56 protein-coding genes (1 of these 56 only partly in view) are annotated in these 56086 nt (G+C 63.4%); 30 read left to right on the top strand and 26 right to left on the bottom strand.

Annotated elements, in window-relative coordinates; genetic code table 11:
• The 19 genes from NKI16_RS00660 to NKI16_RS00750 form a co-directional block, all read left to right on the top strand.
• Positions 1 to 496 carry the 3' portion of a carbohydrate ABC transporter permease gene (locus tag NKI16_RS00660; protein ID WP_352458309.1) on the top strand. The gene continues 464 nt to the left of window position 1, outside the view, so 496 of the gene's 960 nt are visible here — the last part of the coding sequence; the start codon falls outside the window, past its left edge; the stop codon is at positions 494 to 496.
• The gene (locus NKI16_RS00665) at positions 493 to 1584 is read left to right on the top strand and encodes an ABC transporter ATP-binding protein (RefSeq protein ID WP_352458308.1); all 1092 of its coding nucleotides are present in this window, start codon (positions 493 to 495) and stop codon (positions 1582 to 1584) included. Before NKI16_RS00660 ends, NKI16_RS00665 begins: the two co-directional genes overlap by 4 nt.
• Before the next feature lies 1 nt (position 1585).
• A complete protein-coding gene (locus NKI16_RS00670; protein WP_352458307.1) occupies positions 1586 to 2659 on the top strand; it encodes an ABC transporter ATP-binding protein in 1074 nt (357 codons plus the stop codon).
• Between the two features lie 50 nt (positions 2660 to 2709).
• Complete coding sequence (locus tag NKI16_RS00675; protein ID WP_023675779.1) at positions 2710 to 3798, top strand: Gfo/Idh/MocA family protein; 1089 nt, start codon at positions 2710 to 2712, stop codon at positions 3796 to 3798.
• A 42-nt stretch (positions 3799 to 3840) separates the two neighbouring features.
• Positions 3841 to 4755, top strand: coding sequence for a sugar phosphate isomerase/epimerase family protein (locus NKI16_RS00680; RefSeq protein ID WP_023675780.1), 915 nt, complete (start codon positions 3841 to 3843; stop codon positions 4753 to 4755).
• A gap of 37 nt (positions 4756 to 4792) precedes the next feature.
• The gene (locus NKI16_RS00685) at positions 4793 to 5734 is read left to right on the top strand and encodes a sugar ABC transporter substrate-binding protein (RefSeq protein WP_023675781.1); all 942 of its coding nucleotides are present in this window, start codon (positions 4793 to 4795) and stop codon (positions 5732 to 5734) included.
• A gap of 61 nt (positions 5735 to 5795) precedes the next feature.
• Positions 5796 to 6800, top strand: coding sequence for an ABC transporter permease (locus NKI16_RS00690; RefSeq protein WP_245274659.1), 1005 nt, complete (start codon positions 5796 to 5798; stop codon positions 6798 to 6800).
• Positions 6797 to 7579, top strand: coding sequence for an ATP-binding cassette domain-containing protein (locus NKI16_RS00695; protein ID WP_023675783.1), 783 nt, complete (start codon positions 6797 to 6799; stop codon positions 7577 to 7579). Before NKI16_RS00690 ends, NKI16_RS00695 begins: the two co-directional genes overlap by 4 nt.
• A gap of 34 nt (positions 7580 to 7613) precedes the next feature.
• Positions 7614 to 8795: an aldose 1-epimerase family protein gene (locus NKI16_RS00700; protein ID WP_023675784.1), complete on the top strand. Its 1182-nt coding sequence runs from the start codon at positions 7614 to 7616 to the stop codon at positions 8793 to 8795.
• A 91-nt stretch (positions 8796 to 8886) separates the two neighbouring features.
• Positions 8887 to 9975: a fatty acid desaturase family protein gene (locus tag NKI16_RS00705; protein ID WP_023675785.1), complete on the top strand. Its 1089-nt coding sequence runs from the start codon at positions 8887 to 8889 to the stop codon at positions 9973 to 9975.
• 44 nt (positions 9976 to 10019) lie between these two features.
• Positions 10020 to 10334 (top strand): MocE family 2Fe-2S type ferredoxin, encoded by a 315-nt coding sequence (locus NKI16_RS00710; RefSeq protein ID WP_023675786.1) that lies wholly within the window; start codon positions 10020 to 10022, stop codon positions 10332 to 10334.
• 37 nt (positions 10335 to 10371) lie between these two features.
• A complete protein-coding gene (locus NKI16_RS00715) occupies positions 10372 to 11172 on the top strand; it encodes a 3-methyl-2-oxobutanoate hydroxymethyltransferase (protein ID WP_023675787.1) in 801 nt (266 codons plus the stop codon).
• Between the two features lie 226 nt (positions 11173 to 11398).
• A complete protein-coding gene (locus tag NKI16_RS00720; RefSeq protein ID WP_352623401.1) occupies positions 11399 to 12841 on the top strand; it encodes a DHA2 family efflux MFS transporter permease subunit in 1443 nt (480 codons plus the stop codon).
• A gap of 280 nt (positions 12842 to 13121) precedes the next feature.
• Positions 13122 to 14108, top strand: coding sequence for an ABC transporter permease (locus tag NKI16_RS00725; protein ID WP_023675789.1), 987 nt, complete (start codon positions 13122 to 13124; stop codon positions 14106 to 14108).
• A 57-nt stretch (positions 14109 to 14165) separates the two neighbouring features.
• On the top strand, positions 14166 to 15191 hold the full coding sequence (locus NKI16_RS00730) for a sugar ABC transporter substrate-binding protein (protein WP_352458300.1): 1026 nt from the start codon (positions 14166 to 14168) through the stop codon (positions 15189 to 15191).
• 217 nt (positions 15192 to 15408) lie between these two features.
• On the top strand, positions 15409 to 17532 hold the full coding sequence (locus NKI16_RS00735; RefSeq protein WP_352623400.1) for an ABC transporter permease: 2124 nt from the start codon (positions 15409 to 15411) through the stop codon (positions 17530 to 17532).
• Complete coding sequence (locus NKI16_RS00740; protein WP_352623399.1) at positions 17529 to 18587, top strand: SMP-30/gluconolactonase/LRE family protein; 1059 nt, start codon at positions 17529 to 17531, stop codon at positions 18585 to 18587. Before NKI16_RS00735 ends, NKI16_RS00740 begins: the two co-directional genes overlap by 4 nt.
• Positions 18587 to 20083 (top strand): sugar ABC transporter ATP-binding protein, encoded by a 1497-nt coding sequence (locus tag NKI16_RS00745; RefSeq protein ID WP_352623398.1) that lies wholly within the window; start codon positions 18587 to 18589, stop codon positions 20081 to 20083. Before NKI16_RS00740 ends, NKI16_RS00745 begins: the two co-directional genes overlap by 1 nt.
• Positions 20084 to 20273: 190 nt before the next feature.
• Complete coding sequence (locus NKI16_RS00750) at positions 20274 to 20681, top strand: carboxymuconolactone decarboxylase family protein (RefSeq protein WP_352623397.1); 408 nt, start codon at positions 20274 to 20276, stop codon at positions 20679 to 20681.
• Between the two features lie 213 nt (positions 20682 to 20894).
• On the opposite strand, the gene NKI16_RS00755 is transcribed toward NKI16_RS00750, so the two are convergent.
• From NKI16_RS00755 to NKI16_RS00805, 11 genes are all read right to left on the bottom strand, one after another.
• Positions 20895 to 21782: an amidohydrolase family protein gene (locus NKI16_RS00755; protein WP_352623404.1), complete on the bottom strand. Its 888-nt coding sequence runs from the start codon at positions 21780 to 21782 to the stop codon at positions 20895 to 20897.
• On the bottom strand, positions 21782 to 22918 hold the full coding sequence (locus NKI16_RS00760) for a vWA domain-containing protein (RefSeq protein ID WP_352623396.1): 1137 nt from the start codon (positions 22916 to 22918) through the stop codon (positions 21782 to 21784). The genes NKI16_RS00755 and NKI16_RS00760 overlap by 1 nt, the downstream gene beginning before the upstream one ends.
• A gap of 274 nt (positions 22919 to 23192) precedes the next feature.
• Positions 23193 to 24074, bottom strand: a complete 882-nt coding sequence (locus tag NKI16_RS00765) for an AAA family ATPase (protein WP_352623395.1) — start codon at positions 24072 to 24074, stop codon at positions 23193 to 23195.
• Between the two features lie 9 nt (positions 24075 to 24083).
• A complete protein-coding gene (locus tag NKI16_RS00770; protein ID WP_352623394.1) occupies positions 24084 to 25088 on the bottom strand; it encodes a xanthine dehydrogenase family protein molybdopterin-binding subunit in 1005 nt (334 codons plus the stop codon).
• A gap of 1 nt (position 25089) precedes the next feature.
• A complete protein-coding gene (locus tag NKI16_RS00775; RefSeq protein WP_352623393.1) occupies positions 25090 to 26457 on the bottom strand; it encodes a xanthine dehydrogenase family protein molybdopterin-binding subunit in 1368 nt (455 codons plus the stop codon).
• A 14-nt stretch (positions 26458 to 26471) separates the two neighbouring features.
• Positions 26472 to 26954, bottom strand: a complete 483-nt coding sequence (locus tag NKI16_RS00780; RefSeq protein ID WP_352623392.1) for a (2Fe-2S)-binding protein — start codon at positions 26952 to 26954, stop codon at positions 26472 to 26474.
• A 49-nt stretch (positions 26955 to 27003) separates the two neighbouring features.
• A complete protein-coding gene (locus NKI16_RS00785; RefSeq protein ID WP_352623391.1) occupies positions 27004 to 27798 on the bottom strand; it encodes an FAD binding domain-containing protein in 795 nt (264 codons plus the stop codon).
• Between the two features lie 33 nt (positions 27799 to 27831).
• Positions 27832 to 28275: an SRPBCC family protein gene (locus NKI16_RS00790; protein ID WP_023675802.1), complete on the bottom strand. Its 444-nt coding sequence runs from the start codon at positions 28273 to 28275 to the stop codon at positions 27832 to 27834.
• 108 nt (positions 28276 to 28383) lie between these two features.
• Positions 28384 to 29211 carry an AraC family transcriptional regulator gene (locus tag NKI16_RS00795; RefSeq protein WP_023675803.1) on the bottom strand — a complete coding sequence of 276 codons (828 nt, stop codon included), beginning with the start codon at positions 29209 to 29211 and terminating at the stop codon, positions 28384 to 28386.
• Positions 29212 to 29489: 278 nt separating this feature from the next.
• Entirely contained in the window at positions 29490 to 30488 is a 999-nt protein-coding gene (locus tag NKI16_RS00800) for an ABC transporter permease (RefSeq protein ID WP_352458732.1), read from the bottom strand.
• Between the two features lie 34 nt (positions 30489 to 30522).
• Positions 30523 to 31263, bottom strand: a complete 741-nt coding sequence (locus NKI16_RS00805; protein WP_023675804.1) for an ATP-binding cassette domain-containing protein — start codon at positions 31261 to 31263, stop codon at positions 30523 to 30525.
• 426 nt (positions 31264 to 31689) lie between these two features.
• Between NKI16_RS00805 and NKI16_RS00810 the strand changes: the two genes are divergently transcribed.
• Both NKI16_RS00810 and NKI16_RS00815 read left to right on the top strand, forming a co-directional pair.
• Positions 31690 to 32682, top strand: coding sequence for a sugar-binding protein (locus tag NKI16_RS00810; RefSeq protein WP_352623390.1), 993 nt, complete (start codon positions 31690 to 31692; stop codon positions 32680 to 32682).
• A gap of 144 nt (positions 32683 to 32826) precedes the next feature.
• Positions 32827 to 33606: a FadR/GntR family transcriptional regulator gene (locus NKI16_RS00815; RefSeq protein WP_352531788.1), complete on the top strand. Its 780-nt coding sequence runs from the start codon at positions 32827 to 32829 to the stop codon at positions 33604 to 33606.
• A 652-nt stretch (positions 33607 to 34258) separates the two neighbouring features.
• Here the strand turns inward: NKI16_RS00815 and NKI16_RS00820 are convergent.
• The gene (locus tag NKI16_RS00820; protein WP_352623388.1) at positions 34259 to 35197 is read right to left on the bottom strand and encodes an NAD(P)-dependent oxidoreductase; all 939 of its coding nucleotides are present in this window, start codon (positions 35195 to 35197) and stop codon (positions 34259 to 34261) included.
• Positions 35198 to 35343: 146 nt separating this feature from the next.
• Between NKI16_RS00820 and NKI16_RS00825 the strand changes: the two genes are divergently transcribed.
• Entirely contained in the window at positions 35344 to 36240 is an 897-nt protein-coding gene (locus NKI16_RS00825; RefSeq protein ID WP_352623387.1) for an NAD-dependent epimerase/dehydratase family protein, read from the top strand.
• A 101-nt stretch (positions 36241 to 36341) separates the two neighbouring features.
• Here the strand turns inward: NKI16_RS00825 and NKI16_RS00830 are convergent, their stop codons facing one another.
• On the bottom strand, positions 36342 to 36746 hold the full coding sequence (locus NKI16_RS00830) for a VOC family protein (protein WP_352456261.1): 405 nt from the start codon (positions 36744 to 36746) through the stop codon (positions 36342 to 36344).
• Positions 36747 to 36854: 108 nt separating this feature from the next.
• Here NKI16_RS00830 and NKI16_RS00835 point away from each other — a divergent pair, with 108 nt between their 5' ends.
• A complete protein-coding gene (locus tag NKI16_RS00835) occupies positions 36855 to 37337 on the top strand; it encodes a MarR family winged helix-turn-helix transcriptional regulator (RefSeq protein WP_352623386.1) in 483 nt (160 codons plus the stop codon).
• Positions 37338 to 37498: 161 nt separating this feature from the next.
• Complete coding sequence (locus tag NKI16_RS00840) at positions 37499 to 38008, top strand: GNAT family N-acetyltransferase (RefSeq protein WP_352643388.1); 510 nt, start codon at positions 37499 to 37501, stop codon at positions 38006 to 38008.
• A 165-nt stretch (positions 38009 to 38173) separates the two neighbouring features.
• Here the strand turns inward: NKI16_RS00840 and NKI16_RS00845 are convergent, their stop codons facing one another.
• The 3 genes from NKI16_RS00845 to NKI16_RS00855 form a co-directional block, all read right to left on the bottom strand.
• Positions 38174 to 38662 (bottom strand): nucleoside deaminase, encoded by a 489-nt coding sequence (locus tag NKI16_RS00845; RefSeq protein WP_352623384.1) that lies wholly within the window; start codon positions 38660 to 38662, stop codon positions 38174 to 38176.
• 72 nt (positions 38663 to 38734) lie between these two features.
• Positions 38735 to 39592, bottom strand: coding sequence for an EamA family transporter (locus NKI16_RS00850; RefSeq protein ID WP_352623383.1), 858 nt, complete (start codon positions 39590 to 39592; stop codon positions 38735 to 38737).
• Positions 39589 to 40203, bottom strand: coding sequence for a nitroreductase family protein (locus tag NKI16_RS00855; RefSeq protein WP_352922201.1), 615 nt, complete (start codon positions 40201 to 40203; stop codon positions 39589 to 39591). The genes NKI16_RS00850 and NKI16_RS00855 overlap by 4 nt, the downstream gene beginning before the upstream one ends.
• 110 nt (positions 40204 to 40313) lie before the next feature.
• Here NKI16_RS00855 and NKI16_RS00860 point away from each other — a divergent pair, with 110 nt between their 5' ends.
• Positions 40314 to 41303 (top strand): LysR family transcriptional regulator, encoded by a 990-nt coding sequence (locus NKI16_RS00860; RefSeq protein WP_352623381.1) that lies wholly within the window; start codon positions 40314 to 40316, stop codon positions 41301 to 41303.
• Between the two features lie 30 nt (positions 41304 to 41333).
• On the top strand, positions 41334 to 42107 hold the full coding sequence (locus NKI16_RS00865; protein ID WP_352623380.1) for a FadR/GntR family transcriptional regulator: 774 nt from the start codon (positions 41334 to 41336) through the stop codon (positions 42105 to 42107).
• 25 nt (positions 42108 to 42132) lie between these two features.
• Here NKI16_RS00865 and NKI16_RS00870 read toward each other — a convergent pair whose 3' ends face one another.
• From NKI16_RS00870 to NKI16_RS00890, 5 genes are all read right to left on the bottom strand, one after another.
• Positions 42133 to 43239 carry a Gfo/Idh/MocA family protein gene (locus NKI16_RS00870; protein WP_352623379.1) on the bottom strand — a complete coding sequence of 369 codons (1107 nt, stop codon included), beginning with the start codon at positions 43237 to 43239 and terminating at the stop codon, positions 42133 to 42135.
• 31 nt (positions 43240 to 43270) lie between these two features.
• Positions 43271 to 44083 (bottom strand): ATP-binding cassette domain-containing protein, encoded by an 813-nt coding sequence (locus NKI16_RS00875; RefSeq protein WP_352621440.1) that lies wholly within the window; start codon positions 44081 to 44083, stop codon positions 43271 to 43273.
• Between the two features lie 14 nt (positions 44084 to 44097).
• A complete protein-coding gene (locus NKI16_RS00880; RefSeq protein ID WP_352465372.1) occupies positions 44098 to 45213 on the bottom strand; it encodes an ABC transporter permease in 1116 nt (371 codons plus the stop codon).
• Between the two features lie 148 nt (positions 45214 to 45361).
• The gene (locus tag NKI16_RS00885; protein ID WP_352453270.1) at positions 45362 to 46330 is read right to left on the bottom strand and encodes a rhizopine catabolism ABC transporter substrate-binding protein; all 969 of its coding nucleotides are present in this window, start codon (positions 46328 to 46330) and stop codon (positions 45362 to 45364) included.
• A gap of 67 nt (positions 46331 to 46397) precedes the next feature.
• A complete protein-coding gene (locus tag NKI16_RS00890) occupies positions 46398 to 47372 on the bottom strand; it encodes a polysaccharide deacetylase family protein (RefSeq protein ID WP_352623378.1) in 975 nt (324 codons plus the stop codon).
• A gap of 362 nt (positions 47373 to 47734) precedes the next feature.
• Between NKI16_RS00890 and NKI16_RS00895 the strand changes: the two genes are divergently transcribed.
• Together NKI16_RS00895 and NKI16_RS00900 are read left to right on the top strand one after the other, a co-directional pair.
• On the top strand, positions 47735 to 48979 hold the full coding sequence (locus tag NKI16_RS00895) for a DegT/DnrJ/EryC1/StrS family aminotransferase (RefSeq protein WP_352623377.1): 1245 nt from the start codon (positions 47735 to 47737) through the stop codon (positions 48977 to 48979).
• 167 nt (positions 48980 to 49146) lie between these two features.
• Positions 49147 to 49590 carry an SRPBCC family protein gene (locus tag NKI16_RS00900; protein WP_023675820.1) on the top strand — a complete coding sequence of 148 codons (444 nt, stop codon included), beginning with the start codon at positions 49147 to 49149 and terminating at the stop codon, positions 49588 to 49590.
• Positions 49591 to 49621: 31 nt separating this feature from the next.
• On the opposite strand, the gene NKI16_RS00905 is transcribed toward NKI16_RS00900, so the two are convergent.
• The 5 genes from NKI16_RS00905 to NKI16_RS00925 form a co-directional block, all read right to left on the bottom strand.
• Positions 49622 to 49999, bottom strand: coding sequence for a GFA family protein (locus tag NKI16_RS00905; RefSeq protein ID WP_352783940.1), 378 nt, complete (start codon positions 49997 to 49999; stop codon positions 49622 to 49624).
• A 182-nt stretch (positions 50000 to 50181) separates the two neighbouring features.
• Positions 50182 to 51648: a rhizopine catabolism transcriptional regulator MocR gene (mocR, locus tag NKI16_RS00910; protein ID WP_245274662.1), complete on the bottom strand. Its 1467-nt coding sequence runs from the start codon at positions 51646 to 51648 to the stop codon at positions 50182 to 50184.
• 4 nt (positions 51649 to 51652) lie between these two features.
• A complete protein-coding gene (locus NKI16_RS00915; RefSeq protein WP_023675823.1) occupies positions 51653 to 51859 on the bottom strand; it encodes a LacI family DNA-binding transcriptional regulator in 207 nt (68 codons plus the stop codon).
• Between the two features lie 199 nt (positions 51860 to 52058).
• Positions 52059 to 52970 carry a myo-inosose-2 dehydratase gene (gene iolE / locus NKI16_RS00920; protein ID WP_352783942.1) on the bottom strand — a complete coding sequence of 304 codons (912 nt, stop codon included), beginning with the start codon at positions 52968 to 52970 and terminating at the stop codon, positions 52059 to 52061.
• 119 nt (positions 52971 to 53089) lie between these two features.
• Positions 53090 to 53377 carry a DUF3175 domain-containing protein gene (locus NKI16_RS00925; RefSeq protein WP_352453278.1) on the bottom strand — a complete coding sequence of 96 codons (288 nt, stop codon included), beginning with the start codon at positions 53375 to 53377 and terminating at the stop codon, positions 53090 to 53092.
• A gap of 175 nt (positions 53378 to 53552) precedes the next feature.
• On the opposite strand from NKI16_RS00925, the gene NKI16_RS00930 reads away from it, so the two are divergent.
• Positions 53553 to 54785: an MFS transporter gene (locus tag NKI16_RS00930; RefSeq protein ID WP_352922204.1), complete on the top strand. Its 1233-nt coding sequence runs from the start codon at positions 53553 to 53555 to the stop codon at positions 54783 to 54785.
• Between the two features lie 173 nt (positions 54786 to 54958).
• A complete protein-coding gene (gene gntR, locus NKI16_RS00935) occupies positions 54959 to 55987 on the top strand; it encodes an HTH-type transcriptional regulator GntR (RefSeq protein ID WP_352571764.1) in 1029 nt (342 codons plus the stop codon).
• The last annotated feature ends 99 nt before the right edge of the window (positions 55988 to 56086 follow it).

The following is a 56086-nucleotide window of genomic DNA, read 5'->3' on the forward strand; positions in this document are numbered from 1 at the left end:
CGGCCCGGTCAACGACATCCTGTCGGCGATCTCAGGCTTTCCCGTCACCATCGCCTGGCTGTCGGACCCGACGCTGGCGCTCATCGCCGTCATGGTCGCCGACATCTGGCAGTGGACGCCGCTGATGTTCCTGATCCTGCTTGCCGGCCTGGTCGGCGTGCCCGACGACCAGATCAAGGCGGCGACGCTGCTCGGCGCCAACCCGTGGCAGCGCTTCGTCACCATCGTGCTGCCGAAGATGAAGACGATCATCATCATCGCGCTGGCGATCAGGGTGATCGAGAACTTCAAGATATTCGACACGCTTTACATCATGACCGGCGGCGGTCCCGGCGTCGCTACCGAAACCATCTCAGTCTACATCTACAAGCTCACCACCCAGGACCTGATCTGGGGCTATGTGGCGGCAATCGCGCTGGCCATATTGATCGTGCTGTCCATCGCTGCGGTGTTTGCCATGAAACGCATGGCCCGGGTACGCGAGGTGGCGGCATGAGCACCATCCACCTGCAGAACCTGGTCAAGAAATTCGGCGACTTCACCGCGCTGAAGACGATGGACCTGGCCATTGCTGACGGCGAGTTCATGGCGCTGCTCGGGCCGTCCGGCTGCGGCAAGTCGACGACGATGAACATGATCGCCGGCATGGAAGGGCCGACCAGCGGCAAGATCCTGTTTGGCGAGCGCGACATGGCCGGCGTGCCGATGGGGCGGCGCGGCGTCGGCTTCGTCTTCCAGAACTATGCGATCTTCACTCATATGAGCGTGCGGCAGAACCTCGCCTACGGGCCGAAAATGCGCGGCGCACCAAAGGCCGAGATCGGCCGCCGTGTCGACGCCATTGCCGAGATGCTGCAACTGACGCCGCTGCTCGACCGCAAGGCGGACAGACTGTCGGTCAACATATTGCAGCGGGTGGCGATCGGCCGTTCGGCGATCATGGAGCCGGCGATCTTCCTGCTCGACGAGCCGCTTTCCAATGTCGACGCCGCCTTCCGGGCAGTGATGCGGACCGAACTGAAGCAGTTGCAGCGGCAGTTCCGGCAGACCATGGTCTACGTCACCCACGATCAGCTCGAAGCAATGACCATGGCCGACCGCATCGCGGTGATGGACCACGGCGTGCTGCAGCAGGTCGGCACGCCGCTCGAGGTCTACAACAACCCGGCCAATGTCTTCGTCGCCCGCTTCATCGGCGCGCCGGGCATGAACCTGCTCAAGGGCAGGCCGGCGGAAAGCGACCGAGGTCTGGTCATCGATCTCGGCCCGCTCGGCGTGACACCGCCGCTGCCGGTCGAGATCGCAGATGCCGTACGCAGGATGCGCGGCGAGGTGTTTTATGGCTTTCGACCGGAGCAGGTGACGCTGGCTGAAGGTGGCCGTGGCCTGTCCATGCCGGTGAGTTTCGTCGAGCGGATCGGTGCGCGCACCATCATCCACCTTGGCGACGGCGAGACTGCGGTGAAGGCGGTGTTCGACAATGATGTCGGGCTGGCGATCGGGCAGACAGCCGTCGTCGCGCCTGCGGCGGAGGCGGTGCGCGTCTTCGACGCCGCCTCCGGTCTTGCATTGAGAGCAGGTTGAGATGGCCGACATCGTTTTCCGTAATGTGACAAAACGCTATGGCGGCACGCTGGCCGTCGACGATGCGTCGTTCGCGGTGAACGACAACGAGTTCTTCTGCTTCTTCGGGCCGCCGCTGTCGGGCAAGTCGACGATACTGCGCCTGGTGCTCGGGCTGGAAACCCCGGACGCGGGCGAGATCCTGATCGGCGGAAAGCCGGTCAACACGGTGTCGCCGGCCGAGCGCAACGTCGCCATGGTGTTCCAGAATTTGGCGCTGTTTCCGCATATGAGCGCGCGCGACAACATCCGCTTTCCGCTGGTCGAACGCCGGGTCGCCGAAGCCGAGATCGAAAAGCGCGTCGCCGATGTCGCGGCCAAGCTGCATATCGGCCATATCCTGCACAAGCCGCCGGCACAGCTTTCCGGAGGTGAGCGGCAGCGCGTGGCGATTGCCCGCGCGCTGGTGCGGGATCCCGCCGCCTATCTGATGGACGACCCGATTTCGGCGCTCGACGCCCGGCTGCGCGAGGAGACGCGGGTCGAGCTCAAGCGCATCCAGCGCGAGCTCGGCAAGACGCTGATCTATGTCACGCACGACCAGGAAGAAGCGATGTCGGTCGCCGACCGAATGGCCATTCTGGAGAACGGCAAGATCAGGCAGATCGGCGCGCCGGCCGAGATCTATGACCGGCCGGCCAGCACCTATGTGGCGCGGCTGCTCGGGTCGCCGATGATGAATATATTGAAGTCGGTGCACGGCGCGGAAGGCGTGGAGGCGGCGGAAGGCACGATCCGCGTCGCGGACAAGGCTGCGCCGGCCGATGCCGTCGAGATCGGGCTCAGGCCGGAAGACATCAAGGTCAGGTCTTGGTCGGGTGGAATGCCGGAGGGGGGCGCGGGCCGCCCGGCGCGAGTGTTCGAGGTCGAGCCGCTCGGCGGCTACACCGTTGTGACGCTCGCCGCCGGAAAGACGCGTCTGCGGGCGCTGTTACGCGGCCAGCCGGACATCAGGCCGGACGCGATGGTAGTGATATCCTGCGAGCCGGGCAGGGTGCATTATTTCGGACAGAGCGGGGGAGCCTTGGCACGATGACGGCGGCTGCAAGGAACGAGCTTCGGGAGGAACATATGGCAAGCCAAGAAATGGTGGGCAACGGCTTCGAGCCGGACGTTAAAGTCCGCACCAGGGAATACAGGATCGGCTGCGTCGGCGCCGGCATGATCATGGCCGAATGTCACCTTGCCGCCTACAAGGAAGCCGGTTTCCCGGTGGTGGCGATTGCCTCGCGGACCAAGGCCAGCGCCGAGAAAGTCGCCAAACGCTGGGATATCCCAACCGTCCACGACACGCCGGAACAGCTCATCGAGGACAAGAACGTCGAGATCATCGACCTTGCCTTTCCGCCGGACAAGCAGCCGGCACTGATCCGTCATGCTCTGAAGCAGGCACATATCAAGGCGATCCTGGCGCAGAAGCCATTGGCGCTGTCCCTTGAAGAGGCCGTCAAACTTCGCGACGAGGCGGCCAAGGCAGGCAAGATCCTCTCGGTCAACCAGAACATGCGTTACGACCAGTCGATGCGCGTCTTGAAGCAGATCATCGACAGCGGCGCGCTCGGCGACATCGTTTTCGCCCAGATCGACATGCATGCGATCCCGCACTGGCAGAGCTTCCTCGAGGACTATGACCGGCTGACGCTCGCCAATATGAGCGTCCACCATCTCGACGTATTGCGCTTCCTGTTCGGCGATCCCTTGGAGATCACCACCCTGACCCGCAAGGATCCGCGCACCCGCTTCGATCATTCGGACGGCATCACCGTGTCGACGATAAAGTTCCCGTCGGGCGTGCTCGCCGTATCGCTTGAGGATGTCTGGTCCGGTCCGCGCCAGGAGGGCTACAAGGACGACCAGCACATCAACTGGCGCGTCGACGGCACCAAGGGCGTCGCCAAGGGCACCATCGGCTGGCCGACAGGTTCTGCCTCGACGCTGACCTATGCCTCGACCGAGACCACCGGTGGTGAATGGGTGACGCCCAGCTGGGACACGATGTGGTTCCCGCATGCCTTCATCGGCGTCATGGAGCAGCTCCAGCACGCGGTCAAGACGGGCGAGCCGCCGGCGCTGTCCGTCGCCGACAACGTCAAGACCATGGCGCTGGTCGAAGCCGGCTACCGCTCCATCGACAAGGGCCGGACCGTCAAGCTTTCCGAAATCTCGATCAACTGAAACACCGGACGACTGAATCACTTACAGGGAGGACTTCACACCATGATGCAGGCAGGTATTTTCACGGGTTATTTCCCGTATGGCCTCAAGGAAACCGCGCAGAAGATCCGTGCGCTCGATTTCAACACCGTGCAGCTCGACCTGCATTTCAGGGATATCGACCTTTCCGCCGGACAGATCACCAAGGACAAGGCCAAGACTGTCCGCGATACGTTCCGCGACCACAATCTGCCGATCTGCTGTGTGTCGGGCTACACCAACATCATCCATCCGGACCTGGGCGAGCGCGAGCGGCGCGTCGGCTATTTGAAGGAGATCATCCGCAACGCACGCCATTTCGGCACCCCTTACGTGATCTCGGAAACCGGTACCTACAACACCGAGTCCGACTGGGTGCATCACCCGAAGAACAAGACCGAGGAAGGTTTTGAGGAATGCCGCAAGGTCATCGCCGACCTTGCCCAGACCGCCTATGACCACGGCGCAGTCTTCCTGCTCGAAACCTATGTCAACAATGTCGTCGGTTCGGTCGAAGAGACGGTGAGGATGTTCGCGCAGATCGACCACCCAGGCCTCGGCCTGCTGATGGACCCGACCAACTATTTCGAAACGCACAACATCGACAGGATGGACCAGATCCTGAACCAGGTGTTCGACACATTGACCGACAAGATCAAGATTGCCCACGCCAAGGACGTCAAGCGTTCCGGCGGCGACAAGTCGGAAAAGCACGCAGACATCGGCGACGAGGACGCGCTGGAGAGCCACACCTTCCGCGGCGTCGGCGAGATCGAGCTGCCGGCGCCCGGCCTCGGTTCGCTGAATTACGACCTCTATCTCAAGCGGCTGGCCGAAAAGCATCCGAACATCCCGGTCATCATCGAGCATCTTTCGGAAGACGACGTGCCCCGTGCCAAGAAATTCCTCGACGGAAAATTCCGCGCCAACGGACTGTGATGGCGCGGTTCGGCTACGAAACAAGGGAGGAAGAGAAATGTTGAAATTCGCGTTGAAAATCGCTGCCGCGGCGACGGTTCTCGCCGGTGTTGCGCTGGGTACGCCGGCGCTGGCGCAGGACGCCCAGAAGACGTTCTACCTGCTGTCGCATGGCGGCCCGTCGGATGCCTTCTGGATCGACTGGAATGCCGGCGCCACCAAGGCCTGCGACCAGCTCAAGGTGACCTGCAAGATCTCGTTCAGCGGCGGCGACATGGCGGCGCAGAAGGAAGCCTTCAACTCGGCACTCGCCGCCAAACCGGACGGCATCGCCACGACCTCGGCGCAGCCCGGCCTGTGGACCGAGGAGGTCAAGGCAGCCAAGGCGGCCGGCATCCCGATCGTGTTCTTCAATACCGACGATCCGGCAACCGGCCGGCAGGCCTATGTCGGCGCCGACCTTAAGGAAGCCGGTGTCATCTGGGCGAAATATCTGGTCGACCACAAGATGGTGAAGCAGGGCGACAAAGTGTTCCTGCCGGTCGAAGTGCCGGGCGCCAGCTACCAGCAGCTCGAGACCGAAGGCATTGCCAGCGTCTTCGATCCGCTCGGCATCAAATATGACGTGGTCGATTGCGGCACCGATCCGGCCGGCATCATCGCCAAGATGACCGACTACATGGTTGCCAACAATCCGCCGGCAATCATCGCGCTCGGCGATTCCGTCGCGGCCAGCGTCAAGCGGGTGTTCGACGGCGCCGGCGTGCCGGCCGGCAAGATTCCGGTCGTCGGCTGGGGCAATTCGAAGGAAACCGCCGAGTCAGTCAAGTCCGGCTTCATCAACGCGGCTGCCTGGCAGTTCCCATCGGCGCAGGGCTTCATGCCGGTGGCGCTGCTCGGTCTCGCCGCCGCGGGCGAACCGATCGGCTACGACATTCACACGTTCAGCCTCTACGACGCCTCGAGCGTCGAACCGATCCTGAAACTCTACAACAAATGATTGAAACTGACGCTCGCCGCGCAGGCGGCGAGCGTCACCCTGGCGTATGGTTCGAACTGTCATGACAATTGCCGCAGAAGAGGAAATGCCGCGTGCCAAACGCAGGTCGAGCCTGATGCGCTCGCCGCAGTTCTCTTCGCTCGTCATCCTGATCGTCCTGCTGGCGGTGTTCGCGATCGCCGACGCGAATTTCCTGTCGCCGCTCAACATCTCCAACATGATGGCGTTCCTGCCCGAGCTCGGCATCATCGCGCTCGGCATGACGCTGCTTCTGACGGCGGGCGAGTTCGACCTTTCGGTCGGTGCCGTGTTCGGGCTGGCGCCGGTCGTCGTCATGCTGCTGGTGCAGAACGGCGGGTTTGATATTGGCGTCGCGCTGTTGGCCGGCCTGCTGCTCTGCATAGCGATCGGTGCGATCAACGGCCTGATCGTCACCAAGATCGGGATCTCGTCCTTCCTGGTGACACTGTCGATGTTGCTCGTCGTGCGTGGGGCAGCGCTTTACATCACCCAAGGCTTTCCGCTGAAATCCTGGAACCAGCCAGGCTTCTTCGTGACGCTGCTGGCCGGCAGCTTCAATATCGGAACGTTCCGTTTCTATACCTCGCTTTGGTGGTTCATCGGCCTGTCGCTACTGGCGATCTATGTGCTGCACTACGCCAAGCTCGGCAACTGGATCAGCGCTATCGGCTCGAACCGTAACGCTGCCGTGGCGCGCGGCGTGCCGGCCGATGCGGTCAAGATCTGGCTGTTCATCCTGACCTCGGTGCTGGCCGGTCTCGCCGGCATGATCAGCGCCTTCCGCATCTCTGCCGCCTCGCCGGTGGCCGGCACCGGCTACGAGCTCGAAGTGATCGCCATGGTGGTGGTCGGCGGCACTGCGCTGACCGGTGGGCGCGGCACCATCCTAGGCACCATCGTCGGCGCGCTGATGCTGCGCAGCATCCGCAACGGCATCGTGCTGATCGGCGTGCCCGGGCTCGCCTATAACATCTTCGTCGGCGTCATCATCCTTGCCATGCTCATCCTGCACGCTTTGCTGCAGAAGAACGCCGCCAGGAGCTGATCATGGAAGTGCTTCGGCTGCAGAATTTGCAAAAATCCTTCGGCAGCGTCCGCGCCCTGAAGAGCGCCTCCTTCACGCTCAACGAGGGCGAAGTGGTGGCCTTGCTCGGCGACAACGGCGCCGGCAAATCGACATTAATCAAGGCGATCTCCGGGGTCTTTCCCGTCGATCGCGGCGACATCTATGTGCGCGGCCAGAAGGTCTCCATCCGCTCGACGCGCGACGCGATGGATCTCGGCATCGAGACCATCCACCAGGACACCTCGCTGGCTCCCGATCTCAGCATCGCGCGCAATCTTTTCCTTGGCCGCGAGCCGGTCAATCTCAAATGGCTTGGCGTGTTCGCGCCGCTCGATCTCGCTCGATTGCGCGATGCTGCGTCGGCTCTATTGAAGCGCGTCGGCATCTCGAAGAAACTCGACGCCGATGCGCTGGTTAGCACGCTGTCAGGCGGCGAGCGTCAGTCGATCGCCATCTCCCGCGCCATGCAGTTCGCCGCCAAGGTCATCATCCTCGACGAGCCGACCAACAATCTCGGCGTCGAGGAAACGCACGGCGTGCTGCGCTTCGTCAAGGAAGTGCGCGACGCCGGCCACTCGGTGCTTTTGATCACCCACAACATCCATCACGTCTTCCAGGTCGCCGACCGCATCATCGTTATGCGCCGCGGCGAGATCGTCGCCGAGCAGACGGTCGCCGGCACCGATCTGCTGACCGTGGAAAGCATCATCACCGGCGCCGACATGTCGGCCCTGCTCAAGGAGACGAGAGCGAAGTGAAGGACGGGAGCAAAGTGAAAGAACTGGCCGTCACATGGTAGAGCTTTACGGCAAGACGCTGTCGCGCCGGCAGGTCTCGGAACGCTCGGGCATGCTGTCGCAGTTCGCCGGCGTGCGGCTGATGACGCTTGGCGACGGCGTCGAGCGCGGCATCCGCATGCTCGAATTCCGCACCGGCTCCGGCCTGCGCTTCACCGCGCTGGTCGACCGGGCGCTCGATATCGCCGATTGCGATTTCAGGGGCCAGGCGATCGGCTGGCACTCGCCGAGCGGTTTTCGCCATCCCGGCCTGCACGAATATGAAGGCGAGGAGGGATTGGCGTGGGCGCGGTCGTTTTCCGGCCTTCTGCTGACCTGCGGCCTCGACCATATATTGTTCATGAACGAAGTACCGGCCGATACCTACAACTACCCGCCGAAGACGATGGTGCGCCATTCGCTGCACGGCCGCATCAGCACCATCCCGGCGCGGCTGACCGGCTATGGCGAGACCTGGGACGGCGACCGCTGCGTGTTGTGGGCCGAAGGCATCGTTCAGCAATCGACTGTATTCGGCGAGGATCTGCACCTGCTGCGGCGGATCGAGGCCGATGTCGGCGGCAACGAGATCCGGCTTTCGGACCGTGTCGTCAATCACGGTTTCAACCGTACGCCGCATATGTATTTCTACCACATCAATATCAGCCATCCGGTGCTCGACGAAGGATCGCGCTACCTGGCGCCGATCCGCGACGTCGTCTGGGCGGGCCATGCCGGCGAGCGCTATGAAGTGCAGAAGGTCGGCTACCGCACGGTGCCGGCGCCGCAACCGGGATTCAAGGAACAGGTCTGGCAGCACGAGCTCGGCGCCGACAGCGCCGGCGAAGTGCCGGTCGCGGTGGTCAACGACAGGCTCGGCCTCGGCTTGCAGGTGGTCACGCGCAAGGACCAGTTGCCTTGCGCCTATCAATGGCAGAATTTCCAGGCCGGGCAGTACGCGCTTGGCATCGAGCCCTCGACGCATCATGTGCTGGGAAATCTGGCCGCGCGCGAACGCGGCGAGATGATCTGGCTGGAGCACGGCGAGAGCCGCTCCTACGATGCCGTGTTCCGGGTTCTCGACGGCGCCGGCGAGATCGCCGATGCGGAGAGCCGGATCGCGGCAATCGCCAGGCAGCCGCGAGAGGACTACCCGCAGCCGTCGGGCCGTTTTCCTGTTCTTGGAGGCAGGTCGTGATAATGGCGAACAAGATACGGGACACCAGTTGGGAGGCTGGCTCCGGCCGGAGCGGGGAGGGCTCGCGGCAGATCGGGAATCGGAGGTCACAATGGCTGGCACGGTAAAGCGCGATTACAGCCTGGTCGGCGAAAGCACGCGCAGGGCGATCGAGACGGGACTGGCCTCGGCGGAGTGGTACCACACGGATGTCCCTCGCAAGGCGATCAAGGAGCTAATGCAGCGCTCAGACGGCCCGGCGATCCGCGACACGATCATCTGGATCGTCGCCATCCTCGGCTCCGCCGCCGGCGCCATCTATTTCTGGGGCACCTGGTGGTGCGTGCCGTTCTTCTTCGTCTACGGCGTGCTCTACGGCTCCTCCAGCGACTCGCGCTGGCACGAATGCGGCCATGGCACTGCCTTCCGCACGCGCTGGATGAACGATGTCGTCTACCAGATCGCCAGCTTCATGCTGATGCGCAACCCGGTGACTTGGCGCTGGAGCCATGCCCGGCACCATACAGACACGATCATCGTCGGCCGCGACGCCGAGATCGCCGTGATGCGCCCGCCGGACCTTTTGCGTGCGGCGCTGGCTTTCACCGGCATCCTTGATTTTCGCTATTCGCTTCCGGCGCTGGTACGCCAGGCGCTCGGCAAGCTGACGCCCGACGAGAAAAGCTACGTTCCCGAGATGGAACAGCACAAGGCCGTCATCGCGGCGCGCTGGCATATTGCCATCTACATCGCCACGATAGCACTCGCCCTCTACATGCAGTCGTGGGTGCCGGTGGTGCTCATCGGCGTGCCGCGCCTCTACGGCACCTGGCACATGGTGATGACCGGCCTGCTGCAACACATCGGTCTGGCCGACAACGTCGTCGACCACCGGCTCAACACCCGTACCGTGTACATGAACCCGATCAGCCGGTTCATCTACTGGAACATGAACTACCACGTCGAGCACCACATGTTTCCGATGGTGCCCTATCACGCGCTGCCCAAGCTGCATGAATTGATCAAGCACGATCTGCCGGAGCCGAACCCGTCGATATGGCATGCCTATCGCGAGGTCTGGCCTGTCCTGCTCAGGCAGCTCAAATACGAGGATCATTTCCTCAAGCGCGAACTGCCGCCAACGGCCAGGCCCTATCGTGGCGAGTTCCACGAAGTGAACATGTCGGCGGCGGCTGAATAGGCACCGCACCGGCGCCATGCAGAAAATTTCAGGAGAGATATAGAATGGCCGATTGGGTCGAAGCGTGCGCCGTGGACGATGTCGAAGAGGAAGATGTCATCCGCTTCGACCATGGCGGCCGCACCTTCGCGATTTACCGTTCGCCGGACGATGAATTCTTCGCCACCGACGGGTTTTGTACGCATGAGAAGGCGCATCTGGCCGACGGGCTTGTCATGGACGACATCATCGAATGCCCCAAGCACAATGGCCGCTTCAATTATAAGACCGGCCAGGCGAAGGGCGCTCCCGTTTGCGTCAATCTCGCGACCTATCCAGTCAAGGTCGAAGCTGGCAAGGTGATGATCCAGATCGCCTGACCGGCCTTCTGTCACGTAGCAAAGGGGACCAAAATCCATGAGCCGGAAAAGACCGACCGTCGCAGACCTGCGGGCCATGAAGGGCAAGCGGCAGTTGACCATGCTGCGCGTGCTGACGATGGACGAGGCCGAGGCCGCCGAACGCGCCGGCGTCGATATCGTCTCGGTGCCGCCGGAGCTGGTGCTCAATCCGCAATACCGCGATGCGGCACCCAGCCTGTTCACCATGCCGGGCGAGAATTTCTTCGAGATCGGCACCGCCGACGATTTCGTCCGCTGGGCGTTCCGGCTCTACAAGGCCAGCGCCGATGCGGTCTACTGCAGCGCCGGGTACGCCACCATCAAGCGGATGGCCGACGATGCCATTCCGGTAATCGGCCATGTCGGCCTCATCCCGTCACGCGCCACCTGGACCGGCGGCTTCAAGGCCGTCGGCAAGACCGCCGACACCGCCATGCAGGTGTTCGAAGCGGTGAAGCAACTGGAGGCCGCCGGCGCGATCGGCGCCGAGATCGAAGTGGTGCCGGTCGAGGTGGCCAAGGCGATTTCGGAACGCACGTCGCTGATCATGCTGTCGATGGGAGCGGGCACCGGCTGTGACGCGCAGTATCTGTTCGCCGACGACATCCTCGGCCAGAACCGCGGCCACATGCCTCGGCATTCCAAGGTCTATCGCAATTTCGCCGCCGAATACGATCGCCTGCAGGCCGAACGCATCGCCGCCTTTTCCGAATATGTCGCCGATGTGAACAGCCTGGCCTATCCCGAAGACAGGCACGTCGTGCACATGGACCCGGACCAGCTCAGCCTGTTCCTGGAGAAGATCGAAGCCGCATAAGACGCCCCGGCAGCGGCACAAAGCGTCATCGCGGATCGTAAAAGGCCGGTTCGGCGCCAGGGCCAGGTCATCGCATGGCCGGCTGCGATGCCACACGAAAGTTTGTTGGACAAGGTCTGGACGGCACCGGCCAGATGCTGTTGAAACCGGTGCGTCATCGGTTTGCCGGACAATTGTGCGGTTGCCGATGGAGCGGGTGAAAATTCCCCTTCGGACAGTTCTGTGCATGACCGCCATTCCCGAAAACAAAGCCTTGCCCGAAACCGCGCCGGCGGCGCGGCAAGCTCGGCGGGTGGCGCTGATCGTCGCCGTCGCCTTTTTCATGCAGCTTCTGGATTCGACCATCATCTCGACCTCGCTGCCGCAGATGGGAGAATCCTTCGGCGTGCCGGCGGTGGCGATGAGCATCGGCATCACCGTCTATATGCTGACCATGGCGGTGTTCGTGCCGCTGTCCGGCTGGCTTGCCGACCGTTTTGGCGCGCGCAACATCTTCCTCGTGGCGATCGCCCTGTTCACGCTGGCCTCGCTCGTTTGCGGCATCTCACAGAACCTGGCCGAGTTCGTCGCCGCACGCGCGGTTCAGGGCCTGGGCAGCGCGCTGATGACGCCGGTCGGCCGCATCCTGGTGCTGCGCAACGCGCCGAAATCCGAGCTTCTCAACGCCACGGCGCTGATCACCTGGCCGGCGCTGTTTGCGCCGGTGGTCGGGCCGGTGCTTGGCGGCTTCATCACCACTTATCTCTCCTGGCACTGGAATTTCTTCATCAACATTCCGCTTGGGGTTGCCGGTTTGGCGCTGGTTGCCCGCTTCATTCCCAGCGACCGCGAAGCTGGGGCCAAGCCGCTCGACTGGCCGGGCTTCCTGCTGACCTCGGTGGGGCTCGCCGCGATGCTCTATGGCCTCGAGCGCATCGCGCATCCGCAGGAGGGTGTGTTGCCGACCGTGGCACTGCTCGGCACGGGCATTTTGGTCGGCTGGCTGGCGGTGCGGCATCTGCGACGCGCCAACCATCCGCTGCTCGATCTCACAGCTTTCAAGGTGCAGACCTTCGCCATCTCGACGCTGTCGGCCGGCACGATCTTCCGCATCGCCATCAACGCCACGCCGTTCCTGCTGCCGCTTTTGTTCCAGGTCGGCTTCGGCCTGAGCCCGGTCGATGCTGGCATGATGATCCTGGCCTATTTCCTCGGCAATCTCGGTATGAAGGCGGTGACGACGCCGACGCTGAGGCGCTTCGGCTTCCGTTCGGTGCTGATCGTCAACGGCGTGATCGCTTCCTTGTCGATCATGGCCTGCGCGGCGCTTTCGCCGCAGACGCCGCAAGCGTTGGTGGTGGTGCTGATGCTGATCGCCGGCCTTTCGCGCTCGATGCAGTTCACCGCGCTCAACACGCTGGCCTTCGCCGATGTGGCCTCACAGCAGCGTAGTTCGGCGGCGACATTGTCCAGCATGCTGCAGCAGGTGGCGATGCTGTTCGGCGTGGCGGTGGCGGCGGCACTGCTCAACCTGTCACAGATCGCCAGGGGCGCGGCAGCGCTCGATCTCGTCGACTTCCGCCTTGCCTTCCTGGTGATCGGCGCAATCGGGCTCGTCGCCTCGTTCCGCTTTCTGGCGTTGGCGAAGGCTGCCGGCGCCGAGGTCTCGGGCCATGTTTTGCGGATTTGACGCAGAAACTGCGCGGCGAGCGCGGACATAAATTCTGCCTGCTTTGCTCGTTGTGGAACAAACTTTTGCGAGCGGTTCGATTGGCACGGTTAATTGCAAAAGTGCTTGAGTTCCTGGCATTGCGCCAGCCTCGCCAATCGGCGCGTCCAACCGCAGAATTTCCTCGCAAGCCGGCCTGCAATGCGCGGATTCATTTGACGAATTGGTCTTGAGCCGATTAGCTTTCGTTCCGATGGCCGCAGAGGGAGCAGGGCGTAGCCATCGCGGGTGAAAGCGGGCAATGAACGCGACCGGCTGGCTAAACTGGAGAAGCCTGAACCAGGAGGGCATTGTCTTTGCCATCGCGGTTGTGCTGTTCATTGCCGCCGCGATCGGACTGCCCGGGTTTATCAACTCGAACAATCTCGTTGCGATCGTGCGCTCGGTCTCGGTGCTGGGCATATTGGCGCTCGGCATGGCGGTCGTCATTATCGGCAGGGGCATCGACCTGTCGGCGGTGGCGATCATGGCGATGTCGGTCGCCTGGTATCTGCAACTGCTGAATTCGGGAACATCCGACGGGCTGGCCTTCGCCTATGTGCTCGCTGGCGTTCTCGCCATCGGGCTGTTGAACGGAATCCTGGTCGCCTACGCCGAGGTTCCGGCGATCTTCGTGACGCTGGCGACCGCATCCTTCGTCTTCGGCTATGTGCGTTCACAACTGATCACACAGGACGCCGTGCCGGTGCCGCCCGGCCATTGGGTCGAGCTTCTGGGCGGGCTGCGTTTCCTCGACATCCCGGTCGAGGTGTTTGTCTTCGCCGGGCTGGCTTTCGCCTTTTTCCTGTTCCTGCGCTACACCAAATGGGGCCGCTACGTCTATTTCGCCGGTGACAACCCGGTCGCCGCGCGCAACATCGGCATTCCAGTGCGCCCGATGCTGGTGCTGCGCTACGTGCTGTCGGCCCTGGTCTCGCTGGTGGCCGGCCTGCTCACCGCCGCCAGCCTGCATTCGATCAACACCCGCATCGTCAATTCCACGCTGCTCTACGACATCGTGCTGGTGGCGGTGATCGGCGGCATCGGTCTGTCTGGCGGGCGGGGCGGGGTGCGCAACGTGCTGGTGGGTGCCGCGCTGATCGGCATCCTGCTCAACGCGATGACCATCATCGACATTCCGCTGCTCTATCAGAACCTGATCAAGGCCGCGATCCTGCTGGCGGCGATCATCGTCGATGGGTTCATCAATCCGCGCGACGAGCAGACCGCGCAGCAAGGCGACATTTAGACTGACGCGAACGGTTGGGGCCGGCCGCGAACGACATACCAAACCAGAGGATGTGACATGAAAATCATCAGGACGTTTATGGCTGCCGCGGCAGCGCTTGCCGCCTCCGCATTCGTGGCGCCAGGCTTCGCGGCCGAAGATCCGGGTCCGGGCGCCTATTCGCAAGCACTCAAGGGCAAGCGCGTGATGCTGGTCCCGATGGCGATGGGCTTCGACCTGGCACAGGGCTGGGCGCATTACCTGAAGACGGAGGTCGAGGCCTGGGGCGGCGTGTTCGAGACGCGTGACCCGAACTGGGTGGTCGATGCCGGCGCGCAGGCGATAACCGACGCGATCTCGTCGGACGCCAGGCCGGACGTGCTGATCATCCACTCGCCCGACCTCAACTCCTATGCCAAGCTGATGAAGAAGGCGCAGGCGGCCGGCACCTATGTGCTTTTGGTCGACAATCCGGCGAACTTCCCGGCCGATGCCTTTGTCGGCAGCGACTGGGATCGCCTCGGCCAGCTGGAAGCCGAAGCAGCGATCAAGGGTTGTGGGCCGAACTCCTCCAAGAAGATCGGGCTGGTGCAGGGCGACCAGGCCAACTCATCGAGCCTCTACCAGTATGCCGGCATCATGAAGGTGCTGGACAAGAACCCCGACTTCAAGGTCGTGGCCAAGCCGGACTCCAACTGGGATGCGACGACCTCGCGCAACGTGACGACGACGATGCTGCAGCAGAACCCCGACATCTGCGCCATCATCGATTTCTGGGATGGTGACGCGACCGGCGCATCGGCTGCGATCCGCGATGCCAAGCTCGAGGGCAAGGTGTTCCTGGTCACCACCGGCGGTGGCGAAAAGACCGCCGACTGCGACAAGCTGCAGGACGGCACCTATGGCGCGGTGGTGATGACCGACCTTGCCCGCCAGTCGGGCGACATGAACGCCGTCATCAAGTTCCTGTTGCAGAGTGGCCAGCCGGCCGGCACCTCGCACACCTACATCTACACGCTGGAGAAGGCGACGACCAAGGCCGACCTCAAGCCGGACAGCTGCTGGGACTTGAAAGCACTGCAAGCCCAAGCTGCGGCCAAGTAGGCCGGCTTTCCTGAGCTTGGCGCTGCCCCTCATCCGCCTGCCGGCACCTTCTCCCCGTATAGTGACGGGGAGAAGGGATACGCTCCAACGCTGGCGACCCCCTCTCCCCGTCTCTATACGGGGAGAGGGTAAGGGTGAGGGGCAGCGCAAACCTGAGGCGATTGTTCTGCGGATAGCCCGGCCTCTTTTTCCCTTTTCTCTCGAATAGCAGCAACCGATGTCCTTTCGCGAACGCCTTCAATCCTGGCGCTACAATCTCGTGCCCGACCACCTCGTCGGCGAGATATTGAGCAAACGCTGGACCGACAACGCCATTCCTTTCCTGGCGCTGGTGGCGACGCTCGGTGTGTTCGGTTCGATCATCCCCGGCTTCTTCAAGCCGATGTCGCTGCAGGAATCGACCCGCCAGCTCGGCGAGTTCTCGCTGGTCGTCACCGGAATGACGGTGGTCATGCTTGGCGGCGGCATCGACCTTTCGGTCGGCTCGATCTTCGCGCTGTCCTGCTTTTCCGCCGTGTTCGTCTTCTTCATCCTCGAACAATCGGTGTGGCTGGCGCTGGCCGCCTCGATCGCCACCGGCCTGCTGTTCGGCGCGATCAATGGCTATCTGATCGGCTATTTCAGGCTGCGCGCGTTCCTGACGACGCTGGTCACCTTCATCTTCGGGCGGGCGCTGTTCGACATATTGGTCACCACTTATGCCGCCGACGTCCAGCTTTCCGATGCAACATCGGATGTGCTGGACTTCATCGGCGACGATACCTTCTGGGGCCTGTCGGTTGCGGTGTGGGCGGCGATTATCCTGGCGATTATTACGCATGTCGCGCTGACGCGCTCGCGGCCCGGCTGGCATGTGCAGGCGGTGGGCGGGTCGCGGCGATCGGCCCACAATGCCGGCATCCGCGTGCGCCGCACCGTATTCATGACCTATGTGTTTTCCGGCTTCTGCGCCTCGCTCGGCGGCTTCCTCATCGCCTGCCGGCTGAGCGGGGCAGGGCCGGGCACAGGCCTCAACCTCGAGGTCATGGCACTGACAGCAGCAGTCGTCGGCGGCGTCAGCCTGGGCGGCGGTCGCGGTTCGGTGATCAAGGGGCTGATGGGCGCGATCATCGTGCTGACGATGACCAACGGGCTGATCCGGCTGGGCTATGGCACCGGCACCAACCAGATGGTGCTGGGCATCATGCTGGCCGTCGCCGTCACCATCGACATTCGCTGGCTGAAGAACCGCCACAAGGTTCTGGACGAGGTCTATGTCGCACCGGTCTACCTGAAGATGGGGGCAACGCAGTCGGCTGCACCGGGCTCGGGCACCCCTTACGAACTCGACAACCGATTGTCGGAGGCCGACCATATCGGGCTCGGCGAGCTGGAAGGGCCGGAAGACGTCATCCTCGACCGCGACGACCATCTCTATTGCGGCACCAGGCATGGCGAGATCGTCCGTTTCTTCGCGCCGGACTACAAACGCTCGGAGGTCTTTGCCCATATTGGCGGCTTTCCGCTCGGCCTGGCCTTCGACAAAACAGGCAATCTGATCAGCTGCGTCGGCGCCATGGGCCTTTATTCGGTCTCGCCGCAGCGCGAGGTGAAGCGGCTTTCGGCGGAAACGTCGCGCTCCTGGACCTCGATCGTCGACGATGCACGGCTGCGCGATCCCAATGATTGCGACATCGCGCCGGCCGGCCGCATCTACTTCACCGATTCCACCAAGCGCTATGATGCGCATGACTGGGCGCTCGACTCGATCGAGAACCGCGCCACGGGGCGGCTGCTTGTCTATGACCCGAGGGACGGCTCGACGAAAACGCTACTCGACGGCTACCGCTATACCAACGGCGTCTGCATGGCGCATGACGGCAAGTCGCTGTTCTTCGCCGAAAGCTGGGCCTGCCGCGTGCACCGCTACTGGCTGGAAGGGCCGAAGGCAGGCAGCGCCGAATGCGTCATCCGCGACATGCCGGGCTACCCCGACAACATCAACCGTGCCTCCGACGGCAATTACTGGATGGCCTGGCTCGGCATGCGCACGCCGAGCTTCGACCTGTCGCTGCGCCATCCCGACATGCGCAAGCGCATGACGCGCCGGCTGCCGCAGGACGAATGGCTGTTCCCCAACATCAACACCGGCGGTGTGGTGAAATTCAACGAGAAGGGCGGCATCGTCGAGGCGATGGGCGACCTGTCGGGCGCCGCGCATCCGATGGTGACTTCGATGCGCGAGCACAAGGGTTTTCTGTTCGTGGGCGGCATCCTCAACAACCGGATCGGCCGCTACCGGATTGCCGGCGCCGACCCGAACTGGACCAGCCCCGCTTCTTACTGGGGGGCGAAGGCATGATGCTGGATCCGATCCTCGACATCTTCCGCGGCAAGGCGGTGACCATCCCGCCGCTCGACGGTGCCTTCAGGCCGAACACGCTGCTGGACGATGCGCCGGCTTTTGCCGATCTGACCGAGCCCGACAATCTGCTGGCCGCCGACGGCCGGCTGCTGGTTTCCAGTGCCAATGCCGTCTACGCGCTCGCCGCCGGTGGCGCGCCTGTTCTGGTCGAGACATTTCCGGCCGCGGTCACAGCGCTCGCGCGCTCGCCCGCCGGCGAACTGACGGTCGGGCTCGAAAGCGGCAGGCTGCTGATTGCAGGCAAGGAGGCCGCCCTGCCGGCCGAGATCCGCTGCATAACAGCACTCGCTTATGCGGAAGATGGCACGCTTTGGCTGGCCAATGGCTCGGCCGACCACGCGCCGTCGCAATGGGCCGCCGATCTGATGAAGAAGGGTGCGTCGGGTTCGCTGTGGAAGCGCGATCCGGCAGGCAGCGAATTCCGCAAGCTCGCCGGTGACATCGCCTTTCCCTATGGGCTGCATCCTGCCGGCAAGGATGTGCTGGTCAGCGAGAGCTGGCGCCATCAAGTTGTCCGCTTCGATGGCGCGACGGGCAGCCGCTCGACGGTGCTGGCGCATCTCCCCGGCTATCCCGCACGGCTGTCGCCTGCCGCCGACGGTGGCGCCTGGTTGACGCTGTTTGCGCCGCGCAACCGGCTGATCGAATTCGTACTGCAGGAAACGCACTACCGAAACGACATGCTCGCGCAAGTGCCGCCGCAACACTGGATCGCGCCGGCGCTCGCCTCCAACCGCAGCTTCCTCGAGCCGCTGCAATGCGGCGGCATCCGCACCATGGGCATCCACAAGCCATGGTCGCCGAGCCGCTCCTACGGGCTGGTGGTCAGGCTCGATCGGGACATGCGGCCGCAGTACAGCCTGCACAGCCGCGCCAACGGCACGCGCCACGGCATCTGCAGCGTGGCGGAGAAAGACGGTCGCCTGTTCATTGCCTCGAAAGGCGGCGATTGTCTGCTGGCCATCGATCTGGCTTCAGGAGGGCATCGCTGATGGAACCGATCGTCCGCCTGGAGAACGTGACCAAGACTTACCGGGGCGTGCCCGCGGTGAGGAATGTCAGCTTCGGGCTGCGCAAGGGTGAGATCCACGCGCTGCTCGGCGAGAACGGTGCGGGAAAATCGACGCTGACCAAAATCATCGCCGGCGTCGTCGGCGCGACATCGGGAAAGATGTTCCACAAGGGGCAGGAGATCGCCTACGCCTCGCCGCATGCGGCCCTTGAAGCCGGCATCGCCATGGTCTTCCAGGAGACCAGCCTGGTGCCGTCGATGACGGTGGCGCAGAACCTCTATCTCGGCACCGAGCGCTTTCTCAACCGGCTGCGCGGCACCTACATCTCGGCGCAGCAGTTCCTGCAGTCGCTGAACTTCCCGGTCGACCCGAACGCCATGGTGGCGACGCTTGGCGCGGCCAAGCGGCAGATGGTCGAGATCGCCCGCGCCGTCCACCACAATGCCGAGATCATCATCTTCGACGAGCCGACTGCGACGCTGACGCCAGAGGAAAAGCGGCACTTCTTCGCACTGATCCGCCGGCTCAAGGCAAGGGGTGTGTCGATCGTCTTCATCAGCCATGCGCTCGAAGAAGCGCTTGATATCGCCGACCGCATCACCATCCTGCGCGACGGTGAACTGGTGATTACCGACGACACCGCGGCGTTCGATCGCGACAGGATCGTCGCCGCGATGGTCGGGCGAACGCTGTCGGGACAGCTCTACAGCCAGCGCGACGAGACCAGGCTGCGCAAGGCCGGCAAGAAGGTGCTGTCGGTGCAGGACATCTCGATGAGCAATGTCGTGCGCAACAATTCCTTCTCGATCTTCGAGGGCCAGATCACCGGCGTGTTCGGGCTGATCGGCTCGGGCCGCACCGAGACGTTCAAGATCGTCTCCGGCATCTACAAGCGCGACTTCCTGCGCGGCGGCACTATCGAGCTGCACGACCGGCCGGTGCGCTATCTCGTGCCCAGCGAGGCGGTGGCGGACGGCATCGTCTATGTCACCGAAGACCGCAAGAGCGAGGGGATTTTCGAGACGATGGACGTCGCCGAGAACCTGTTCGGCGGCTTTTTGGCGGCGGGGCGGGAAAAGAGCTGGGTGATCAATGCGCAGGAGATGCGGGCGCTGTCGGCCGAATGGACCAAGACGCTGAACGTCAAGGCGATCAACGACAACGCCCGCGTGGTCGAGCTTTCCGGCGGCAACCAGCAGAAGGTGGTGATCGGCAAGGGACTGGTGCAGAAGCCGCGCATCGTCATCTTCGACGAACCGACGCGCGGCGTCGATGTCGGCGCCATCGCCGAGATCCACCAGATCATCAACCGCCTGGCCGACGAGGGCCTCGCCGTCGTCGTCATCTCGTCCTACCTGCCGGAGATCATGAACCTGTCCGACCGCATCCTGGTCTGCCGGCAAGGCCGCATCGTCGAGGAGTTCTCGCCTGCGGAGGCCACGGAGGAGAAGATCATGTACGCGGCCGTGCATTAGGTTTCTGGCAGATGCGTACTTCGACAATTGGCCGAGTCGCCAATCCATACATGACGAAGGTGAGGGGCTCTGCATCTCCAGGGTTCTGGGCCGGCGTGCAAAAACTGAATCACCCGAGCACGTTAGCCGCATTCGCTACCAAGCCAATTCAATGACCTCTCTCATCGATTCAAACGAAAGGAGCCTGCCCATGGCCACCACAAGACTTCTGACCGATGCCGAGGTCCAGGCGATTCCCGCCGTGAAGGCTGTGTTCGACGACATCCGCGCGACGCGCAAATCCGATTTCGTCAACAATTTCTGGCGTGGGCTGGCCAATGATCCGGTCTCGCTGAAGCGAGTGTGGGAGCAGCTCAAGGCGGTGATGGTCGCTGACAGCGCCATCGATCCGCTGACCAAGGAGATGATCTACATCGCCGTCTCGACCGCCAATGGCTGCTCCTATTGCGTCCACTCGCACACCGCCGCAGCGCGGGCCAAAGGCATGACCGACGCGCAGCATGGCGAGCTGGTCTCGATCATCGGGCTGGCCGGGCAGACCAACCAGATGGTGACAGCGCTGCAGATCCCGGTCGATCCGGAGTTCGAGGTGCGGTGAGGTGAGGCGCGGCGCCTTCCCTTCTCCCCTTGTGGGAGAAGGTGGCCGAGCGAAGCTCGGTCGGATGAGGGGTGCTGGACGGATCGCGGCCTTGGAGACGTAAGCGCTTCAAATCGCTGGGATTTTCTCCGCCGAGTTCCTTCCGGCACCCCTCATCCGTCTCGGCGCTACGCGCCGATCCACCTTCTCCCACAAGGGGAGAAGGGATGCGCGCTACACCGGCCGATATACCTTCTCCGCCGTGTTCCAGAAAATATCGGCCTCGGCGGCCGCGCCGTGCTTCGCTACCGCTTCCCGGTGCGCCCTGATCAGCTCGGCATGGCTGGTCCACAGCTTCTCGATCGGGAAGTTCGAGCCGAACATCAAATGGTCGCTGCCGAGGATGTCGATGGCGTTGTCGACGATATAGGCGATCAGCGCCGGGTCGTTGCGGTGGACGAAGGTGCCGAGGCCGGACAGCTTTGCATAGAGGTTGGGCGCCGCCGACAGCGTGCGCAGGCCGGACTTCCACGCCTCGGTGGTCTCCGGCTCCATGTCGGTCAGCATGCCGGCGTGGGTGAGGATGAAATTCGTCTCGGAGTTGTCGCCGACGAGCGTCAGCCCGTCCTTCATCTGGGCGGGGAAAAGCTGCAGGTCGAAGGACAGGCCGTAATCCTTCAGCCGCGCGACATTGGCCCGCAGCTTCGGGTCGATGACCTGATCGGCCGAGGCGGCGAAGCGGAAGGCCGGCGTTCCGTGCCAGTGCAGCTGCATGCGCACGCCGCGCAGCAGCGGATATTTTTTCAGCCGGTCGATCTGGGGCCTGATATCGTCCACCGTCATATCGGCATAGCCGACGATGGCGTGCGGCCAGCCGGTTTCTTCCGCGGTCTTCTGCAGGAAGGCGACCTCTTTCTCGAAATCCTCCTTGGCCCAGTTGGTCTGGACATAGACCGCCTTCTCGACGCCTGAACCTTGCTGGTCGGCGAGGAATTCCTCGATCGGATAATCGCGGCGGATCGGCTCGTAAGGGCCAAAGATGCGCGGCACCATCGGTCCGACCAGCCAGGGCTGGTCCTGCTGACGCCAGATGTGGAAATGCGCGTCGATCGCCTTCTGCATCACGAAACCCTTTTCCAGATTGGCGCGGCCGCCGGAGCGGGGCGGGCGAGCGACAGGATGAACTCGGAGAGACCGGCGATAGAGGAGCCGTCGACCAGATCGTCGAGCACCGGCAGGATGGCGCGAAGTGCTGCGGTGGCCGGCCGAAAACGCGGATCGCCGGCCAACGGCGTCGCCAGCGAAAGCCGAAAGGCGCGGGCGCTCAGCCGGCGCATCGCCGTCTCCAGCTCGGCATGATCGCCGCGCTCCAGCGCATCGGACAGGATGATGATCGCCGCCCCGCGTGCAAAGGCGGAGAAGCGCGGCACCGATAGAAACGCGAGCAGCGTCGGTCCCATACGGGTGCCGCCGTCCCAGTCGTCGACCTGGGCAGCGGCGCGGGCCAGCGCCTGATTGCGGTCGCGAATGCGCAGCGGCGAGGTGATACGGGTCAGCCGTGTGCCGAAAGTGAAGACCTCCGCCCGGTCGGCGCCTTGCACCGCCGCGTGTGCCAGCTTGAGATAGTCCGATGTGTAGAGCTTCATCGAGCCGGACACGTCGATCAGCATGAGAAGCTTGCGCGGCACTGTCTGCCGCCGGCGCAGCAGCGGCGAGGGCACATCGCCGTCGGCACTGACGATCTCCCTAAGCGAACGGCGCAGATCGAGCTTGCCGCGCGCATGCGTGCGTACGGTGCGGAAGGAGCGGCGGGCGGGCAACGCGGTGGCGAGCTTGCGGCGGAAGGCGGCAAGCCCGTCGCTATCGCGATGGAACTCGCGGACGCTCAACTGTTCGCTGGCCGAAGACAGTTCGCCGCCTTGCTCCTGGCGGACCACCTCGATTTCTTCTTCGCCCGTTGCACCATCGTCCTTGATGCGGGTTTCCTCGTCGGCCTCGCCTTCGACCAGCGCCGCGGCGTCCCCATAGAAATGGCTCCGGAAATGCGCCTCGAATTCGTCGCGGCGGTCGGGCGGCGGCGCCAGCGTGGCAAGGGCCGCCTCGTGGATGTCGGCCATCGAACGGGGACCGAGCAGGGTTACGGCCTGCATGAAGTCTGATACCTGCTCCGGCGCGACAGCAAAGCCATAGCGGCGGAGCAGCCGGCCGAAGCCGAGCATTGGGGTTGCGGCGCGCGGCAAGCTTTCTCCCCGCATCATTCCTTCGCGCCCCCCTCTGTCCTGCCGGACATCTCCCCCTCAAGGGGGGAGAGTGGCAGCTTCGACGCCCCGCTCAGCCCTGCAATGTTGGAGTTTAGCGAAAGCCGGGATGACATCTGATCTCCCCCCTTGAGGGGGAGATGCCAAGTGGTGGCAAAGAGGGCAGGACAGAGGGGGGTGCTGTCCCGCCAGCGTTGCGGAATGCGCCCGTGAGGTCGATCGATATTCGGTCGTCCCGCTGTGAACGGGGAGAAGGGATCATTGACGTCGTGCATCACGCCAGCGCCTCCTCGACAATCTTGCCGAGCTCCGGCGCGATGCAGGAAAGGTCCTCCTCGTCCTTGATCAGCACGCCGATGGCGCGGCGAAACGCTTCCGGCCACGGCCTGCCGCCTTTTTCGAGGATGGTCGCGGCGTTGGCCCATTCGACCGCCTCGGCGATGCCGGGCGGCTTGGCCAGCGGACGGGCGCGAATATCGCGCACGGCGGCAGCCACCGCGCGGGCCGTTTCCTCGGCGACATCGCCGGCGCGCAGCATGATGATCTCGGCCTCGCGCCCGGCGTCGGGATAGGTGATCCAGTGGTAGACGCAGCGCCGCCGCAGCGCTTCGGCCAGTTCACGGGTGCGGTTCGAGGTCAGGATGACGATCGGCTGCGCCGTCGCGCGGATGGTGCCGCGCTCGGGAATGCTGATCTGGAAATCGGAGAGGAACTCCAGCAGCAGCGCTTCGAATTCATGGTCGGAACGGTCGATCTCGTCGACCAGCAGCACGCGCTTTTCCGGCGCCTTCAGCACCTGCAGCAGCGGCCGCGCGATCAGGAAGCGGTCGTCGTAGATGTCGATCTCGTGCTCGCCGGCATGGCGGATGGCGAGCAGCTGGCGCTGGTAGTTCCATTCGTAGAGCGCGTGTGCTGCGTCGATGCCCTCATAGCATTGCAGTCGCACCAGCTCACGCCCGAGCACTTCGGCAATCGCCTTCGCCGCTTCCGTCTTGCCGACGCCCGGTGCGCCTTCGAGCAGCAGCGGCTTGCCCAGCCTTATCGCCAGGAAGATGGCGGTGGCCAGGCTCTCGTCGGCCAGATAGCGCGAGGCGGCGAGGCGCGACGCCACCGCCTCCGGCGATGTCGCGACAGTCTCGGCACTTCTCTTGGGCATTTCCAACACTCAGTTCGATGCTTGCGCCTTCAGCGCCCGCAGGATGCGCTCCGGCGTGATCGGCAGCGTATCGATGCGCACACCGACGGCGTCGAAGACGGCGTTGGCCACCGCCGGGATTTGCGGGTTGGCGCACATTTCGCCCGGCCCCTTGGCGCCATACGGCCCATCCGCCGAGGGCCGTTCCAGCACGATGATCTCGGTTTCGGCAAGATCGCCCGGTCCCGGCATCAGATATTGGTTGAAATCGGTGCCGCCATGGTCGCGGTTGGGATAATAGGGTTCGGTCGTCTCGTAGAGCGCATGGCTGATGCCCATCCATGAGCCGCCGACGAGCTGCTGTTCAACCATTTTCGGGTTCAGCGCACGGCCGATCTCAAACACGTTCTTCACCGTCAGCACGGTGACCTCGCCGGTCTCGTCGTCGACTTCGACCTCGGCCACTGTGCAGGCATGCGCATAGCAGGTCGACGGCTTCATCGCGCCGGTTTCCTTTTCCGGATAGGAGCGCGGGATCAAAAACATGCCGCGGCCGGAAATCGAACGGCCGCGCTTAAAATGCGCCGACAGCGCGACATCGAAGATCGAGATCGATTTCTGCGGCGCGCCCTTGACCAGGATGTTGCCCTGGCCGTCGGTCTCGAGATCCGACGCGTTCACTTCCAGCTCCTCGGCCGCCACTTCCAGCATCACCTGGCGGGCTTCCCTGGCCGCCTGGATGACCGCGTTGCCGGCGCGGTGCGTGCCGCGCGAGGCGAAGGTGCCCATGCAGTGCGGGCCGGTGTCGGTGTCGGCGGTGTCGACGACGACGCGGTCGGTCGGCACGCCGATCGTCTCGGCGCAGATCTGCGCCATGATCTGCTTCATGCCCTGGCCGAGGTCGACGCTCGACAGCGTGACCATGAAATTGCCGGTCGGCGTCGAATGCACCAGCGCCTGCGTCGGGTCGCCGCCGAGATTCATGCCGGTCGGATAATTGATCGCGGCGACGCCGCGTCCGCGCCTGATCGTCATTTCAAGCTCCCTTCGCGTAAGACGACATCGCCATGAACTTTTCCGCCACCGGCCAGTTGGCGGCGCGCGAGGCTTCCTGCATGCACTCGATCAGCGCCGCCCCCTCGGTCGGCTGCCGATGTGCTTTCATGTCGCCATCGCGATAGGCGTTGATGAAACGGAATTCGAGCGGGTCCATGCCGATCAGCCGGGCGAGCTTGTCCATCTGTACCTCTAGCGCGAAATCGCCAATGGTCACGCCGAAGCCGCGCATCGCAGAGGACGGGGTGCGGTTGGTGTAGACGCAGTAGGTGTCGATCCAGACATTCGGGATCGTATACGGGCCGGGATAATGCCCGGCGCCCTTCTGCGCGCCGTAGGGCGAATGGCGCGAATAGGCGCCGGCGTCGGTGTAGCCGGTCACTTTGCGCGCGACGATGCGGCCGTCGTTCATAACGCCGTCCTTGATGACGACTTTCTCGGCGGCGCGCGGCGAGGAAATCTGCATCTCTTCCTCGCGGCTGTAGATAAAACAGACCGGTCGTCCTGTTATTTTGGCGCCAAGGATGGCGATCGGCTCGACGATGACGTCGACCTTGCCGCCAAAGCCGCCGCCGACAGTGCCGCCGACGAAATGCAGCTTGTTGCCGGGCATCTGCAGGATGATCGAGGCGTTATCGAGAGTGAAGAACATCGCCTGCGTGTTGGTGTAGCAGGTGAAGCGGTCGTTGCCCTCCGGCGCGACGATGCAGCCGGTCGTTTCGGTCGGCGCATGCTCGATCGGTGAAGACTGGTAGGTCTGTTCGAGCACGTGGTCGGCTCCTGTAAAGCCTGCCTCGACATCGCCGAAGCGCACCTTGCGGCATTCGCCGCTATCGTAGAGATAGTAATTCCGGCCGTGATATTCGTTGACGATCGGCGCGCCGGGCTTCAGCGCTTCGTCCATGTCGAAGACGGTGGGCAGCACCTCGTAATCGACCTTGACCTTGGCGGCGGCTTCCTGCGCGGCGCGTTCGGTCTCGGCCAGCACCGCCACCACCGCCTCGCCCTTCCAGCGCACCTTGCCGTCGGCCAGCACCGTCTCGTCCTCCGGCCCGATCTGGATCAGGATCAGGATGGTGTAGACATTGTGCGGCACATCCTTGGCGGTCAGCACCTTGACGACGCCGGGGTGCTTTTCCGCCTCTGACGTATCGATGCTGCGGATGCGGGCGTGATGATGCGGGCTGCGCACCATCTTCAGGTGCAGCATGCCGGGAAAATTGCGGTCGGCGAAATAGGCGGTCTTGCCGGTGACATGGCCGGGCGAATCCGAACGCGGCCGCGGCTGGCCGATCTCGTGCAGATCGTCCTTGCGCTGGTCGGCGAAATAGCTCTTGCGGAGTTCCATTTTTCTAACTCCCCTCAAGCCGCGTTCTGCGAATTGGAGCGCGCGGCGGTCAGAACTGCCTGGATGATCGGCTCGTAACCGGTGCAGCGGCAGATATTGCCGGACAGTGCCTCGACCACATCCTCGCGGCTGGGGTTCGGGGTTTGGTCGAGCAGCACCTTGGCGGCCATGATCATGCCCGGCGTACAGAAACCGCATTGGGTCGCGAAGGCATCGAGGAAAGCGCGTTGCAGCGGATGCAGCACGCCGCCTTCCGCCAGTCCCGAGGTGGTGGTGACGGTTGCGCCATTGCAGGTCTCGGCCAGCGTCAGGCAGGACAGCCTGAGCTCGCCGTCGATGATGACCGAGCACGCGCCGCAAGTGCCCTGGTGGCAGCCGCCTTTTGGCGAGGTGTCGCCGATCTTGTCGCGCAGCGCATGAAGCAGCGTTGTGCCGCTGTCGATGAATTCGGCCTTTTCGGCACCATTGAGCGTGAACTGAACCGGGACCTTTGCCATCTTTTTACTCCTTGCGCCGCAGCCAGGCGGACATACGCGCCATCGGCTTTCAGGCGAGCAGCAGCCGGCCGAGATGGACCGGCAGGACTTCGTTGCGATACCAGGCACTGGCGATCGGATCGGTTCGCGGCGAAGTGCCGTCGCGGGCAACAGCCAGTGCCGGTGCGATGCCCTCGCTCGTGAGTTCCCGGCCAATCAGGGCCTTCTCCGCCGCCCTGGCACGGATCGGCCGGTCGGCCATGCAGCCGAGCGCGATCCGCGCGGACGACACGGTGCCGTCCGGTGCGTGCTCCAGCACGGTCGCGATGCTCAGCACCGAAATCCCCTTTGGCTTGACCCTCGACACTTTCAGGAAGCGAAAGCCGCCTTCCTTCGGAAGCGTGAAGCCGACCGCAGTGACGATGGCGTGGTTGCTTTCGCGTTTCGCCAGGAAGGTTTCGATCGGGAGTTCGCCGTCGCCGGTGCTGACGGTTGCATCCAAAGCCAGCAGCGCAACGGTGAAATCGCCGTAAGGCGCTGGCGCGAAGAGATTGCCGCCGACGCTCGCCATGTTGCGGATCGCCGGGCCGCCGACGGCGCGCGCGGCGTGGGCCAGCGGGGCGAGATCCGGATGGCGGGCGATCGCCGCCATGGTCACCGAGGCGCCGATGCGCACTTGCCTATTGGAAACGGTGATGGCCGACAGCGCCGGGTCGGTCGACCTGACGAAACCGGAGATCGACACGTCGCCTTCATTGGCGGCGCGCACGACCAGTGTGCCGCCACCGAGATAGCGGGCGCCGGCGGCTTTCAGCGCCGCGCCGGCGTCCTTCACCGTCGCGAAAGTCTGCAGTGCAAGCGCCATGGAACGCTCCCTTTTTCGGGCTTAGTCCGTCATTCAACTCTGGCCGGCAAAGTGGTTCTTCAGGGCGTTGAACCCGCCCTGGAAAACATTGGCGCCCATGCCTTCGGCCAATTTATCGGCTTCCTCGGGAGCGGCGTCGAAGCTGGCGGTCCATTCGGCATAGGTGCGGTCGCCGTCCGTCACCCGCCGCAACTGCAGCGTCGACTTGTGATTGGTCAGCGGCTGCGGCGTCTCCAGGATGGCGTAGCTGACGAGGAAGTTCTCGTCGGAGAAATCGAGCAGCTTTTCGCGGAGGCGGGCGCCGCTGGCGAGCTGGAAATTGCGCACGCAGCCGATCGTGCCGGCATCCTTGCCGTCTTCGATATGGCTTTCGACCATGCGCGGGTGCCAGGTCGGCAGACCGTTGAAGTCGCGTATGCGCGCCCAGACCTTTTCGACCGGTGCGTCGATGACACTGGAGATGGTGACTTTCGCCATATGATCGTTCCCTTGCAAATCAGCTGCTTGGGAGGGTAGAGCGGCAGGCTCGGCAGCGCTTATCAATGCGTCTTGAACGCCTATCAAATAGTCTGAAAAAACGGGCGCTCAGCTGATCGCCCGCGCCGCCTCGCGGTAAAGCGTCGGCGGGACGCCGACATGGTCGCGGAAGAAGCGCGAGAAATTGCCTTGCGTGGTGAAGCCGAGATTGCAGGCGACCGAGATCAGCGGCTCCTGCGACCACTGTAACTGCCGCACCGCTTCCTCCATGCGCAGCGTGTTCCAATAGACGTTGGGCGTCAGATTGGTCTGTTCCTTGAACAGGGCGAAGAAATGCGGCCGCGACAGGCCGACGCTGCGCGCCACGTCGTCGAAGCAGATGCGCTCGCAGACATTGGCTTTCATCAGCTGGATCGCCTTGCGGACGCGGAAGTCTTGCATGGTGTTGATGCGGGTGCGCACCGTCTGCGGTGCGGAGGCGTCGGCGGCATCGAGCACGCTGTCGATGAAGCGCTCGATCTCGTAATTGGCGATGTCGTCGATGCTCTCATTGTCGCTGAGATGGTCGAGAAGGTTGGCCGCTGCCTTGTGCAGCCAAGGCTCGAGCGTGATTGCCGGGGCGGAGAACAGCGGCGCGGCGGAAGGCAGCTCGCGGCGTTTTCGTGCCCAGTCCGGATCGATGTAAAAGGCGAGGAACAGGCCGGGCGTGCCGTCGCGGGACAGAGCGTGGCTGTGCGGCTGGAAGGAATTGATGCCGGCGGCGGTGCCCGGTCCAAGCCGTACCGTCTCGCGGCCGATGGTCATCTCGCCGGCGGTGCCTTCCAGCCAGATGATGATATGCGCCTCGACATGGGCATGGGTGACGAAGTCGCTGGCGACGTTCAGGACAGAAACATGTCCGAACCGGCCCCAGTAGAGCCTGATCGCTTCCGTCATGGGTATATCCTCCCGCAGGCGACTGGCCTCCCTTCGCCTGCTGCGAGCGATTGTGCGGCGCAGTTTGGGCTTGCGTCAAGACGCATGTGCACGTCCGGGCGCCGGCCATGCGCCGCAGCGGCGGATTTTCAGACCCGGCGATAGGAGGAAGGCGAGCGTTTCAAGGCCGCTATGGGAAGACAGATGCGGTCGGCCGGCGACCAGCGCCGGCGAGGCCTCGAGGCCGGCAATTCAACCGGCGAACGGTCTATGATTCAGCGTCGGGATGCGGCCGAGATTCAGTCGTTGCGCCTGAAATTGCGGATGCGGTCGAACAGCACGGCGAGCAGGATGGCGCCGCCGATGAACACGCCTTGCCAGAAGGCATTGATGCCGAGCAGGCCGAGGCTGTTGCGGATGACCTCGATCAGCGCCGCGCCGACGACCGCGCCGAAGGCTGTGCCCATGCCGCCGGCCAGGTTGGCGCCACCGATGACGGTGGCGGCGATCACCTGAAGCTCCATGCCGTTGCCGAGATTGGTGGTGACCGCGCCCAGCCAGCCGGTCTGGATGATGCCGGCAAGGCCAGCCGCCATTGCCGAGATCATGTAGACGACGACCTTGATCTGGCGCACCGGAACGCCGGTCAGCGTTGCCGCATGCTCGTTGCCGCCGATGGCGAAGATGTGCCGGCCGAATTTCGTCCAGCGCAGCACAAAGCCGGTGATCAACGCCAGCACGATCATGTAAAGCACCGGATTGGCGATGCCGAACACCCAGGCGCCGCCGCCCAGCGCCAGCAGCTTGTCGTGATCCGGCCCGAACTGGAAGACGACGGTGTTGTTGGAGGCGACCATGGCTAGGCTGCGTGCGATCGACAGCATGCCGAGCGTCACCACGAAGGGCGGGAAGCCGAGATAGGCGATCAGAACCCCGTTGAAGGCGCCGATGATCAGCGCTGTGGCGATCGCAGCGGCAATGCCGATCTCGATGCCGTAGCCGGCATGCATGGTCACGGCCAGCACCATCGAGCACAGGCAAAGCACGGAGCCGACCGACAGGTCGATACCGCCGGTGATGATGACGAAGGTCATGCCGAGCGCGACGATGGCGACGAAGGTGACGTTGCGGGTGATGTTGTAGAGGTTCTTGGTCGTGGCGAAGGAATCCGTTGCCACCGACAGGAACAGGCAGGCGAGGATGACCGCGATCACCACCCAGAAGGTCTGGCTGGCAAACACCTTGCTCAGCAAGGTGTGCTGCTTGTGCGCGATCGTCTGATCAAGGGTGACTGCCATTATCGACCTTTTTTACTCATGGTTGAGGCGTCAATCATACCTGTTCGATGGCGCCGGTGATGAGTCCGGTGACTTCTTCCGGCGAACTCGATGCGATCGTCTTGTCGGCGACCTTGCGGCCGCGCCGCATGACGATGACGCGGTCGGCGACGTCAAAGACGTCGGGCATGCGGTGGCTGATCAGCACGACGGCGATGCCCTGGTCGCGCAAATGGCGGATCAGGTTCAGCACCTCGGCGACCTGGCGCACCGAGATCGCCGCCGTCGGCTCGTCCATCAGCACGATCTTGGCCTGCGAAAGCATGGTACGGGCGATCGCCACCGCCTGCCGCTGGCCGCCCGACATTTGCTTGACCAGGTCGCGCGGGCGGGTTTCGGATTTCAGCTCGGCGAAGATCTGGCCGGCACGCTTGTACATCGCGGCATAGTCGAGGATGCGAAGCGGCCCGAGGCCGCGGCGCAATTCACGGCCGAGATAGACGTTGGCGGCGGCCGTCAGATTGTTGCACAGTGCCAGGTCCTGATGGACGATTTCGATGCCGTGCTGGCGCGCCTCGACCGGCTTGTGCAGGATCAGCTCCTTGCCGTCCATCTGCATCGTGCCATGGCTCGGCGGGAAATTTCCGGCGATCATCTTGACCAGCGTCGACTTGCCGGCGCCGTTGTCGCCCATCAGGCCGACAACCTGTCCGGCCTCGATCGACAACGAAACGTCGTTGACCGCCTGGATGGCGCCAAAATGCTTCGAGATGTTGGTGAGTTCGAGAACCGCCACCAGCCTTCTTGCCTCCCCGTGCTTTGCGGCCTGCGGTTCTGCCGCGGCCATTCGCTCTCCCCAGTTCCTCCCGGAAGCAGCGATTTTGCCCATTTACGCATAAGCCTCCTTGGCGTCAACCACGGCTTCTTTCGAAAAATCAGTTTTGTAGGACAAATAGCATTGACGTCGGTGACAAGGCGATATTAGCTAAGTGTCGGAGGAGCTTGCGCCGAGCCCCCGGGTTGCCGGAAGGAATCGGTGAGGGTTTGTCGGTCAGGGATTTGGTAACCAGCGATATCTGTCGGTGCCGGTCTGAGACTGAATATGAAAATGCTTATCGACCTGGCTTGGCGACACGAGTGCGACGTCCTCTGTCATCTTGCTCCGGGTCGGTCTGTGTGTGGCGGGCACGCCGTGTCCGTTTGTTTCAAAGGGAGGACTGACATGAGGAAATCACTATTGCTCGCTGCTGCCGCCGCCGTTATGGCGCTGGGTGCCGGGCCGGCCATGGCCAAGAAACAGCTCGTCATCGTCGTGAAGGGTCTCGACAATCCATTCTTCGAGGCCATCCACCAGGGTTGCGAGAAATGGAACAAGGAAAACGCCAGCTCGGAATATGAGTGCTTCTACACCGGACCGGCGTCGACCTCGGATGAGGCCGGTGAAGCCCAGATCGTCCAGGACATGCTGAGCAAGCCCGACACGGTGGCGATGGCGATTTCGCCGTCGAACGCGCCATTGATCGCGCAGACGATCAAAAGCGCCAATCCGTCGATCCCGATCATGACCCTCGACGCCGACCTCAGCAAGGAAGACGCGGCGCTGCGCAAGACCTATCTCGGCACCGACAACTACCTGATGGGTCACAAGATCGGCGAATACATCAAGAAGGCCAAGCCGAATGGCGGCAAGATCTGCACCATCGAAGGCAATCCGGCGGCCGACAACATCCTGCGCCGCGCCCAGGGCATGCGTGACGCGCTTTCGGGCAAGGACGGCCTCGCGGCGCTGGCAGGCGAAGGCGGCTGGACGGAAGTTGCCGGCTGCCCGGTGTTCACCAATGACGACGGCGCCAAGGGCGTGCAGGCGATGACCGACATCCTCGCCGCCAATCCCGATCTCGACGCCTTCGGCATCATGGGCGGCTGGCCGCTGTTCGGCGCTCCGCAGCCCTACCGCGACCTGTTCAAGCCGATGGCCGACAAGATCGCCAGCAACGCCTTCGTCATCGGCGCCGCCGACACGATCGGCGACGAGGTGGCGATTGCTCGTGACGGGCTGGTGACCGCACTGGTTGGCCAGCGGCCGTTCGAGATGGGCTACAAGGCGCCTTCGGTGATGATCGACCTGGTCGGCGGCAAGCCAGTCGCCGATCCGGTGTTCACCGGCCTCGACGAATGCACCAAGGATACCGTCGACACCTGCATCCAGAAGTAGGTCGGCAATTTCGGGGCGCCCGTCGGGCGCCCCGGTCGCACTGTCCATACAAAACGCACGAGGCGACGCTGCTTTGGAGCGTAGGCCGCTGCTTTGCCGTGCCCTGAGTTCAGGCTTTCGACAAGCAGTTGCCGGGGAATACCAATGCCGGACGCGACATCAAAAAAGCGACCCGCCAAGTTGAAGGCAGAGGCTGAGCGGCCGGCAGGCGTTCGACGTGCCGACGCCGCACACTTTCCCGGCTCGAGCGTGCATGCGTCGCTCGCCAACGAGATCGGGCTGAGGATCGTGCGCGGCGACTATCCGCCGGGAACCATCCTGCCCAACGAAGCCAAATGGTCCGAGACCTTCGACGTCAGCCGCTCGGCGGTGCGCGAGGCGATCAAGATGCTGATGGCGAAGAGCCTTTTGGCGTCACGCCCGAAGATCGGCAGCTGGGTCGAGCCGAAGGAACGCTGGAACCTGCTCGATCGCGACGTGCTGGCCTGGTATGCGACCTCGCCGGACCGTGAGGTGTTCCTCAGAACCGTGCAGGAGTTCCGCCACATCATCGAGCCGGAGGCCAGCGCTTTTGCCGCCATGCGGCGCACCGACGAGCAGATGGCCGAGATCAGCCAGGCCTGCCGCGAGATGGGCGAGGCGACCAACCTGCAGGAGCGGACGCGCGCCGACACGCGGTTTCACCTCGCCATCCTGCGCGCCTCGGGCAACGATCTGCTGGTGCCGCTCGGCGTGCTGATCGAATCGGCGCTCGACCATTTGTTCCAGTTCGTCACCCGCGAGACCAGCGATCAGCGGCGGGCGCAGGCACTGCACGAGGCGATCGAGAAGAACATCCGCCTGCAGCGGCCCGCCGCAGCCCGCGCCGCGGTGCACAGGCTTCTTGCCAACACCGACGATGTCATCGGCCGGTCGCGGCGGTGATTTATGCGCCAGGGCTGGCGTTGCTCCGAACGATTGCAAAACTCGCATTCCTTCGCGCCCCTCTCTGTCCTGCCGGACATCTCCCCCACGAGGGGGGAGATTGGATGCCACTTCGGCTTTCGCTAATCACCAACCTTAGGGCCAAGCAATGAGGGGCGGCGACCTCGGGTGAGGCAGGAATTCGGACTTTTTTACCGTCGCAGCGTATTTTGTTCTTGCTTTGTGCCGGCAGCTATGCTACTAATCTCGGTATGGTGCTAATTGGCTACAACGACCCGCCTCCCGAGGCGGGTTTTTTGTTTCTGGCTTTCTCTTCGATCGGACGTTGCGTGTTGCAATGCACCGACTTTTCGACAACACCGACGACGTCATCTGCCCGGTTGCGATGTTGATTTGTCATATAGGTTGGTGCTGCCCCTCATCCGGCTGCCGCCACCTTCTCCCCGTATAGTGACGGGGAGAAGGGGCTGTCCGCGATCTTGGCACACCTTCTTGCAATGCAGGCAGTTGGCTTGCAACGCAGGCAGTTGGCGAAATCATTGGCGAAGGCGTCCTTCTCCCCGTCACTATACGGGGAGAAGTACCCGGCAGGGTGATGAGGGGCAGCGCCGGCCTCGATTGAAGGCAGTGTACCGGGCGTATCGCACAAGCCTCAGATCGTCTGCTTTTTCCCATCTTTTGTCGGCATGAGGTCAATGCCATTGACCTTGCCGATATGCGTGGCCAGCATCGGCACATACTGGTCGGCGGGGCCGGCCGCGAAGGCGCCGGCGAAGGCGTTCTTGGTGGCGTTGCCGAGCGGGTTGGCGATGCCGGCAGCACCTGCCATCGATTCGAGATAGGTGAGATCCTTGAAGGCGTTGGCGATGGTGAATTTGTGCGCGTCGCGGTCGCCTTCCAGCGTCCAGCGCATGAAGGTCTGGTAGAAGCCGCAATCCATGCGGCCGTTGCGGATGACGCTGTCGAAGCGCGGCGGCGAGATGCCAACCTTCTGCGCCAGCGCCAGCGCCTCGGAATAGATCGCGGCGTAGCCGAGCGAGATGAAATTGTTGAGCAGCTTCATGCGATGGCCGTCGCCGGTATCGCCGATATGGACGATACGCCCGGCCCAGGTTTCGAGCACCGGCTTCAGCCGGGCAAAGACCGCATCGGGGGCGCCGACCATGGCATCGAGCGTGCCTTCCCAGGCCTCCTTCGGCGTGCGGCTGAGCGGGGCATCGACATAGTCAACGCCGAGCGCCTTGAGTTCGGCGGCCAGCGCCACCGTCGAAACGGGATCAGAGGTCGAGCAGTCTACGACAACCGATCCCTGCTTCAGGCCTTCCTTGAGGCCGCCTGGGCCGCGGATGATGGCTTCGACCTCGCGCGAGCCGGTGACGCAGATGAAGATGATATCGGATGCCGCCGCGACGTCGCGCGAGGTCGCCGCTTCCTTGGCACCGCGGCCGAGCAGGTCTTCCGCCGGCGTGCGGTTCTTGCGGCCGAGAAACGTCAGCGGATAGCCCTTGTCGACGATGTTCTTCGCTATCCCGTGCCCCATCAGGCCAAGCCCGATGAAGCCGATATTTTCGCTCGCGGCGGTAGTGTTCATGTCGTTTCGTCCTATTTTGCAATGATGGATGACGGCGCTGCAGCTTGCCGGCGAATTGTTGAAGCGGGTTTTTGCCGCATGCCGTGGCAGGCGATTGCAGAGTTCGATATTGTCTGACAATACACATGAATTCCAGGGAGAGCAAAATGACGAAGCGGATCATGTTCACCGGCGGCAGCGGCAAGGCCGGGCGCCACGTCGTGCAGTACCTGGTCGAGCAGGGCTGCCAGGTGCTCAACATCGACACCAAGCCGCTCGACAATCCCAAGGTGCGCACGCTAATCACCGACATCACCGACAGCGGGCAGGTGTTCAATGCGCTGTCGAGCTATATCGGCCTGCATGAATTCGACCCGTCGCTGCGCTCGCAGCCGGTCGATGCCGTGGTGCATTTCGCGGCGATCCCGCGCATCATGATCACGCCCGACAATGAGGTGTTCCGCATCAACGCGCTCGGCACCTATAACGTCATCGAGGCTGCCGTGAAGCTCGGCATCCGCAAGGTGGTGGTCGCTTCCAGCGAGACGACCTACGGCCTGGTCTTCGCCAACGAGCCGCGCAACCCGACGCATTTTCCGCTCGACGAGGCGTATGACGTCGATCCGATGGACAGCTACGCCCTGTCCAAGGTCGTCAACGAGAAGACGGCGCGCGCCTTTGCGCTGCGCAGCGGCTTCGACATCTATGCCTTGCGCATCGGCAACGTCATCGAGCCGCATGAATATTCGCTGTTTCCGAAATGGTTCGCCGATCCGGGTTTCCGCAAGCGCATCGCCTGGAGCTATATCGACGCGCGCGACCTCGGCCAGATCACGCTGCGCGCCATCGAGAAGGACGGGCTCGGCTATCAGGTGTTCAACGCGGCCAATGACGACACCTCGTCCGACCTGCCGACGGCCGAACTGCTGAAGCGGTTTTATCCCGATGTGCCGGTCAAGGCCGAACTTGACGAATACGAGACGCTGCTCTCCAACCGCAAGGCGCGGGACATGCTCGGCTTCCGGCCGGAGCACAGCTGGCGGAAATACGTCAAGACGGCCTGACCGGGGCAGCTGACGCGGAACCGGCACTGGGCCAGCCCGCAATTGCTCGTCATGAGGCTAGGCTCATGACCCGCTACGACCGATGCGCCCACACCCTACGTTCAGGCGTTCGCCGTCGGGTTCATCCATACGATTTCCCAGACGTAGCCATCCGGGTCTTCAATGTGGCGGTTATACATGAAGCCAAGATCCTGTGCCGGGTTGGGATCGGCGCGACCGCCCGCCGCAACCGCGCTGGTCAGTGTTGCATCGACGGCGTCGCGGTTATCGACAGTGAGGACGATCATTGCCTGGCTGTCGCGCCGTGCGTCGCCGATTGGGCGTTTGGTGAATTCGCGGTAGTGGTCATGGGTCAGCAGCATCACCCCGATCGTGTCCGAGAACATGAGCGAGGTGGATTTCTCGCCCGAAAACTGCGGGTTCACAGTGCCGCCTAGCGCCACGTAGAACGCCGTCGAGGCCGACAGGTCACGGACAGGCAGGTTCACGAAAATCATTTTGGGCATCGATTTCTCCTTCTCCAAGGCTGCGCGCTGCGCTATTGTCTTGCTGCAATGTAAGTAGATGCAATGTATCTTGATTGCAAGATACATTTTGCCGAGGGAATATTTGCCATGGATCGCGCCGAGGCCGCAGCTAAGCAATGGGCCCGCGAGCGCCGCGATCTTCCGTCGTTACCTGTTGAAACGGTAGGTCGTCTGCTCGATGCCGCCGCACGGGTCATCCGCGATCACATGAACCCGTTGCTCAAAGAAGCAGGCCTGAATGTAGGTGAGTTCGATGTGCTCACGCCGCTTAGGCGCGCCGGTGAACCCTATATGCTTTCACCTACTCAGCTCTACGAATCGGCAATGATCTCCTCGGGCGGCATGACCAGCCGCCTGGACCGGCTGGAGCGCGCTGGGCTGGTTGAACGACGCCCCGATCCCGCCGACCGGCGCGGCAAGCAAATTGCGCTGACGACCGGCGGCAAGCGCGCGATAGACGATTTGATCGGTCCAATGGTGGCGCTGGAAGAGCAATTAATCTCCGTGCTGACGTCGGCGGAGCAGGAAACTCTTAATGCTCTACTTAAGAAATTGCTCACCGGCCTCTAGGATCCGGACTCATAACTGGGCATCAGGCGGCGGCGAAGGGCAAGCTTCGACCCCGGCCATGCCTTAGGTTTTTTCCCATGATCGTGATGATCTTGTGCTAACTTCAAAGCGGTTTGCACTGGACCTGCTGAAGAATGCCGAGGATCAGCCTGGACCATCGGTTGGCGACAATTGCCGATATGCCGGCGCTGGCTGTACTGATGAATGCAGCCATCGGCGAGCTTCAGAAGCCGTTCCTCACAGAGGAGCAGATCGCTTCGAGCCGAGCAATCATGGGGCTCGATACGCAACTCGTTGATGACGGAACATATTTCATTGTGGAGCAGAATGGCATCCTGGCCGGTTGCGGCGGATGGAGTCGGCGCGCAACCCTCTACGGCGGCGACCGTTCACCCGGGCGCGATGCAGCGCTGCTTGACCCGACGAAAGAGGCTGCGCGCGTGCGTGCCATGTATACGCATCCCAGCTTCATCCGCCGAGGCGTGGGGCGTCTAATCCTCACGCTGTGCGAGGACGCCGCCCGCGGCGAGGGCTTCACAAATGTCGAGCTTATGGCAACGAGGGCCGGCGAACCGCTCTATCGGGCCTGCGGCTTTGAGGCGGTTGAAGAAGTCGTCGACAACAGAGGCGGAGCAGGCGTGCCCCTGTTGCGGATGAGGAAGGCGTTGTGAATGATCGGCGGGCTCGCATAGCCAGTATCGCGATTCGTCGTTGGTCTCCCTTTGGAGACCGTGAATCACGAAAACCGCTGCCAACGCCATCCCCCTTATGGGTCCGGAGCTAGGTCGTTTCCACGTCAGCAGTTACCTCTGCCTCTGAATCAACGAGTCCTGACCCTACTTGTCTTTCCAGAATTCGGCCTGGAGTTGCGCCGCTTCATCGGCAAGCAGCGGGCCGACGACTTCAGTCGGACGCTGCCCGGCTTCGAAGACGATCCTGCAGGGCAGGTCGAGTGTGGGGTTCTCGACATGTGCGCCCGTCAACCCTTTGAGGTCATGTTCGCTCTGCCCAAAGACGACCCGTCCGATGCCCGCCCAATAGATCGTCCCGGAGCACATCGCGCAAGGTTCGGCCGAAGTGTAGAGGGTGCAGGAAGCCAGCTTTTCGAGACTGACATTCATCCCCGCCCACGAGGCCAGCAGCCTTTCGGCATGAGCGGTGCGGTCGCCCCCGCCGGCTTTGTAAGCGTTGGGCTGCTCGCGCAACACATTGCCGTCCTTGTCGGCGAGCAGCGAACCAAAGGGATGTTCGCCAGCATCGCGGGCCCTGCGCGCGACTTCGAACGCCTGACGGAGCAGCCGCTCATCATAAGGGCGTTGTGGCATCGGCAGGTTCTCCGGCAGCGCCGCTTGATGATAGTGCCGAACAATCCGTCGACACAAGTCGACAAGCAAGGCTCAAGCCTCGTTCCGACTAGGCCGTTGAGCCAGCCAGATGCTGCCGATGACGAAAACGACGCCGGCGATCTGAGGCAAGGTCAGCGTCTGATCCAGGAATACCCATCCAAGCAGCACGGCGGTCACCGGGCTGAGGAAAAGCAGCGATGACACCACCGAAGATTCGAGTCGCGCAATGCCCCGGAACCAGAGGACATAGGTCAGCGCCGCACCGATCAGGCCGAGCCACACCAGTCCAAGCAAGTTGGCCGCGGTCGGGAACGGGATGGGTGGTTCGAAAAGCAGGACCACCGGAATGAGAAGGAGACCGCCGGCGGTCAGTTGCCATGCCGTAAAGGCGAGCAGCGATGCTGGCGGCTGCCACTTGCGGCTCAACACGCTACCGAAGGCCATTGAGGCCGCCCCGGCGAGGCCGGCGGCAACGCCGACCGCATCGAGCGTCGCGTTCGGGGTCAGCACCAGCAATGCAACACCGGCGATCCCGACAAGGGCGGCGACAATCGCCACCCGGCGGACAGGGCTCGCAAGCAGGGCAGCAGCGAGGAAAATCACAATCAACGGCTGGACCGACAGCACGGTCGCCGCGACCCCGCCCGGAAGCCGGTAGGCGGCGACAAACAACATGCTCAGGAAGATCGAGATGTTGAGGGCTCCGAGGACGAAACTGCGCAGCCACCAGATGCCCGTTGGCAGTTGCCGGACGATCGCCAGCAGCAGCAATCCGGCGGGCAGGGCACGCAGCATTGCGACCGTCATCGGCGAAAAGTTGGGCAGGAACTGCGTGGTGACGATATAGGTGCTGCCCCATATTGCCGGTGCGATGGCTGTAAGCAACAGATCGAAACGGTGCGTTTTCATAAGATTTCCAGAACTTCGGCAAGAGGGCGGCGCGGCTTTTGCGGCCAGTTTCCGGGCGCGGCGCGGCCGACCGCGATGAGCATCACCGGCACTTCATTGCGCTCGAGGCCAAACTCGCGCGCTACGCCTTCGGCATCGAAGCCTGCCATCGGACCGGAGACGAGCCCCAGCGCTTCGGCTGCAAAAATCAGCGTTGCGGCGCCAAGCGTTGCCGAACGCACGGCTTCGTCGCGGGCCGCTAGAGGATCGGCATATTGGGCGCGGGCGCCCTCCCGCCAGCCCGAAGCCATATCCGCGGGCATGAAGCCGGCTTCCACGAAAGGACGGAGCCTGGAATTGAGGGCAGCGTGGTCGGGGAGTACGCCGCAGATGATGAAGGTGACCGCTGCTTCCTGTACCTTCGCCTGGCCGTGGGCCACGCTTCGCAACCGCGCCTTTGCTTCCGGCGTCCGCACGGCGATGAATCGCCAATTCTGAAGGTTGTAGGCGCTTGGCGCGCGCGTTGCGAGGGGTGCCAGTTCCTCGACCTCGGCATCCGTCAATACATGCGAGGCATCGAACCGATTGGCCGACATGCGTCGCTCGATAAGGGAGATTGCGGGGTTGGTCATCATGTCATTCCGAATTTGAGCAAGCCGTTCGGATAGCAGATAGAGAATTTACCAATGAGCGATAATATGCGATAATTGAAAGACATTGTTTACTAGAAGAGAATGGTGAGATGGATCGCCTGACTGCGCTGCAGGTTTTCCGCCAGGTGGCGGAACTGAACAGTTTTGCCGAAGCCGGACGGCGGCTCGGTCTCTCGCCTCCCGCGATCAGCAAGAACATCGCCGAGCTGGAGGCGCATCTGGGGGTGCGGCTCATCAACCGGACGACGCGGCGCATGGCGCTGACCGAAGAAGGCAGGATCTATCTGGAGCATGTCACGCATGGGCTCGATGCGCTGGCCAGGGCCGACCAGGTGCTCGGCCCGATCAAGACGGCGCCGAGCGGCACGTTGCGGGTCAGCGCGCCGATGACTGTCACGTTGACGCGGCTTTCGGCTGCCATCCCCGCGTTTCTATCGCGCTATCCCGATTTGAAGCTCGACCTGCACCTTGATGACAGGCGCGTCGATATCGTGCGGGAGGGATTTGACCTTGCCATTCGCGGCAGCGACAATCTCGAGGATTCCAGCCTGGTCGCCCGAAAGCTTGCGGTCATGCCGCACGTGCTTTGCGCAGCTCCGTCCTATTTCGAGAAGTATGGCCGGCCCAAGACGCCTGCCGATTTGAAGGCGGCCAATTGCATCCGGTTCAGCCTCTCGGGGCATGCGGACATATGGGAGTTCCGCAAGGACGGCCGGGCCGAGCGGATCGCCATCGACGGACGATATTCGGTCTCGTCGAGCCTTGCCGTGCGCGATGCGCTGCGCGCCGGCTTCGGCGTCAGCCTGATCCCCTATCCCTATGTCGAGAGCGACCTGAAAGCAGGCCGGCTGCAATCGGCTCTGGATGACTGGGACAAGGTCGAAACCACACTCTACGCGGTCTATCCGGCACGGCAGCATCTTGCCCCGAAAATCCGCGTCTTCCTTGATTTCCTGATCGAGGAATTCAGCCGGGACAAGGAGAGGTCGTTCGTGCCTGTCCGACGGGAAGGCTCGGCAAAGCACGGTGTCGGCGAGGAAAATCAAACTGGGATACCGCCGTCGATTTCATCTCCTTGACACGCCTCCAAATCCGGACTTTGTGGAGCCATGCGGGACGCGAAGCCGAATAAGGGAAAGACAGCGGCCGAGGCGTTCGCCGAACGCACGAGCGGTATTCGCCGGGCCGATGCGGCGCGCATACCGGGGTCGAGCGTTCATGCGTCGCTGGCCAACGAAATCGGGCTGAGGATCGTGCGCGGCGATTATCCGCCGGGAACCATCCTGCCCAATGAGGCCAAATGGTCCGAGACGTTCGACGTCAGCCGCTCGGCGGTGCGCGAAGCCATAAAAATGCTGATGGCGAAGAGCTTGCTGTCGTCACGCCCGAAGATCGGCAGCTGGGTCGAGCCGAAGGAACGCTGGAACCTGCTCGATCGCGACGTGCTGGCCTGGTATGCGACCTCGCCGGACCGCGAGGTGTTCCTGAGGACGGTGCAGGAATTCCGCCACATCATCGAGCCGGAGGCCAGCGCCTTTGCCGCCATGCGACGCACCGACGAGCAGATGGCCGAGATCAGCCAGGCTTGCCGCGAGATGGGCGAGGCGACCAACCTGCAGGAGCGGACGCGCGCCGACACGCGTTTTCATCTCGCCATCCTGCGGGCCTCGGGCAACGATCTGCTGGTGCCGCTCGGCGTGCTGATCGAATCGGCATTCGATCATCTGTTTGCTTATACCACGCGGGAACTCGACGATTTGCAGCATGCGCAGAGGCTGCATGAGGCAATCGAGAAGAGCATCCGCCTGCAGCGGCCGGATGCGGCGCGCAATGCGGTGCGCAAGCTGCTGGCCAATACCGACAGCGTCATCAAGTCCAGATAGCGCCGTTCGGCTACAGGTGGAGTGCTCAGTCGAAGGGTGCGGTCGCGAGATGCCGCCGGGTCAGCCCGATCAGCAGCGCCTGGTCGCGGGCGGCGTGTTCGGGTGGGTTGACGACCGCATCGCCATTGACGATCGCCGCCCAGAAGCCACGCATCTCTTCGACGAAGGCTTCGGCGTAACCGGCACGCAAATCTTTCTTCGACAGCGTGTGACCGTCCGAGGTCGTCACCGTCAGCCGGGTCGGATGATGGTTGAGCCAGGGCGAGGGGAATTCGAGCTCGAGGCTGGCATCGTCGAAGAACAGCGTGATCCGCTCCTTGTAGTCGGCGAGCTTGGGCACGGTGAGATGCGTCATGGTCCACAGTGCCTGCCCGTCCAGCAGCCTGACGGCGCCGTGGCCGCCGTCGCCATTGGCAAAGATCTGCGCGCCGACGACCTGGCCGTCCGGCACGCCGAGCGCATCGAGCAGGCCATGGACGGCATTGACATCGTGAATCAAGGCCGAGCTGTAAGCGCCGGTAAATCCACGGAAAGCGAGATCGGTGAAAGGCACGCCAATGGCGTGTTCGACCTGGCGCTTCTGCTCGGCGGCGACAGCGGCGATCATGTCCTTCGGGATGTCGGTGCCGCGCCTGTAGGGCTGGTGGGCGATGAACGGCCAGGCGTCGGGATCGTTCACTTCCACCGAGACCGAACGCAGCGTGCTCGATGTTCCAGGCAGCGAAGCGAGCGCCAGCCGATAGCTCGGATCGAAGCGCTTCATATAGCCGACTTGCATGATTTTCCTGGCGGCATCGCGCGCGGCGACAATCTTGGCGATTTCCGCAAGGGAATAGCAGAGCGGCTTTTCGCAAAAGACATGCAGGCCAACCGCCAGCGCCGCCAGCACCTGTTCGTGATGTAGCGGGTCCGGCGAGCCGATCACCACCGCGTCGAGGCGTTGGTCGAAGAGCTGGTCGATCGTTTCGAAATTGGCAATGCCATGGGTGTCGGTGACGAACTGCCGCGAAATCCTGGAGGGATCGGCGACCCCGACCAGCTCGAACAATTCGCCGAGGCGCAGCAGATTAGGGATATGCTCGACCTGCGAGATCATGCCGGCGCCGACGACCCCGACGCGTAACCTGCTCATGCCATCATTCCCCGCGATGTCGTTTGTCAGCTCAAGGCGCCGCAGGCGGCCGGTTGCCGATCTGGGCGAGCAGGCCGGCAATCTCGGCCTCGACCGCTCTCAAATCCTCGCCGCCCGACATGATCGAGATGACCTCGTCGCGCGAAATCTCGGACTTGGCGTAGGTGCCGCGATTGCGGCCGCGGTTGAGCAGCGTGAAGGTGTCGCCGACCGGATAGGCATGGTGGATGTTGTGGCTGATGAAGATCACGGCCAAACCCCGCATGCGTGCTTCGATGATGAACTTCAGCACCATCGCCGCCTGGTGGACGCCGAGTGCGGAAGTCGGCTCGTCGAGGATCAGCACGCGCGCGCCAAAATGCACGGCGCGGGCGATCGCCACCGACTGGCGCTCGCCGCCCGACAGCGTGCCGACGGCCTGCGTCGGATCGCGCACGTCGATGCCGATATCGGCCATCGCCTGCCTGGCGATGGTGTTGGCGCGTTCTTTGTCGATGCGCGAGAAGGGCAGGCTGCTTTTGGTCGGCTCGCGGCCGAGGAAGAAGTTGCGGGTGATCGACATCAGCGAGATCATGCCGAGGTCCTGGAACACCGTTGCCACGCCGAGCTCCTGCGCGTCGCGCGGGCTGCGGAAGGTGACCGGCTTGCCGTCGACCAGGATTTCGCCCTTGCTCGGCCGATAGACGCCGGACAAAACCTTGATCAGCGTCGACTTGCCGGCGCCGTTATCGCCGAGCAGGCAGTGGACCTCGCCCGGATAGACCTTGATGTCGATGTCCTGGAGCGCACGCACCGAGCCGAAATTGACGCTGACGCCGCGCAGTTCCATTGCCGGTTCGGTCATTTGGGCCGGTTCGGTCATTTGCCACCTCCGCGGCCGAGCGCCTTCAGCCTGATGTAGTTGTTGACCAGCACGGCCATCAGGATGACGATGCCGAGGAAGACCTTGAACCAGTCGGTGTCGATGCCGGTGTAGAAGATGCCCATCTGCACCAGCCCGAAGATCAGCGCGCCGAACAGCACGCCATAGACAGTGCCGTAGCCGCCGGTGAGCAGCACGCCGCCGATGACGGCGGCGATGATCGCCTCGAATTCCTTGAGCAGGCCGCGCGTGGTGTCGGCGGAGCCCGCCTCCATCACCTGGATGGTGGCAAGCAGCGTCGCCGCGCAGGCGGTGTAGACGAACAGGCTGATCTTGACGCGATCGACCGGCACGCCGACGTTGCGGGCTGCGATCAGGTCGCCGCCGGTGGCGAAGATCCAGTTGCCGTATTTCGTCTGGGTAAGCACGTAGCCGGCCAGCGCCGTCAGGCCGAGCCACCAGACGATCGACATCGGAATGCCGGCGACGAACGGAATGCCGTCGCTGCGGGTGGCGATCCAGCCTTGCGCGCCCATCCAGCGGAACAGGCCGGTGAGCAGATGGCCGTTGAAAATGCCGGCCGTTGCCGGGTCCGGTACGCCTTCGAGTATGTAGGGGATCTGGGTGCGACCGGTGACGGCGCGGGTGATGCCGATCGACAGTCCGCGCAGGATATACAGCGTGGCGAGCGTGACGATGAAGGAGGGCAGGCGCGTCTTCACCACGATCAGGCCGTTGAGATAGCCGGTGAGGATGGCAACGGCGAAGGCACAGGCGATGCCGCCCCATAGCGGCAGGCCCCAGTACTTCACCGTCAGCCCGATGACGACACCGGCAAAGCCGACCATGGAGCCGACCGAAAGATCGAACTCGCCGGCGATGATGAGGAGTGCTGCCGCGGTGGCGACGATGCCGAGCTCCGCCGACAACGTCAGGAATGTCATTGACCCCTGCAGCGAATAGAGGTTCGCCGCGCCCGGCAGCAGCGCAAAGATGATGATCGTCGCAAGCAGCCCACCGGCGGCACCGGCTTCCGGCCGGCGCAGCCACTGGGTCAGCTTGCCGGTGCTGGCCAGCCGCTCGTCGGCGCCGGCGGCCCGCTTCGACGTCATGCCGAAGCGGTCGGTCGCCTTCAGTTCAGCTGGAGGTGCTGCGTTGTCTTCCACGACCGCCATTAGGCTCTCCAATCGCTCAATTCGCAATCTTCGAACGGATCGGGAGAGCGCTTGGCGCATTCTCCCGTTCCGTCGGAGCGCTTGCCTAGCGGATGCCCTCTTTGGCGAGCGCCAGGATCGCCTTGGCTTTTTCCGGCGAGTCGATGAACAGCGGGCCGGTATAGGCGTTGTTCTGCGGCCAGAAGCCATGCGTCGCCTGCTCGACCAGATAGATCACCGGCAGATAGCCCATCAGATATTGCTGGGCGTCCATGCCGAAGCCCATTTCGCCGGCGACGACAGAGTCCAGAACCTCCGGGCTGATGTCGAACGTGTAGAGCTTGAGCTTGCCGAACAGTTCCTTGTCGCGGAACATCGGGATCAGCGGATTGGCGGCGGTGGCGCCGAGCGCGAAGACGGCCTGGGTGTCGGGATGCGCCGACAGATAGGCTTCGGTACGGCGCTGGACGTCGGCCGGATCCGGCGCCACGGCCAGAACCTCGGTGCCGCCGCCGGAGGGCTTCAGCCCGTCATTGAGGCCCTGGCAGCGCTGGTCGAGGCTGACATTGCCGACCTCGTGGTTGATACAGACGACCTTGAGCGTGCCTTCCTTGGCCAGCCGCTCGCCGGCCTTCTTGCCGGAATCATATTCGGAAACGGTGCCGACATAGAGCGTCGTGCCGAGCTCGGCGCCTTCCTTTTCGCCGGAATCCAGAACCACCATGGGAATATTGGCGGCAAGCCCGGATTTGACCGATTTGCCGAGCGCATTGGCGTCGGCGATGGAGACGGCGATGCCGTCCGGCTTGGTGGCGATGGCGGCGTCGAGAAGCCGGGCCTGCTCGACCACGTCGAAGACCTGCGGCGCGTAATATTCGACCTTGGCGCCGGTAAGGGCGGCCGCGTCATCGACGCCGCGCTTGACCACCGACCAATAGGGATCGGACGCCGACCCATGCACCACGAAGGTGATGCGGACGTCCTTCGGATCCTTGAGCCCCGCGGCATGCGCAATGCCTGTCATCAGGCCCGCCGAGACGAAGGCGCCCAATGCCACTTTCAGAAGAGTTTTCATCTTATTCTCCCATTTGTCGTTGCAGTTCCAATCCCTCTGGCGCCGTTTTCCGGCCGCGACGATCGGCTCACGTTGCGGATCGGGTGGCCGCTTTGCGGGCCTTTGCCGACGCCAATCGCTGTTCGTCCGCGTTGTTGCCGCGGGCTGTTGTTGATAATCGCCCGGCCGAGAGTGCTGCGCGAAGCTCCTCGCGCAACGGCTTCATGCCGATGACGTCGATCGGCTGTGCGGCGAGCCAGTCGCGAAAGCCCTGGTCGCGGAACAGCTCGTACTCTTCGGTGCGGATATAGGCGGAGCGCGGCTCGATCAGCTCGAGTTCACCGGGCGCGTTGCAATGCAGGCAAAAGAAGGTCAGGCCCTCGCGCACACCGTCGATGAGCGCCTTGTAAGCGGGCTCGATCGGCCTGGAGCGCGGCCGGCCCCAGGTCGTCTGGATGGCGGCGTCGAAAATGGCAAAGCCGCCGGCGCGGGCCAGCGCCACGCCGCGCTGGAACGCCTCCTCGGTGACGCCGACCAGATTGTCGTTGGGGGAATAGGCGGACAGGGTCTTGGTCAGCAGCACGGGCAGCTGATATTCGAGCCCGAGCTTGATGTAGATAGCGCAGAATTCCGGCGACAATGCCGCGCCCATATGCGCGTCGAGATGGGTGACGTCGATGCCGGCGCGATAGGCGGTGTCGATCTGGGCGCGAAGCTCGGCCTCGACCGCCTGCGGCACCGCCTTGCGGCGCGTGGTCGCCACATCCGGCCAGAAGAAGCCGAACTCGTCGGTCAGGCCGGCCGCCCGCGACGGCGCGGTCAAGGGCCGCCATTTGTAGTGCTGCTTCTCGCTGTTCAGCGTCAGGTGGACGCCAAGGTCGAGGCCAGGATTGGCGGCGGCGCTTTCGGCCATTTCGAGGAACCACGGGCACGGCACCATCACCGCGCCGGAACTGCAGACACCCAGCCCGCTCAATTCGAGGAAGGCGCTGTTGGCGCCGTGGCACATGCCGACATCGTCCTCGTGGAGCACGATCCGTTTGCTGGAGCCGGCGGCGTTCACGACCGGCCGCCTTCCCGCCGGCGCGCCGGTTTCGAGGGTCTTCCAAAGTGTGTCCCGTATTTCATGGAACCAACCGTTTGCCCAACTGGCCGGAATGGAACGCCGAAACCTGCCTTTCCGACAGGGCCACTTTGGCGAATTCGGATGGGTACGATTTGCCTGCCGGCTGAGACACTTAGCTGCCGATTTCGCCAGTCACGGTTCAAAACCAGTCATAGGAACCGTCTTCCGGGCGCAGATGGCTTGGTCGAATAGCGGCGGAGTGGTTCTTTCAAACTGTGCCGACAAGCCTACAGCTGTCCACACCATCAAGCGACCACATTATCAAGTGACCCACACTGTCAAGTGACTGGAGGCCTGTCATGTACACCGCCGGCGAAGAGGAAATCGAAGCCATTGCCAGGGTGATCCGCTCGGGCGCGCTGTTTCGTTACGGCAAGGACAGCGAATGCGACCGCTTCGAGGCCCGCTATGCGCAGCATCTTGGCGTCGAGCATTTCGCGCTGGCCGCCAGCGGCACCTATGGGCTCGCCGCCGGCCTGATCGGCCTCGGCATCGGCCCGGGGGACGAAGTGCTGGTGCCGGCGCACACCTATATGGCGACAGCGACCGCGGTGCTGTCGGTCGGGGCCATTCCAGTCATCGTCGACATCGACGAGAGCCTGACCATCGATCCCATCGCCCTGCGCGATGCCATCGGGCCGCGCACCAGGGCGGTCATCCCGGTGCATATGTGGGGCGCTGCCTGCAACATGAATGCAATCATGGACATTGCTGCCAAGCGCGGCTTGCTGGTGCTGGAGGATGTCTGCCAAGGCATCGGCGGCGGCTATGAGGGCCGCAAGCTCGGCTCGATCGGCCATGCCGGCGCTTATTCCTTCAACTACTTCAAGAACATGACCTCGGGCGAGGGCGGCGGCATCGCCACCAGCGATCCGAAAGTGGCGGAGCGGGCGCGCTGCGCCATCGACCCTTGCCATTTCTACTGGCAGGGCAGAAGCGACAGCATCAAACCCTTCGCCGGCATCGGCGCGCGTGCTTCCGAACTGATGGGGGCGATGCTCAACGTCCAACTCGACCGGCTGGACGGCATCATCGAGGCGATGCGGGCCGAGAAGAAGACGGTGCTGGCCGGTACCCGCCACCTTGGCAATCTCGGGCTGACACCGTCGCCGATGAACAGCCCGGACGACGATTGCGCAGCGCAGCTTATGTACCTGCTGCCGAGCGAGCAGGCGGCGCAGACTTTTTCGAAAACCATTCCCAGTGTCGTTGCCGGCAAGACCGGCCGTCACAATTTCACCCAGTGGGACCAGGTGCTGATGCATGAAGGCGCGCATCATCCGGCGCTCAATCCTTACGCACTGCCCGAGAACCAGGGCCTGCGGCTGGATTATTCCGACGACCTCGGCAAGCGCTCTCTCGACATCCTCAACCGCACCGTGATGGTCGCCATGAACCCGGCGCACAGCGATACCGACATTCAGGACATGATCCACAACATCGACGCGGCGGCGCGGGTGGCGCTGGAGAATGCTTCGCTCGATGATATCGAATTGCGCAAGGCGGCACCGGTTGATCTGCAGAAGTTCGACAGTGTGAACTAGACCAGATCCGGCGCGGTTTGCTACCCTGCGGCCGAGTTCCTTGTCCGGCGGCCGGGCGAGGATTCCGGCCGGCATTACCGGTCGTCAAAAATCCGCAGGCCCGTGTCGGATAGGCCGGGCTCCGCTCGTCCTAGGGGCATCGATCACCAACAGGGAGGATTAACGATATGCCCGGCACCGTACGGCTGCACCGCGTTCTGACAACCAGCCCGGAGAAAGTCTACCGCGCGTTCCTCGAAGCGGATGCACTTGCGAAATGGCTTCCGCCAAACGGCTTCACCTGCACGGTTCATCACTTCGAGGCGAAAGTCGGCGGTACGTTCAAAATGTCCTTCCGCAACTTCACCACCGGCGACAGCCACTCGTTCGGCGGCGAATATGTCGAGCTCGTGCCCAATGAGCAACTGCGTTACACCGACCGGTTCGACGACCCCAACCTGGCCGGCGAGATCGAGGTGACCGTGACATTGAAGAAAGTGTCGGTCGGCACCGAAGTGAATATCACGCAGGCAGGTATTCCAGACGCCATCCCGGTTGAGGCCTGCTATCTCGGCTGGCAGGAGTCGCTGCGAAATCTGGCGAAGCTCGTTGAACCCGAGATCAACCAGTAAGATAAAGCGCTGCCCTGGCGGGTTGGCGTCGCTAACCGGAAACCCAGGGATGACGCCGTTCTTCCCACCCAACATGCGCCGGGGCCGGAAAGGCGGGATCGGCGAAGCAGCCAACGGCGACGGCGATCCATTCAGGCTTTCGCTCGGGCTCCCAGAAGACGCTTGAGCCGCAGCCCGGGCAGAAATGGAAAGTGACGTGGTGGCCGCTCCGAGCTGACCGCCGGTACGTTCTGGCGTCGCCTTCGGCTTCTACCTTGTCGCGCGCAAAGAAGGCGGCGACGCCGTATGTACTGCCGGTCCGTTTCTGGCAGTCGAGGCAGTGGCACTGTGCGACCAGTTGCGGCTCTCCGTTACAGGAGATACTCAGTTGCCCACAGGCACAGGATGCGGTTCTCATGGCAATCCTCATGGTTCAGATCAATGCGTTGCCCGCCAATACCGGCGGTGGGCATGCTTCTGGTTTTTCGGGGAGGTTCGGCCTTGGGAAGCGCGCTTTGCGCGAACGCCGAAAAACAAGGACCGACGTCCCATATTCCTAATCACTGCGGACGACCGATTCAACCCCGCGGTGAACGAGATGGACAGCCGGCTCTAGCTTCTGTCCAATCTTAGGAACGCGGCGCGCAACGCCAGAACGGCGCGCAAGATCTGGCGTTCGTCCATCGCCGCATAGCCGAGCAGCAGCCCGTGCTCGGGTTCAGTGGAATGATAGTTGATCGAGATGCCCTGGACGTCGAGCCCCTCCTTGACGGCTGCGGCGACCACGTCGCTGTCCTTATAGGGCCTGACGAAGCTCGCCAGCAGCTGCATGCCGGAATCGTTTTCCGTGACCGTCAGCCATTCGGCCAGATGCTCCTGGCACAGCTTGACGAAGTTCGCCTGCCGGCGCGCGTAGAGCCGGCGCATGCGTTTGAGGTGTGTGGCAAAATAGCCCTGGGTGATGAAGTCGTTGACCGTTGCCTGCAGGATCAGCGGCGCGAACTGACCGGTGATGCTCACCGCCCGGTCGAAGGGCACCGACAATTCGCGCGGCACGATCAGATAACCGATGCGCAGCGCCGGGATCAGCGTCTTGCCGAAGCTGCCGATATAGACGACGCGGTCGGCATGATCGAGCCCGCGCAGCGCCGGCACCGGCCGGCCGCGGAACCGGTATTCGCCATCATAGTCATCCTCGACGATCCAGGCGCCGTTGCGTTCGGCGATGTCGAGCAGCTGCAACCGCTCCTCGATGCGCATGATGGTGCCGAACGGCCATTGGCAGGATGGCGTCACATAGATCAGCCGCGGCGGCGGCAGCTCCGGATCGGCAAGATGCCAGCCGCGCCGGTCGACCTTCAACGGTGCCAGCCTGGCGCCGCTGGCGAGAAAGGCGCTCTTGGCGCCGAGATAGCCGGGCTCCTCCATCCAGACATGGTCGCCTTCGTCCATCAGCACGCGCGAGACGAGATCGAGTGCTGCTTGCGCACCGGTGACGATGATCACCTGGTCGGCGGTGCAGCTAATGCCGCGCGACAGGCCGATGGTCGAGGCAATGGCCTGACGCAGGCCGGGGTGGCCGGCAAAGGAGAGATAACCAAGCAGGCTCTCGTCGCGGCTGCGTGCATTGCGCACCAGAAGGCTTGACCAGATGGTGAACGGAAACGATGCCGTTTCAGGCACGCCCGGATGGAAATTGATGACGCCGGCATTACGCGGCGGTTGCGGGCCGTTGACGATGGTCTGACCGCGCCGCGACAGCTTTTGCGGCGCTGCCAGTCCGGCGCGCAGGGATGCCAAGGGGCGGTTCTGCTGGATCGGCGCCACCCAGGTGCCCGATCCGGCACGCGCCTCGATAAAACCTTCGGCAAGGAGCTGGTCATAGGCGGCGATGACCGTGTTGCGCCCGACCTTCAGATCTTCGGCCAGCGAGCGCGTCGACGGCAGCAGCGTGTTCTGCGGGATCTGGCCGTCAAGGATGAAGCGTCGCAAGGCGCCGTAGATCTGACGATGCATCGGTTCTTCCGAAGCACGGTCGACCGACATGATGTCGAGGGAAAGGCGCATGTGGTCGGCCACGGCACTATCCCCCGACGGACCGGGCGGCGCGGGCGATCTTTTCCTCGTTGAGCCGGCAGACAGTGTCGAGCACCAGTCGCCTGGTTTCGGGGCGGATCTCGCGGCTGTTCTTCAGCGCGCGATGCACGGTGGCGGCGCCAAGTTCCGCCTTCTCGGCAATCTCCCGGATGGTGCAAAGCCGTTCCATGCCAAGCGCAGCTTCGAAAGCCATGTCGCTCCTCCTCGGTTGCATCAAGGCACGGCTTCCGGCCGGCCTCAAGCTTGAAAGTCGGGGTTTTAATCCAGAGCCGGGATTCTGCGATCCGCGCCGCGCAGGGAGCAAGGCGGCGCGGATCGCCGGGCGCTTTCGCGTCGCTAACCCCATCGAGGCGCGCGCCCATTATGTTCCTCCGGCTCGCAATGCGGGCCGGTCAGCCTGCCTTCCGAGTCGCCACTTCGAAGCCGGCCTCGCGGGCGGTGGCGAGCAGCGAGAAATAGCCTTTGCTGGCATAGGTCAGCGGATGCGCCTTGGCCGGATCCTGCTCGGCTTCGACAACGAGCCAGCCTTCATAGCCGCGCGCAGCGAGGGGTTTCAGCAATGACAGGAAATCGACCGAGCCGTCGCCGGGCACGGTAAAAATGCCGTCCATTACCGCCGCCATGAAGCTCATGTCCTCGCGGCGTGCCCGTTCCAGCACCGCCCTGCGAACGTCCTTGCAATGGAAATGCACGATACGGTCGAGATGCCGTTGCAGCAGCGATTGCGGGTCGCCGCCCGAAAACAGGCAGTGGCCGGTATCGAACAAAAGGCCGACGCTTCGGCCCGTCGCCGCCATCAGCCTGTCGACTTCATCGTCCGTCTCGACGATGGTGCCCATGTGGTGGTGGAAGGCCATGCCGACCCCGAATGCAGCCATGCGGTCGGCGAGGGCGGTCAGTTTCTTGCCATAGGACGGCCAGTCCCTGTCGGCGAGGCGCGGACGCTCGGAGATCGGTGCGAAAATGCCGTCATGGCGACCGCGCGAGGTGTCGGCGTAGACGACGATCCTGGCGCCAAGGTCGCGCAACAGCTGAAGATGCGGGGTGATCGCCGCGAATTCCTCGCCGACCGTGCGGTCGAGAATGCGGCCATCATACCAGCCGGAGACGAGTTCCAGGCCATAGGAAGACAGGAGCGGCCCAAGCACTTCAGCCTGGCGCGGAAATTTGCCGCCGAGTTCGGTGCCGCGGTAGCCGGCCAGCGCCGTTTCCGACAGGCAGGTCTCCAAGGACGTATCCCCGCCAAGCGCCGGAACGTCGTCATTGCTCCAGGTGATGGGATTGATGCCGATCTTGACCGTCATGACGCCAGGCTTTTGCGGGCTTGGGAAGACAAGCCGAGCCTGCAAACTGGCGACAAAGAGGCCCTGTCACTAGGTCCAGTTCAGCCGAATTTGGCAGAACCAATTAATGGTGACCGATTCTAGTCTTCCTTTGGGCGGCCAAAAAGGACGCGCAGTTCATCTTTGGCGTCCTCCAGCACTTTCTTCTGCGCCGCCGGCAGGTTCTTGCCGGCGCGGTTGATGTAGAAATTCAGCATCGACATGGCGGATTGAAACGGCCCTGCCTTGCGTCGGTCGCTGTGCTCGGCCGATCGCTTCAAAGAGGCGGCGATCTTCTTGGGATCGTGGGATTCGAAGATGTGTTCCTCGAGGTCCAGCGCGTCGCTGTGCTCGGTGACGTCGGCGGACCATTTCCGTTGCGCGGTCATGGCAAACTCCTTCCACTAGGTCGTTGCCGGGAAAACGCCTTATGGCGCACCCCTGTTCCACTTCGGCCCGGATCCCTGGAGCCACGGATTTGCCTGTCGTGGCGCTGCTCGGCGATGCGAATGCGCCGATAGTGGTCAGAACCGCCGATTCAAGAACTGCGGACAGGAAACGCTCTTGACCCCAATCGTCTCAAGCCAGGCAGAAAGTTCCGGCATCGACAGTGCCTATGCCTGGATACGGCTGGGCATCTCGATGCTGCTGGCAACGATCGGCGGGGTCGGCATGTGGGCGGTGGTCGTGGTGCTGCCTGCCGTGCAGGCAGAATTCGGCGTCGATCGCGCCGCTGCCTCGATGCCCTACACCGCGACCATGGTCGGCTTTGCCGCCGGCAATGTGCTGTTCGGCCGCGCCATCGACCGCATGGGGTATTGGATCCCGGCGCTGATTGCCGCGATTACACTTGGCGCCGGCTTCCTGCTGGCGTCGCTGACCAGTTCGATCCTGCAGTTCACCCTCGTCCAGGGCCTGTTGATCGGCGTTGGCTCGTCGGCGATCTTCGGGCCGCTGATCGCCGACATCTCGCACTGGTTCAACCGGCGCCGCGGCGTCGCGGTGACGGCTGCCGCATCCGGCAACTATCTCGCCGGAGCGATCTGGCCGACGGCGATGCCCTATGTCATGCAGACCGAAGGCTGGCGCTTCACCTATGCCGCGATCGGCGTCGTCTGCCTGGTCACCATGGTGCCCTTGATCCTGCTGCTCCGGCGCGGCGCACCGCCCCAGGCGGCTCCGGGATCGCCGGGCAGCCGCGTGGTCCAGCCGATCTCGCTGTCGCCGGCGGCCTTGCAGGCGCTGCTCATCGTCGCCGGGCTCGGCTGCTGCGTGGCGATGTCGATGCCGCAAGTCCATATCGTCGCCTATTGCATGGATCTCGGCTACGGCGTGGCGCATGGCGCCGATATGCTGTCGATCATGCTGGCGGCGGGCGTCGTCAGCCGGCTTGGCTCGGGTTTCCTTGCCGATCGCATCGGCGGCGTGAAAACCCTGCTGATCGGCTCGGTGCTGCAATGCCTGTCGCTGTTGTTCTATATCCCGTTCGACGGGCTTGCCTCGCTTTATGTCGTCTCGCTGGTCTTCGGCCTGTCGCAAGGCGGCATCGTGCCCTGTTATGCGATCATCGTGCGCGAATATATGCCAGCCAAGGAGGCTGGCCAGCGCGTCGGCATCGTCATGATGGCGACCATCTTCGGCATGGCGATCGGCGGCTGGATGTCGGGCTGGATCTTCGATCTGACCGGCTCCTATGCCGCCGCGTTCCTCAACGGCATTGCCTGGAACCTGCTGAATATTTTGGCCATGGTGCTGCTGCTGTGGAAGGCCCGGCGCAGCGCTGCTGTGGCGGCCTGAAGCACAGCGGTACGGATACAGTCTCTCCGGCCGTCGCTTGACAACAGCCGAAGGCTGCGCGACGCCAGACAAGGTGTGGCAACGGGCCAGGTTGGCAAGGCAGCAGTGGCAAAGACCCTGAACATCGTCTCACGGTCGCGTCTGGGCGGTTGCCGGGCTTCGGGACCAGTACGGTGATCAAGCCGCGCTCGCGCCGCGGCGGCGGCCGCCCGACCATCGCCGATGTCGCCCGCAAGGCCGGCGTCGGCGCCATTACCGTATCGCGCGCCCTGCGTGAGCCGGGGCGTGTCTCGGAAGATCTGCGCCGCCAGATCGAGTCGGCCGTGAACGAGCTCGGCTATGTGCCCGACCCGAATGCGCGGGCGCTGGCTTCGGCGCGCGCCGAGGTCTTTGGCGTTCTGGTGCCGTCGCTTACCAACAACGTCTTTGCCGAAGTGGTGCGCGGCATCTACGACAGCCTGTCGGACGGCCCTTTCCGGATCCAGCTTGGCAACACCCACTATTCCGGCCTCGAGGAAGAGCGGCTGCTGCAGGTGTTTGGCCCGCAACGCCCGGCGGCGCTGATCGTGGCCGGCATCGACCAGACGCCGGCCTCGCGAAAACTGCTGGAAACGGCGGGCTGTCCGGTGGTGCAGGTGATGGAGACCGGGCCCGATCCGGTCGACATGATGGTTGGTTTCTCGCATTTCGAGGGCGGCAAGGCGGCTGCGGAACATCTGATCGAGGCAGGCTATCGCCGGATAGGCTTCATCGGCGCGCGCATGGATCCGCGTTCGCAGCGGCGGCTTGCTGGCTATCGCGCGGCGATGGAGGCGGCCGGCCTGTTCGATCCGAGGCTCACCACCACGACGCCGGTGCCCTCCAGCGTCACCCTCGGCCGCGAATTGTTCCGCGACGCGCTGGCCAAGGTGCCGAGCCTCGATGGGGTGTTCTGCAACAATGACGATATCGCCCTCGGGGTGCTGTTCGAATGCCATCGCGCTTCGATCGCCGTGCCGAAGACGATCGGCATCGTTGGCTTCAACGATCTCGACATGATGGAGGTGGCCTTTCCGTCGGTCACCAGCGTTCGGACCTACCGCTACGAGATCGGCCGGCGGGCGGTCGCCATGGCGCTTGCGGCGATCGAAGGCAACAGGCCAGAGCAGCGGGTCGTCGACCTTGGCTTCGAACTCAAGCGACGTGAGAGCACGGCGCGCTGAAGCGAGCTTCGACGCAATGGCGCTTTACACTACGTCATGGTAGCGCTACCAGTTATCGCCGGGCGATACTTCGCCCCGACGATGGGAGGCTGTTTATTA

The sequence above is a fragment of the Mesorhizobium sp. M0698 genome (genome assembly GCF_040320455.1).
In the GTDB taxonomy this organism is placed as follows: Bacteria; Pseudomonadota; Alphaproteobacteria; order Rhizobiales; family Rhizobiaceae; genus Mesorhizobium.

Excerpts from the sequence above, each read along its gene's own strand:
- NKI16_RS00750 (WP_352623397.1), top strand. The coding sequence starts at position 20,274 with ATGGCCACCACAAGACTTCTGACCGATGCCGAGGTCCAGGCGATTCCC.
- NKI16_RS00815 (WP_352531788.1), top strand. The coding sequence starts at position 32,827 with ATGCCGGACGCGACATCAAAAAAGCGACCCGCCAAGTTGAAGGCAGAG.
- NKI16_RS00700 (WP_023675784.1), top strand. The coding sequence starts at position 7,614 with ATGGTAGAGCTTTACGGCAAGACGCTGTCGCGCCGGCAGGTCTCGGAA.
- NKI16_RS00770 (WP_352623394.1), bottom strand. The coding sequence starts at position 25,088 with ATGACGATCAGGCGCGGACGCGGCGTCGCCGCGATCAATTATCCGACC.
- NKI16_RS00845 (WP_352623384.1), bottom strand. The coding sequence starts at position 38,662 with ATGCCACAACGCCCTTATGATGAGCGGCTGCTCCGTCAGGCGTTCGAA.
- NKI16_RS00915 (WP_023675823.1), bottom strand. The coding sequence starts at position 51,859 with ATGGCTTTCGAAGCTGCGCTTGGCATGGAACGGCTTTGCACCATCCGG.
- NKI16_RS00865 (WP_352623380.1), top strand. The coding sequence starts at position 41,334 with ATGCGGGACGCGAAGCCGAATAAGGGAAAGACAGCGGCCGAGGCGTTC.
- NKI16_RS00715 (WP_023675787.1), top strand. The coding sequence starts at position 10,372 with ATGAGCCGGAAAAGACCGACCGTCGCAGACCTGCGGGCCATGAAGGGC.
- NKI16_RS00900 (WP_023675820.1), top strand. The coding sequence starts at position 49,147 with ATGCCCGGCACCGTACGGCTGCACCGCGTTCTGACAACCAGCCCGGAG.
- NKI16_RS00895 (WP_352623377.1), top strand. The coding sequence starts at position 47,735 with ATGTACACCGCCGGCGAAGAGGAAATCGAAGCCATTGCCAGGGTGATC.
- NKI16_RS00905 (WP_352783940.1), bottom strand. The coding sequence starts at position 49,999 with ATGAGGATTGCCATGAGAACCGCATCCTGTGCCTGTGGGCAACTGAGT.
- NKI16_RS00730 (WP_352458300.1), top strand. The coding sequence starts at position 14,166 with ATGAAAATCATCAGGACGTTTATGGCTGCCGCGGCAGCGCTTGCCGCC.
- NKI16_RS00775 (WP_352623393.1), bottom strand. The coding sequence starts at position 26,457 with ATGGAACTCCGCAAGAGCTATTTCGCCGACCAGCGCAAGGACGATCTG.
- NKI16_RS00790 (WP_023675802.1), bottom strand. The coding sequence starts at position 28,275 with ATGGCGAAAGTCACCATCTCCAGTGTCATCGACGCACCGGTCGAAAAG.
- NKI16_RS00765 (WP_352623395.1), bottom strand. The coding sequence starts at position 24,074 with ATGCCCAAGAGAAGTGCCGAGACTGTCGCGACATCGCCGGAGGCGGTG.
- NKI16_RS00820 (WP_352623388.1), bottom strand. The coding sequence starts at position 35,197 with ATGAACACTACCGCCGCGAGCGAAAATATCGGCTTCATCGGGCTTGGC.
- NKI16_RS00780 (WP_352623392.1), bottom strand. The coding sequence starts at position 26,954 with ATGGCAAAGGTCCCGGTTCAGTTCACGCTCAATGGTGCCGAAAAGGCC.
- NKI16_RS00670 (WP_352458307.1), top strand. The coding sequence starts at position 1,586 with ATGGCCGACATCGTTTTCCGTAATGTGACAAAACGCTATGGCGGCACG.
- NKI16_RS00745 (WP_352623398.1), top strand. The coding sequence starts at position 18,587 with ATGGAACCGATCGTCCGCCTGGAGAACGTGACCAAGACTTACCGGGGC.
- NKI16_RS00755 (WP_352623404.1), bottom strand. The coding sequence starts at position 21,782 with ATGCAGAAGGCGATCGACGCGCATTTCCACATCTGGCGTCAGCAGGAC.
- NKI16_RS00795 (WP_023675803.1), bottom strand. The coding sequence starts at position 29,211 with ATGACGGAAGCGATCAGGCTCTACTGGGGCCGGTTCGGACATGTTTCT.
- NKI16_RS00760 (WP_352623396.1), bottom strand. The coding sequence starts at position 22,918 with ATGATGCGGGGAGAAAGCTTGCCGCGCGCCGCAACCCCAATGCTCGGC.
- NKI16_RS00835 (WP_352623386.1), top strand. The coding sequence starts at position 36,855 with ATGGATCGCGCCGAGGCCGCAGCTAAGCAATGGGCCCGCGAGCGCCGC.
- NKI16_RS00800 (WP_352458732.1), bottom strand. The coding sequence starts at position 30,488 with ATGGCAGTCACCCTTGATCAGACGATCGCGCACAAGCAGCACACCTTG.
- NKI16_RS00690 (WP_245274659.1), top strand. The coding sequence starts at position 5,796 with ATGACAATTGCCGCAGAAGAGGAAATGCCGCGTGCCAAACGCAGGTCG.
- NKI16_RS00880 (WP_352465372.1), bottom strand. The coding sequence starts at position 45,213 with ATGACGTCGAAGCGGGCCGCCGGCGCCGACGAGCGGCTGGCCAGCACC.
- NKI16_RS00925 (WP_352453278.1), bottom strand. The coding sequence starts at position 53,377 with ATGACCGCGCAACGGAAATGGTCCGCCGACGTCACCGAGCACAGCGAC.
- NKI16_RS00870 (WP_352623379.1), bottom strand. The coding sequence starts at position 43,239 with ATGAGCAGGTTACGCGTCGGGGTCGTCGGCGCCGGCATGATCTCGCAG.
- NKI16_RS00830 (WP_352456261.1), bottom strand. The coding sequence starts at position 36,746 with ATGCCCAAAATGATTTTCGTGAACCTGCCTGTCCGTGACCTGTCGGCC.
- NKI16_RS00720 (WP_352623401.1), top strand. The coding sequence starts at position 11,399 with ATGACCGCCATTCCCGAAAACAAAGCCTTGCCCGAAACCGCGCCGGCG.
- NKI16_RS00785 (WP_352623391.1), bottom strand. The coding sequence starts at position 27,798 with ATGGCGCTTGCACTGCAGACTTTCGCGACGGTGAAGGACGCCGGCGCG.
- NKI16_RS00675 (WP_023675779.1), top strand. The coding sequence starts at position 2,710 with ATGGTGGGCAACGGCTTCGAGCCGGACGTTAAAGTCCGCACCAGGGAA.
- iolE (WP_352783942.1), bottom strand. The coding sequence starts at position 52,970 with ATGACGGTCAAGATCGGCATCAATCCCATCACCTGGAGCAATGACGAC.
- NKI16_RS00860 (WP_352623381.1), top strand. The coding sequence starts at position 40,314 with ATGGATCGCCTGACTGCGCTGCAGGTTTTCCGCCAGGTGGCGGAACTG.
- NKI16_RS00710 (WP_023675786.1), top strand. The coding sequence starts at position 10,020 with ATGGCCGATTGGGTCGAAGCGTGCGCCGTGGACGATGTCGAAGAGGAA.
- NKI16_RS00885 (WP_352453270.1), bottom strand. The coding sequence starts at position 46,330 with ATGAAAACTCTTCTGAAAGTGGCATTGGGCGCCTTCGTCTCGGCGGGC.
- NKI16_RS00810 (WP_352623390.1), top strand. The coding sequence starts at position 31,690 with ATGAGGAAATCACTATTGCTCGCTGCTGCCGCCGCCGTTATGGCGCTG.
- NKI16_RS00740 (WP_352623399.1), top strand. The coding sequence starts at position 17,529 with ATGATGCTGGATCCGATCCTCGACATCTTCCGCGGCAAGGCGGTGACC.
- NKI16_RS00685 (WP_023675781.1), top strand. The coding sequence starts at position 4,793 with ATGTTGAAATTCGCGTTGAAAATCGCTGCCGCGGCGACGGTTCTCGCC.
- NKI16_RS00850 (WP_352623383.1), bottom strand. The coding sequence starts at position 39,592 with ATGAAAACGCACCGTTTCGATCTGTTGCTTACAGCCATCGCACCGGCA.
- NKI16_RS00735 (WP_352623400.1), top strand. The coding sequence starts at position 15,409 with ATGTCCTTTCGCGAACGCCTTCAATCCTGGCGCTACAATCTCGTGCCC.
- NKI16_RS00825 (WP_352623387.1), top strand. The coding sequence starts at position 35,344 with ATGACGAAGCGGATCATGTTCACCGGCGGCAGCGGCAAGGCCGGGCGC.
- NKI16_RS00680 (WP_023675780.1), top strand. The coding sequence starts at position 3,841 with ATGATGCAGGCAGGTATTTTCACGGGTTATTTCCCGTATGGCCTCAAG.
- NKI16_RS00725 (WP_023675789.1), top strand. The coding sequence starts at position 13,122 with ATGAACGCGACCGGCTGGCTAAACTGGAGAAGCCTGAACCAGGAGGGC.
- NKI16_RS00705 (WP_023675785.1), top strand. The coding sequence starts at position 8,887 with ATGGCTGGCACGGTAAAGCGCGATTACAGCCTGGTCGGCGAAAGCACG.
- NKI16_RS00665 (WP_352458308.1), top strand. The coding sequence starts at position 493 with ATGAGCACCATCCACCTGCAGAACCTGGTCAAGAAATTCGGCGACTTC.
- NKI16_RS00855 (WP_352922201.1), bottom strand. The coding sequence starts at position 40,203 with ATGACCAACCCCGCAATCTCCCTTATCGAGCGACGCATGTCGGCCAAT.
- NKI16_RS00875 (WP_352621440.1), bottom strand. The coding sequence starts at position 44,083 with ATGACCGAACCGGCAATGGAACTGCGCGGCGTCAGCGTCAATTTCGGC.